This window comes from Streptomyces sp. CWNU-52B, assembly GCF_047444975.1.
Taxonomy (GTDB): Bacteria; Actinomycetota; Actinomycetes; order Streptomycetales; family Streptomycetaceae; genus Streptomyces.
Window position 1 is genome coordinate 5801 of the sequence record NZ_JBLFJV010000035.1, and the last position, 52069, is coordinate 57869.

Here is a 52069-nt window from a genome sequence, read left to right on the forward strand (position 1 = left end):
TCAGTGAGAGTCGCTGCCCGGGTGGCAGGGGCCGCACTTGGCGGCGTCCGTCCACAGCGGCCAGTCGACCTCCCAGCCGTCGGCGGCGATCAGGTCGGCTGTACGCAGCACCGAGCCGTCGTCCTTGGCCTCGACCTCGGGTACATGGTGCAGGAAGTGGCCGTCGTTGAAGCGCTCGCACAGCTGCAGGTAGGTGACGGTGTCGAGGATGACGGTGTGGACGCCGACGTCGACGAGGGTGCTCGGGGCGAGCCCGAGACGCTCGCCCCGGTGGCGCATCGCGGTCAGCAGGTAGGCATAGCCCTGGCCCAGGACCCGGGTGGCCATGACCGAGTCGTAGGGGTGGTCCCGCATGAGGAGGTGGACCTGCTTGTCCCACAGGGCGGCGGGCACGGCGTCCCGGGCGCAGCGGGCCGGGCCGGTTCTTGGGCCGGTGGCCGGGATAGAGACGGCGGCGGTGGTCATGGTGCCTCCGGTGGGTGGTGGCCCCGCGGCTCGGGGCGAGGCGTCCAGCGCACCGTGCCGATGGGTCGGGCAGTGGTCATCTGCCGTGCGGTGCAACGCTTTTGCACGTGGTGCAAGCACGCTCGACGGCGCCCGGCTGGTCCCTCTACCGTGGGACGCCCCCGGTAGTGCGTGCGGTGTGGGAGGGTTTCGTGCCCGTGGACCCGCTCTGGAACAGCACGACGGCCACGTCTTTGGTCGCGCAGCGCCGTCCCGGCGCCCTGATCCGGCTGGGGCGCGAGCACCGTACGTGGACGTTGGCCGCGCTCGGGGAGCGGATCGGCTGCTCGGCGGCCACCGTCTCGCGTCTGGAACGCCGCTCGCGGGTGGTGGATCTGACGCTGGTGCACCGGGCAGCGGCCGAAGTGGGCATGCCCCGACACGTCCTGATGACTTCTCTGGCGCCACCGGCTGCAACGACTGTGGCCGGCACTAGAGTGACGGCCTGTTCGCGTGACGCCCAGGAGGACCCCATGCGCCGCCGCACGCTGCTCACCGCCACGGCGGCCGCCACACCGGCCGTCCTGCTCATGGGACTGGATGAGGCCCTCGCCGCCACCCCCGCGCCCACCAGCGGCCTGGAGCCGCTGGAGCGCCGTGTGGCCGCTGCCCGCACGCTGTACGACAAGGGGGCGCACGGGCGGCTCTTGGCCGTGCTGCCCGGTCTGATCGCGGACGGGCACCGGGCGGCCGCTTCCCGCCGGGACCTTGACCAGGCGAGGCTGTCCGCCGTCTACACCCTGGCTTCCTCGGTGCTCGGCAAGGTCGGTTCCCACGAGCGGGCCCGGCTCACCGCGGACCGGGCGCGCACCTGGGCTGAGATCTCCGGTTCCCCGCTCGCGGCGGCTGCCGCCGCCCGGGAGCTGGCGATCGTGCTGCGCCACCAGGACCGCCACGGCCAGGCCCAGCGCCTGATGGCGTCGGCGGCCGCCGACGTGGAAGCGACCGGACTGCGCACCGACGCCGCCGCTGCGGCGTACGCGCAGATGCTGTGCACGCTGGCGTATACGGCCGCGCGCGGCGGGCAGCGCGGTGAAGCGCTGGCGATGGTCACCGAAGCCCGGCGTTCCGCCCGGCAACTGCCTCAGGTTCCGCCGCCGGGCCGCCTGTTCCCGATCAGTGCGGCCGCGGTCGGCCTGTACGCGGTCGGTGTGCACTGGGCGCTCGGCGACGCGGGCGCCGCGCTGGAGGCCGGGAAGGATCTGCGGCCCGGGCAGTTCCCGACCGCCGAGCGCAGGGCACGCCTGGGCACAGACATGGCGCGGGCCTGGTGGGCATGGAACCGTCCCGAGCAGACCGCCCTGGCGCTGCTGGACGCCCACCGCTCCAGCCCCGGCGAGGTCCGCGACCGGCCCGCGATCCGCGCCATCGTCAGCGAGCTGGCCGAGCGGCACCCGCACACCACCGGCGTACGCGAACTCCACGCCGCCGTGGTGATGGCCGACTGACCACCGTTCATCGGCACATGTGCACGGCGTGGGCGCACGCGCCTGTGACGGGTGTTGCCGCGCGGCGGGCGGGTGGGGCGGGGTTTCCCTCCGGTAATCCAGGCGATGGCGGGAGAGGTGGGGAAGGCCGTGTTCATCCTGTCCCGCGCGGCACCGAGCCAGGGTGTGGCGGTGGGGCCGGGAGTGTCTCGGGTTCGGTGGCGCGGGCCCGGCCATGGGCGTGCATGGTTTCACTCTCCCAGCCCTTGAGCAGCCGCGGCAGGACGGCCGGGTCACGGCCGGGATCCTGGTGCCAGGCGAGGAAGGCGCGGGCGGCCGCTTGTGGGTGTCGCATGCCGGGCACAGCTCCCTCATGACACCGGACACCCACGGGCCCCGCCAGTACAGGGTGAGGCCACCGCGGCAGCGGGAGCACGCCCGCCAGGCCACTTCGTGTGCTTCGTCGCCGCGGTGCAGGGCTTCCAGGTGGGCGAGGTCAGCGTCGGTGTAGGCGTCGAGGCTGTGGTCGGTGTTGCTCATGCGGCAGAACGAGCCGTCGGCGTAGGCCAGGTAGCGCCAGGAGAACGTGCCCATGCACGTCCCCTTCTATCGGGGTCGACCGTGCGAATGGCCACAATTGACCCTTCTGTCAAGAGTCGTGACGGGGATCAGGCGCGCCTGCGGCGGCCCGGGGCGGTCTCGTCCGTTGTGCCGGCGGTCTCGGCGCTGCCCTGGCCGCCCGCGGTGCGGGGGCAGAGTCCGTCTGTGGGCGGGAGTAGCCGGCGGAAAGACGCAGGCCGGCCCCTCGCGCGCCGCCGTGTTTGGGGCGGGCAGGGTGGCTAGAGATCTTTAACGGTGTGGGTTACGTGGGGTCGTGACGGGTGGTGTGGGTCGCGCTATGCCGGAGGTATGAGGTATCCCGATGGCGGTGGGCTGACGGCCGAGGAGCGGGATCGGCGCGAGCAAGTCCGGCTCGCGGCGGCTGACTTGATCGAGGCAGGGGCCAGTGACAGGGAGGTGGCCCGGCGGTTCAGGGTGACGCGGATGTCGGCGAATCGCTGGCGTCGGGCCCTGGCTTCGGGCGGTCGCCAGGCTCTGGTCTCCAAGGGGCCTGGAGGCGCCCGCTGCAAGCTTGACGCCGGTCAACTGCGCACCTTGGAGGCGGTGCTGGAGGCCGGTCCGGCCGCGTACGGCTGGAGCGACCAGTGCTGGACGCTGGCGAGGATCGCTGAGACCGTTCACCGCCGGTTCGGTGTCGACTACACCCTGGCCGGCTTTGACCTGCTGCTGCACCGCATCGGCTGGAGCGTGCAGGTCCCGAGCCGCAAGGCCACCGAGCGGGACGAGTCGAAGATCGCCGCCTGGAAGGACGAGCAGTGGCCCGTCATAAAAAGACGGCGGCGGACCTGGGCGCCTGGCTCTGCTTCGAGGACGAGGCAGGTCAGGGCCTGAGGCCGCCGAAGGGCCGTACCTGGGGCCGCCGGGGCAACACACCCGTCGTGAAGGTCACCGCCCAGGGCACCAAACGCGTCTCGATGGCCGCGCTGATCTGCACCAGGGCCGGCCGCCGGCCACGGCTGATCTACCGCGTCCACCTCGACCGCGGCCCCGCGAAGGGCCGGCGCAAGGGCTTCACCGAGACCGACTACGCCCGCCTGCTGGATGCCGCACACCAGCAGCTCGGCGGCCCCGTCGTCCTGGTGTGGGACAACCTGAACACGCACGTCAGCCACACCATGCGGAAGCTGATCGCCGCGCGGTTATGGCTGACCGTCTACCAGCTGCCGCCGTACGCACCGGAGTTCAACCCGGTCGAAGGCGTGTGGTCGCACCTGAAGAGGTCACTGGCCAACCTCACCAAACACAGTCTCGACCAGCTCACCGCGCTGGTGAAGACCCGGCTGAAACTAATGCAGTACCGGCCCCACCTCATCGAAGGGCTCATCGCCAAGACCGGACTTGACCTCCAACCGCCGTAACCCCCGCCATTGAAGATCTCTAGCGGGTTCTGATGAAGCAGAGCGCGCGGCCGTTCTCGTCGGGTGTGGCGTGCGCGCACGCCAACTGCCATCCCTCGGGCAGCGCAGGCGTGGGGCGGGGCTCCTGCCCTCCGTGCCGCTGCGGCTGTTCCGGGTTCTGCCACCACAGGGTCAGCCCGTCCGCGGCGGCCACGAGGACCAGCCATACCGCCATGGCCCAACGCCATACCCTGTCGCGGCCCATCACCGTCACGGCTGCACCCCGGCCCCCGCGCCCACCGCAGCCGGGCCCTACACGCGCGGGAACTCCTGGGCCCCGCCTGCGGGCGCTTCGTCTTTCACCGGCGCATCCGGCCGCGCACGGTCCATAGCGGGCAGCACCGGCTCGCCGGGGCCACGGCGGAGGCCGCAGCAAGAAGCCGCCGTCATGCGATGCGCGCCGTGCTCGTGAGCCGTCTTTCGCGGGGGCGCCCTGCAAGGCGGAGTAGGTGGGTGGGTTGGCCACCTGCGCCTGGTGCAGTGACCCCCCTGACACCCTCCCCCCGTGCCCGGCGGGCAGCGAGGTCTCGGGGCGGGCTGCCCCGGCCGTGGCGGGGAACAACGGACATCTGCGCGCGCCTGCGGCCTCCGGCTGCGCTACGGGGCCGGTTCGTAGTCCACCCGCTCCTGCCCGCAGCCCGCGGCGAGTTCGGCCAGAGCGGCGTGCTCGCGCTCATCGGCGGCCAGCTGCCAGCGCAGCTTGGTCGCCACCCAGTGCGCGGCGTAGGTGCAGCGGGCATCGGCCAGCGGTGGCAGCCAGTCGGCAGGATCTTGATCACTCTTGGAGCGGTTGCTGCGGGCGGTGACGGCCACCAAACTGCGCTCGGCGTCCAGGTCGTTGGCGTACGCCTCCCGCCGCTTCGCCGTCCAGACGGAGGCGCCGGAGTCCCAGGCCTCGGCGAGAGGGACCATGTGGTCGATGTCCAGGCCGCCCGGCGCGGTGAGCGTGGTGCCGTCGTAGAAGGAGTACCACGCGCCCGCCGTCATCTTGCAGCCCGCTGCGACGGTCGGCTCGGTGCGGGACTCGGCGATCAGGACCTCGGCGCGCGTGGAGCACCCGTCGCGGTCGGCGTCGGTCCAGTGCCGGAAACGGGAGCGCTGGTAGCCGTCGCGGGACTCCACAGCGGAGGGCAGCAGGTCCACCGCGGCGGCCAGCGGCAGCGGCGCGACCACGCGGGCCGAGTCCGCGGCCGCCGGGACGGTGAGGGGCACAGCAAGAAGAACGGCGGCCGTCAGGGCGTGCAACGCGGTGCAGAGCATGCTGCGTTGATACCGCTCGCACGGTGCATGGCGGCGGAAAACGAGGCAGGCGTCACCCGGCGGAGGCAACAGTCATACTGGCGGCCGGGCCCGGGCACGGCTGCCGCAGGAAGCCGCGCGGAGCAGCACGCTCTGCCGTGCCCAGGGCCGGGACGGGAGCTGCGGGGCACCGGTTGGCCGGCCCGGGCCGGGCGGCAGGCTGCCCCGCTTGGTGTCGGGTCAGGAGTGCTCCAGCGCGTTTGCCCGCAGGTGGGCCAACAGGGCGTGGACCTGTTCAGGGTCGTCACCGTCCTGAAGGACAAGATCGCCCCCATCAGTGAGATGTTGCGCGGGCGAGGCAGCGGACGGTGAAGTGATGCAGCAGGGTGTGGCCGTGCCCGGCGAGCTTTCGGTGCTTGCTCTCCTCAAGGACCATCGTCAGCAGGTGGCCGTCGTCGGTCTCGGCGGCGTCGTGTGCCTCTACCTCGGCGAGGCATGTCCGCCCGGCCAGCGCTCGCACTCTGCATCACCGGCGCACATCCCTGACGCACCTAGCGACGCTCGAGGGCCTACGGATACGGAGCCGGCGCTTCTGTTCGGAAGCGCCGGCCTCGGGCGCTCTCACGCGGCAACGTGATTGCGCTGGGTTCCTGATCGCCTTGGTGGAGCCCGCAACTCTCAGGAGCGGCCGGGAGAGTCTGCAATTCCCGACGGGGATGAGCGTGCCGGGCGGCTTTGAACAACTTCTGAACGTGATTGGGATAGCGCGGCATCTTGAATGCAGGTCGGCTGGCGCAGGAGCCAGGTTCCGGTGCGAACTGGCTGGTCAAGGCGGCATGAGCTGCTGGGGGCGGGTTCCGTGCGATGGGCGATAAGCGTGGACATATATGCATCAATGATTTTGGGGTATCCCCTGCTGTGTGGGGCGGATGGCACGATGCAGATCCGATCGGTGTCGGCAAACACCGTTCGGATGGCACGACTTGGAGCCCGCAATCTGCCCTTACCTGCGGTGAGGGCGGTCTTGACCTCAGGAGCCCGACCATGTCGCACACGTCTTCTCTCTCCCGCTGTGTGGTGCACGACTCGTTCTGTCGGCACAGGCTGTCTCTGCCTGACGCGGTGGTCATCGTTGTGATCGCCGTGCTCGCCTGCGGGTTGTCCGTGCACGGCCTGGATCCGGCGGCGGCCCTGGGCGTGCTGGCCGGTGCCGCTCTGGTGGCAACGGCCACGCTGACGGCCATGCGAGGAGGAGGCCGCAGCTTCGTCGGCGTGATCCTGCGCGCGGCGCACGCCGTCGCTACGCCCTGACGGACTGTGCCGTGGGGCGCAAGGAAGCACCGATCGCCTCGTCGCACAGGACGCTGGTGACCTTGGTGCGATGGCTGCGCGCTCAGCGGGCGGCCAGCGGATGTTCGTATGCCGAGCTGGCCGCTCGTGTGGAGTGTCATGCCACCACGTTGCAGCGGGCGGCATCAGGGCGGTCGGTGCCCAGTGAGCGGGCTGTGCGCGCGTATGCGCTGGCCTGCGGCGCGTCCGTGGATGAGGCGATGGAGTTGTGGAGGCAGGCCCGCAGGCGGTCTCCCCGTGGCCCCGAAAGTGCGCTGACCGCCTCGGACATCGACGGCATCGACATGTTTCGGGCCGGGCTGCGTGAGCTGTATGAGCGGGCGGGCCGGCCTTCGGTGCGTGAGATGGAACGGCGGGCAGGCCCGGAGCGGTTGCCGCACAGCACGGCCCATCGCATCGTGCAGGGCCGGACGGTGCCCCGCGACGCGCACCAGCTGACGGGGTTCCTGACCGCGTGCAAGGTTGCGGCGAGTGAGCATCCGTCATGGGTCGACGCCTGGCAGCGCGCTGTTGGCCGGAGCGCATCCCGCTCTCCCATGGTCGGACCTTCGAACTCCACGGCCCGCGGCGTCGGTGCGCCGGTCAGCGCCCCGAGTACGGCCATACCGTCCTCGGGGCTGTATTTCTCGTTGCTCGGGCCGCCGCGGGCCTGGTACGCAGGCCAGCAGCTGATGATCGGGTCGCCTCAGCAACAGGCGCTTTTGACTGCTCTGCTGCTGCGCGAGGGCCGCACCGCCACGGCAGGCCAACTGATCGACGCGCTCTGGGGCGACGAGCCGCCTGCACAGGCACTGGCGGCCGTACGGACCTACGCCTTCCGCCTGCGCAAGGTGCTGCCTGCCGCGGCGCTGGTCAGTGAATCCGGCGGCTACGCCCTGCGGGTGCCCTCCCAGGCCCTGGACGTCGCCACCGCCACGGACTTGGCGGAGCAGGCGGAAAAAGCACGTGCCCGGGGAGAGGTGTCCCAGGCGCGTTTGCTGGTCCAGCAGGCGCTCGATCTGTGGCAGGGCGAGATCCTCGCTCACATACCCGGGCCGTATGCGGAGACTCAGCGCACCCGGCTGGAGGAATGGCGGATGCAGCTCTACGAGTCACGCCTGGACATGGACCTCGCATGCGGCCGCCACACGGAGGCCGTCGCCGAGCTCGTCGCGCTGACCGTGGAACACCCGCTGCGCGAGCGGCTGCGCGAACTGCTGATGACGGCGCTGTACCGCGGCGGCCGACAGGCCGAGGCCCTCGCGGTGTACGCGGACACGCGCAGGCTGCTCAACGACGAGCTGGGGGTGGACCCACGCCCGGCTCTCTCGGAGCTGCAGCAGCGCATCCTGCGCGCAGATCCAGCGTTGTTCAAACCCGAGATGTCCGGGGACGCTGAAGCCGCTGCGGCAACAGGGATTCGACCGGCGCAACTTCCGCCCGGCATTCCGGATTTCACCGGACATGCGGCTGTGGCTGCGGAGCTGGTCGGCGTACTTAGCGCCGCCGCGAACGGGAGCATGCCGCTCGCCGCCATCTCCGGGGCCGGCGGCGTGGGCAAGACGACGTTGGCGGTGCACGTGGGGCAGGCCGTCCAGCGGCACTTCCCGGACGGCCAGCTCTACATCGACCTGCAGCAGACGGAGCCGACTGCAGCTCTCGGCGCAGCACTGCGCGCCCTTGGCGTCGCCGAGCAGGCCGTTCCGGAGGGTGTCGCGGAACGTTCGGCGCTGTATCGCTCCGTCCTGCACGGCCGCCGTGTGCTGGTCGTGCTGGACGATGCCCGGGATGCGGCGCAGGTGCGGTGGCTGCTGCCGGCCGCCGAGGGCTGCGGTGTCCTGGTCACATCGCGCAGGCGGATGCCCGATCTGGTCGGCGCCCACCTGGTGGAGCTCGACGTCCTGTCTCCTGACGAGGCGCTCCATCTCGCCGCCCGTATTGCTGGCGAACAACGGATCGCCGACGAGCGCACGGCAGCCCAGTACGTGGTGGCGGCCTGCGGCTTTCTTCCCCTGGCCATCCGCATCGCCGCCTCCCGGCTGGCAGCCCGCCGCGCCTGGGCGGTAGTGGACCTGGCGGAAAAACTTACGGACGAGCGCTGCCGGCTGGAGGAACTCCAGGTAGGGGACCTGGCCGTGAAGTCCGCATTCACGCGCAGCTACGGCCTGCTGGATGCGGAACAGGCGCGTGCCTTCCTGCTGCTGAGCACTTCCACGAATCCCTTCCTCTCCCTGGCCGAAGCAGCAGAACTCCTCCACCGCAGCCTCCCCGCGACGGAGAACCTGCTCGAGAATCTGGTCGACGCGGGTCTGCTGACCCCCGCCGGACCTGCGCACTACCAAATGCATCCCCTCGCCCGCCTCTTCGCCAAAACGCTCAACGTGCCCTGACCCACGCCCTGAAGGTCCCCGTGCCATCCAGATGAGCGTGACGCCGCCACCTCGGCTCCCTGACGCTCGCGAAGGTTCGCGCCGAGGGGAGGGCTGCGATGACGGCCGTACGCGGCGGCAGGAGCGGGCCGGAAGCCAAGTCGGATACCAGGCACGATGCCCGCGCGGCCCGTCCAAGCGCCGCGCCTGCCCGGCCCGCCGAAGAGCCGGATCCGCCGAGCCACGGACCCGCGTAAAAAATCTTGAAGGAATCGGTACCCGTTACCGGCCCCTCACGCGATGACCCCAGGGAGAGGCCGAGGTTCGACGAGGAGCAGGACGGTGAACAAGGTGCAGCAATTGCTGGCCCCCGAGGGGGTGCCCGCCGGTGCGGCCTGGAGGAACAGCACGCGGTCGCGCGGGTGGCCGGCCGGATACGGGCGGTGCCGATGACCGTGCAGGACCACCCAGATACGACCGGGCCCGACCACGCCCCGGCCCCGGCTCCCGGGCGCCAGGAGATCGACGAGGAGCAGTTCGCCGTGTTCTACGAGGCGAACGCCGCCAAGCTGACCGCCTTCTTGACCCGCATGACGAACCGGGACGACGCCCGGGTCCTTGTGGGCCAGGCGTTCGAGCAGTTCTTCGTCTGGTGGCAGGCCAGGCCCGGCCATCCGGCTCCGCGAGCGGTGTTGTACCGGATCGCGAACTGCCGCTTGATCGACCATCTGCGCCGCAGTGGCCGGACGTTGAGCGTGGAGGCGGGGCAGCTGGAGAAGGCCCTGACCGAAAGTGAGCACGCGGACGACTTTGCAGGCGTCGAGTTGCGCTTCGACCTCGAGCGGGCCCTGTCGGAGCTGTCGGAGCGGCACCGGGAGGCGCTGGTGCTGCGCTATCTGGCCGACCTTCCGGTCAAGGACTGCGCCGCCGTGCTCGAGGTGGGCATCGACAACATGAAGAAGATCCTCAAGAGGGCGCTGGTGAGGCTGAGGACGTCGCCGCGCATGGACAGTTACGCCTCTGCCGGGCGGACGGAGGAGATGCACCGGTGAACCCCGTAGACGACAAGGAAGGCACGCTGCACGACGGCGTGCTTACGGACAGCACGTTGAGCTCGGCGCAGGAGACGGACGGCTTCGCCGCGATCATGAAGCGTCTGAAGGGCCGCAGCCCGCAGGAGCGCGCGGCGCTGAAGGCGCGGGCCGATGCGGCGGTGCTGGGGTACGAGGCGTACGCGCTGGGTCATGAGTACCTTGAGCGCGGCGACCTCGACGCTGCCAGGCGGTGGCTGCAGGTGGCCGCCGGCCACCACGTTCCCGGCGCCGAGCAGGCCCTCGCCGAGCTGGCCGGGCAGCCGGCGCTCAACGACGGCGCCGCCCTCACGAGCGTGCCTGCGGCGGTGATCGTGGATGCCGCGGCCCGCTTGACGGCAACACGCTCCTGCGACCCGTGCTCCACGGACGGCTCGCCCTCGGGCAAGAACGATGGACTGTGGGCCGCGGCGGTGGAGAACCTGCACGCTGCACGGCAGGCGGCATCCGCCCGGGCAAGCGCAGCGCAGATCATCGAGCAGGCCCGCCGCGACGCCGGCGAACTCCTCGCCCAGGCGCAGCAGCAGGCCCAAGCCGTCGTCGACGACGCCCGGGCCGAGGCCGGACGCATCATCAGTGACGCGGCACACCGGAAGGCCGTCGAGGAGAAGAGGAGGCAGGAGGATGCAACTGGCGTGATCGCTCTGGCCCGGTATCAAAGCGATCGCCCTCTGTACGTCACCAGGATGATGGGGAACCTTCTGACGATCACCTCCTGCGACCTGACGCCGTCTATGCCGAAGGTGCGAAGGCTGGAGGACCTGTTGGCGGACTCCTTCAGGGAGCCTCTGCATCATGCGCTGTGCACGGGTTTCACGACCGTGCAGACGCCTGATCTGACCGACTGCTACCGGGACGTGTGGGCGGTGCAGAGTCTGGCAGCGGATGCCGTGCGGGAGCGGCTGCGCACGACACCGCAGACGTACTCCTTCCGGCTGGCTCTCCAGGTTCTTTCCCCCGCACCGGGTGAAGCAGGACGGCGCGCGACGATCGATCTGGGGCGGCTCGGAATCGGCTGCCAGGTAGGAAGTCCTGGGGCAGACTCCGAGGCCGACGCACTCCTCCTGTGGCGGGCTCTTGCTCACCTTCTGGAGGGCGAGGAGGCGTTCGGGCGGCCGGATCCGCCGCTTCGTGCCGCGGCGGCGCGCGCAGCGAAGATGTTGCGCCACTACGCCCTCACGGTCCAAAACGAGGGCTCCAAGGCCGCAGCGGCCGATGCCCACGCCGGGGTGCAGGAAGTGGTCTCAGCAATGCTGCGGTAGCGGTCGGCCCATGCCCTGGCGAGGAAGGGGACGGTCACGGCCAACGAATTGCTGGTTGCGGCCGTCGCCCCTGATGGGAAGCGGGGAGCGACGGTCGCAGCAGTGAGCTGGCCCGCGGTGGTGGTCTGCGTGTCGAAGGTGTGTTCCGCATGCTGCGCCGCCAAGCTCGGCCACCGGTGTCGCACAAAAGCGTCTGAACTGCGGCGATGCACGGTGCAAGGGGGTACGTACGTTTCCGTCCGTGCCGTTGAGCCGTTGGCGTTCGACCGGGTCGCCCTGCCACGATCAGCCGGTCGGCGCGGGGCGGCCATCTCCTGCCCCGCGGACACGACTTCCCCGTCTCGCGTGCCCTGCGGCGCGCGCCGGTTTTTCATGCGTGCGATAAGGAGGCATCACTCATGTGTGGTTGCAGTCGGCGTGCCGGGCGTTTCCCGCCGCCCGGTGCGCTCTCCCACTGCTTTGGGCGCCACGGTGCACTGCCGTGAGGCGCCACGCGGCCAACGGGCGCGCGCCAGCGGCTGTCGAGCAGGCTGAGCTGGGGGCGTGGTTGCTGCGTGACAAGGCCCCGGTCACCGCCCAGTTGCTGGAGGCGTTCTTGAAGGCCTGCGACGTACCGGAGCCCGAGGCACACGCCCTGCTGGCCGCCCGGGACCGGGTCGAGGATGCGTATCCGGGCGGCGGGCTGTACCCGTGCGCGGCGATCGACCTCGCCCATGGGCGCCTTCAGGACGAGCGCGCGCGTCTGCGCTACCTCGGTGAGATCGTCCCCGACAATGACGAGGAGAAGGAGGAGGACGGGGACGGGTACGAGGCGGTGCTGCGGCACCGGCGCCCGGATCCGGCGTTGATGAGCGAGGACGAACTGGAGGCGCTGCAGAGCGCCTTTGAGGCTCGTGCGCCGCAGGGTGAGGATCTTCGCGCGCGGATGGAGCGGATGCTGCCCCCGCGCCGCGATCCGCAGTAGCCGTACGGGCTCGCCCCGGCTCTTCAAGATGCCTTTCCGAGCCATTCGTGTACCTGGCACATAAGTTCGGGCTTTCCCGGGCCCCTTCGCGCATAAGTGAGACGCAGATCACCGAATGGGGTCCCGCGCGACCCGAGGAGGCAAATTTAAAGACGGTCAAAACACCCAACTCGCGCCCCCCGGAACGCGAATGGAACGCACTTGATCAAGCCGAAAAGAGGGCCTGTTCCCTTTACCGGTAAGCTGATATCAACCCAGCCCGCAAGGGGCTGCGGAGAAAGGAAGATCACGTCATGGCCGGCGACGAGAAGAAAGACAAGGAGTCGGCCGAGACGGGCGAGCCCACCCCCGCCAAGAAGTCGTCCAGCACGCCGCACCCGCTCCACGGCCAGCGGCCGCGGACGGAGAGGACGTACTGGACGCTGGGGATCGTGTATTACGGCAGCCACCTCGCCACCTCGGCGTGGCTGACAGCGCAGGAGCAGGTGTTTCCCCTGGTCCAGCAGTACATGTAGGGCTGCAGAACCCGGTCCCACAGGCAGGTGGTCCCGGGTCCTGCAACCGTCCCGGTCGCCCCGGAAGTCTTGAACGGTCACCTCGACACAGACTCCCGGGCTGTGAATCATCCGAGACTGCGTCCGGTGGAATCATCGCGAAATGGTTCCACCGGACACAACCATTCTAAGCGCTGCGAGGGTTTGTTTTCTACCCTCGCAGCGCTTTTTTCGTTCCCAAATCTCCGGGAATCTCACAGTGAATATTTTAAGCACTTTTCGGTTCGTTGGAAATGGTGAATCAACTTTCCCGTACCGGCATGTCGGCGCCATTTGGCCTACATTCACGGATCACACAGACTTGAGCGGGTCAGTTTTTCATTCTGGGCGACTCGGAGAGTCCGCGTCTGACGAAATCACGGTTCACGAAAGTGGAGTTTTCAGCGGACCGGAAGATTTCGCAGCGTGAACAAATCACGTCGCTCGCTGCGGACCCGGTGCTTGCGGCGCAGCCGCCCCCTGCCGCCTCAGCGGCCAGGGCCGAACGAGGAAGGCGCCGCGGAGAACGGCCTGCACGGTGTCCGGCTTCAGGGGGCGGTGTGCGGGGCCGGCGGACCGGGGCGGGCGGCGGCGTGTCCAGGCGGGCGGCGGGTCTCAGGCGCAGTGCCTGTCCCAGCTGGCGCTGAAGGCGGTCGGCCTCGCTGCGGACTTGTGCGGGGATGTCGCCGCGTTCGGTGACGAGCCGGTCGTAGACGGGGGTTTCCTGGAGCACGGCGGGGCGTTTCCTTTCGGTGAGCGGGCCGCTCACGGTCGGGCGTCGAGCCCGAACTGGTTGGTCAGGTCGGTGAACAGTTCTTGCGCGCTGTCCTGGAGGGCTTCGTCGGTGTCGGCAGGGAGCAGGCCGGCGGTGACGCGCTGGATCGCGTGCGGGTACCGGGCGCGGTCGGGCACGGAGGTGAAGTCGGGATGGTCCAGTACGACGGGAATCAGCGGCACGGCCTTCTGTGAGCCGGTGGTGACCGTGGCGTCGAGCAGGAAGCTGCTGTCCAGGCTCAGGTGGCGGGCGAGTTGTGAGGTGAGAAGGCACAGGTCGCGGCAGCACGCGTCGAGGGTGTCCTGGTGCACCAGGAGCCCGTAGGGCAGGTCGTCGGCGCGCAGACGGTCCCGGGAGGTCCTGAAGGTGAGGTTGGCGGCCAGCACGAGGGTTCCGTCGTCGTGGAGTTCGGCGTAGGTCTCCCGTCCGGCGCCCAGTTGCAGAGTGCTGAACACCCAGCGGCGCAGGCCGGGGCGCGGGTCGCTGACGATCCCCAGGCTCTCCAGGAGCCCGGGGTTGTGGCCGCTGCCGGGCTGCTGGGCGATGCGGTCGCGGGCCTGGGCAACCACGAGGCGGGCGCCCGGGTGGGTGATGCGGGCGGCGGCGCGGGGCAGCGGGTGTTCGGGACGGGCAGCAGCGATGAACCAGGCGGAGGCCTCCCGCTGCTGCAGGGTCACCGTCTGCCGGGTGTGGTCCAGGAGTTGCCGCAGGGTGTCGTCCGTCTGCGCGGCGCGGGTGAAGCGGTCGCGGTAGGCGCGTTCGAGCTGGTGCTCGGCCATCCAGGCGGTGTGGTCGCGGTCGCGGTAAGGGGCGACGGCGGCCTGCTGGTCCTTGTCGCGGGCGGCGGTGCCGTAGACCAGGTGCGGGGCCATGGGGCTGGCGGGGACATCGGCCACCAGCACGCTGCGGGTGCCGTCGGGGGAGGTGAGGGTGGTGAAGGTGAGGCCGGAGAGGTAGGGGTGGATGTGGTTGCGGATCCACTGGGCGTACTGCTCGGTGTTCGCCTGAGCTGGGTCGATGCCGGTGAGCTCACAGGTGGTGTCCCGGACGCCGAAGATGATCAGACCGCCGCGGGTGTTGGCCATCGCGGCGACGTCCTTGGCCAGTTCGTTCCACCGGCCCTCCCGCGGGGACTGGGGAAGCTGTTCCTTCCAGTCCAGGTCGTCGGACTCGGCCAGTCGGCCGGCGGCCGCCTTCGCGACCATGTCGAAGGTGAGCGGGCCGGGCGGCGTGCCGAGGTGCTCATGCAGTCGTGTCCAGGAACGGGCCATGCCCGGCACCCTATGACCAGGTACTGACAACGGCGTTGGCCGCAAAGGCCGGTCCCGTCCTGCTCCCCCGGCCGGCCACCAGCGTCTGGTGCCGTGACCCACTACCCCCCTCCCCCGGGGACGGGTGTGTACGGCCTGCCCGCCGCGGCGGGCGGCGAGGTTTCGGGGGGGGGGGCAGCGCTGGCCGTGCTGGGGAACACGGACACCTGCGTCCGTCCGCGGTCTCCGGCCGCGCTACAGGGCCGGTTCGTAGTCCACCCGTTCCTGCCCGCAGCCCGCGGCGAGTTCGGCGCCGGGCGCCGTACCGCGATCCCAGGCGGCGCAAGCACGCGGTGACCAAGCTGGGCACGGTGTCTTCCCGGCCGCCGTGCGGGGGCAGACACTGAAGGCCATGAGCCGACCGGCACGGGAGGTGGCGTTGCGCGACCAGCGTCTGGTGCAGACCGCGGTGATCGGCGGTGCGGGATCGCAGGCTCCTGCGCTGTTGCCCATGCAGGCCGCGCAGGCGCGTGCCTTCCGGCAGGCCCATGTGGGGCAGACGTTCTGGTGCGGGCAGTGGCTGGGCGGCTGCCGGGGGCGTTTGACGATCAGGACGCCCAAGCAGCGGGTCGCGCACTTCGTCCACGTCGCCGGCCCCGAACGCGCGGCGTGCCGACGCAGGTTGGTGGGGGTGTCCGGCGCCGACCACCTCTACATCAAGCAGCAGATCCTTGCCTGGCTGGACGGCCAGGGCATCGCCGCGGCCGCCCGGTTGCCCGCGGACCTCGAACGGGCAGGCAGCGAGGTGCTGTTCGATCCGGGCGAGCGCGGCTGCCTGCGGGTCCTGCTGGACGCGCCGCACCGACGGCGCCGGACGAGAACACGCAGCTGCTCCTCGGCCCCGGGGTGGGGCATGACCCGTGCCAGCTCACCGTCCACGGCTACGTGCTGCGCATCCGCTGCGACACCGACAGCCAGAGGCGGCGCGTCATGATCGGAACGCAGCTGCACGAGCGGACCGAGTGGGTGCCCCTGGACGCCTGCCGCCTCACCTCCTGGGGACTGTCGACGCCCGCAGCCAAGGAGGTGCGCCGCCTGCGCTCCCGTACCGCGATCGACTTCCCCCACCGCGTGCCCGTGCCCGCAGAGACTGCTGCCGCACGGCCGGTGGCCGCGCCCCAAGCGGCCGACGACCGGCAGAACGCCTTCGACACACTGCGCCGGGCTGTCGAGGACGAGCCCAGCACCAGCGAGGTGCGCCACTGCCTCACCCGCGCGGAGAGAGCGGTGCACGGCGGCGCGAGCGCCGAGGAGGACACGCTGCTGCGCGCGGGCGCCGACCTGCTCCTGCGCCGCGAGCGCGGCGTCGGCGCCGTCGCCCCACCCGCCGCCGCGTCCCGGGCCCGGCGCGGGGGCCGCTTGCGCAGCGGCAGCAGTGCCGCAGGGCGCGCGGCCGAGGCGGTCAACGACCTCCTGGACGCGCTGGAACGACGGCGCGGCCGCATGAGGGCCGAGGAGATGCAGCAGTTGGTGGCCCGGCTGCAGGCCCAGGCCCAGGCGGCCGGGCCGTGGCTGACCCGCCATCAGCGCCGCCGGATCATGGGACAAGCGCAGCCGGTCCACGGTCCCGCCCGCCGCAGCACCGAAGGCCACCCCGGCACCGGCGCCCGCACCCAAGGCTGCGGCGGCACCGGCCCCCGCCGCCGTGAAGGAGCCCGCGCCGTGGGCCGCAGCACAGCAGGCCACGCGCGCCGGCCCGCGCCGGGCGCCGGCTTCTGCGGCTGCCTCGGCAGAGGTCGGTGCCGTGGCCGACGCCGTGTGCGACGTCCTGGAGCACATCGCCCGGCTCGGGGCGACCATCACCTGGGAGCAACTGTGCGCACAGGTCAAAGGACTGGCCGAACTGAACGGGGAGCAGCAGCACCAAGCGCTGAAGGCCGCGTCGGCCCGCTCCCGGTGCGCCCGGCAGCTGACCGCCCTGATCACCACCGGCGGGGCGCCGCACCCGCACCACCGGCAGCTGGCCTGTTTCTAAGGACGTTTTTGGGCTCCAGTCGACGGAGGGTTCCTGGCTCCATGGTTGGGCTGGAGGGGGCGTGAGGCGGTGTGATTCACGCCCCTGTAGCAAGGTGATTTGGCCCCACTTCGATCGAGTGGTTCCGCTGGCCCTGGGGGTGGGGTATCGCGGTAGTTTGGGAGCCTCGGTCAGCCTGCCGTCAGCGTGCCCCCGACAGGTGCGTGGAGGCTGCCGACCCGGCTCGACTCAGACCGTGGACCGCCCAGTGTCCGCGGTGGCTGGACGAGAACGGGCATTGGTCCGGCCGGCACTGGGACCCGGCGGCCGGACCCGGAACGGCTGCGGCCGGCCCCCTGTCAGGGAGGCCGGCCGCAGTTGTCGGTGAGGGTTAGCGGCAGTGCCGTGGCTAACCCTCAGCTTGGCGGGGCATGCGCAGGGACGCGTCCAGGATGGTCATGAGCTGTGCTGCACGGGTCTTGCCAGTTGGCGCCAGAGGGTATCTGTTCAGAACCTCGATCAGAACGGGTGTGGCGCGTTGTCGAGCCTTCTCGATCAGTCGGAGCCCGACGGCGAAATCATCGTCCTCGTTCAATTCTCCAACGCGCGCGGCGCTTGCGGCGGCTCTCAGGATGTGACCCACTTGGGTGGCTTTCGCGATCGGATGAAGGTAGGCCGCAGAGGCGGCATCTCCCGCAGCGCGCGCAGCCAGCTGTGCGGCCTCCGTGGTCGCTTCCTTCGCCGCCCGGTGGGCGTCCAAGGAGGTGATGCGCTGAAGGTTTGTCCTTCTGGCGCCGTTCACGAACTCCCGCGCAGCGTCAATGGCTGCACGAGGCCGAGGATCGCCGGGGTTGGCCTCCTCGAACACGGGAAGAACTTCCTCAGCGCTCTCCAGAACGTAGTGGGCGACGACGCGCAGTTCGTCCACGGTCAGTTCAAAATCCCCAGGTCCGATCGTCACGGACCCGATTCTCCCATCGAGCGATCACCTGCGGTCTCAGACGACTGTGAGACACAGCCTTGCCGAGGATCGAGGCAAGGGTCAGCTGTGGCGCCGCTTGCGCTGGGTCTGGGTGAATCGGTAGGACTCGGTGCCGGTCTCGACGATGTGCGCGTTGAACGTGACACGGTCGACGATCGCGGTGCAGAGCCTGGGGTCGCTGAAGGTTTGCTTCCACTCGGAGAACGGTGCGTTCGACGCGATCGCGATAGCGCGTCGCTCCTCTCGCTCGGTGAAGATCTGGAACAGCAGCTTCGCCCCGGCCTTGTCCAGGTCGAGATAGCCGAACTCGTCCAGGCAGAGCAGGTCAACGCGACCATAGCGGGCGATGGTGCGCGAGAGCTTCTTCTCGTCGGCGGCCTCGGCCAGCTCGTTGACCAGGTTGACCGTGGTCGTGTAGCGGACTTTCAGCCCGGCCTCGGCCATGGCGGTGCCGATCCCGATCAGCAGGTGGGACTTGCCGGTGCCGGAGTCACCGATCAGGCAGAGCGGCTGTCCCGCCCTGACCCAGGCAGGGTCCGACAAGGTGCCGACGAGCTCGGGGGTGATGTTCGGGTTTTCCTCGAAGGCGAAGTCCTCCAGCCGCTTGGGCCTGGGGAAGTTCGCTTCCCTGACCAGCCGCAGCTTGCGCCTCTCCTCGCGCTCGGCGCACTCGGCCTCCAGCAGGTCGGCCAGGAAGTCCTTGTAGCTGGAGCGCTGGCGCATCGCCTCGGAGGCCATGTCCTGGACCCGGCTGCGGATCGTGGGCAGGTGGAGCGTGCGGCAAGCCTCATCGATCGCCGTGTCGACCGCCTCCTCCAGCCCGGTGTCGCGGCGGGGCGAAGGAATCTGGGTGGCGGTCTCGGTCGTGGTCATGCGGTCCCCTTCGGTTGGCATTTCAGCAGCTGGTCGTAGTGCGAGACCGTCGGCAACGGTCGCTTGTCCTCGGGCAGCTGGGCCCTGCGGGCGGTCAGGGAGACCACGCCGCTGGGCTCCGCCCAGGGCGGCGGCTCGGTCTCCTCGTCGCTGTCCTCGGCCGGTTCGGGGACCAGAGCGGCCGCCTTGCGGGCTTCGACGGCGACCACGTCCGCGGTGGTGGCGCCCGCCCGGATCGCCGCGGCCATGCCCTGTTGGACGGAGGCCGCGGGCATGCGCCGGTGCAGCAGCAGAACCTCGATCAGTGCCCTGGTGCCGGCCGCGTCGCCGTGCGCCGATCGGGCCGCCGCCCAGAACGCCTCGTGCACTTCGGTGAAGGAGCCGTTCTCCCGCGCGGTGACCAGCGCGGTCGACCCGGCCATGGCCCCCGGCTTGGCCAGCAGGATCTCCAGGTAGTGATCCAGCTCGTCGCGGAACTCCCCGCGCCTGGTCAGCCGGGGATGACGGGCGGCGATCTCCCGCTTCTCGAACACCAGCAGCTCGTTGCCCCGCAGCAGGACCCGCACGTTCTGGCCGATGAAGCGGGCCGGGACCGAGTAGTGGCACTGGCGGACCGTGATCCGGCTGCTGCGGTCGACCTTCGGCGTCAGCGTGATGCCGCACTCGAACTCCTCGAACGGCAACGGCAGCAGAAGATCGGTCTCGGAGACGAAATTGAACCCGATGCTGGTCAGCCGCCCGGACAGCATCCGCTCGTCCTCCTCCGCGTCGATCTCCCTCAGCCGTTCGTTGAGGGCCTCCAGCGAGGCGACGTCGGGAACGGGGACCAGATGCGTGCGGCGGAACCGGCCGCCCTCCTGCTCGACCCCGCCCTTCTCGTGGGCGCCTTCCTGGCCCGGGATGCAGTAGAACGCGTCGAAGCCATAGTGCGACCGGAAGGACGTCCACCGCTCCGACTCCACCCGGCTGCGGCCGGTGCAGACCCGGTTGACCGCCGGCTTCAGGTTGTCGTAGCGGATGTGCCGGGATGGGACACCGCCCAGGACGTTGAACGCCTCGACATGGCCCTCCATGAACGACTCCTGGGCCTGCGAGGCATAGACCCGGTGGACAGCCTTGCCCGAATAGGACATCCGCAGCGTGAACAGGTTGCACTTGGTGACCTCACCGGCCAGCCGTACCCAGACGTCCGCGAAGTCCACCTCCGCTTCCTCGCCCGGCAGATGGACCTGCGGGACCACCCCCGCCAGGTGACGGCGTCCCTCCTGGTCCTCCACCTGGATCTGCGGCCGGCGGAGCGCGACGTAGTCGGACACGGTCGAGTAGGACACCAAGTCGAACCCGTGCTCCTGGGCCAGGCGCTGGAAGATCCTGCGGGCGGTGTGCTTCTGCTTGCGCGGCGCGGCCAGGTCCTCCCGCAACATCGCGTCGATCCAGCCCTTGGCCGGGTCCAGCACCGAAGCCCGCGGCACCGGCTTCTTCCTCGGCGGCGGAACAGCCGAATTCAACGCCTGACGAACCGTCCTGCGGTGAACCCCATACTTCTCGCCCAACGTCCGCTGCGACACCTCCGGATCAACACGCTTGTCCCTCCGGATCGCGGCATACAGCTCCGCCCGCGACAAACCCATCCCGGCCTCCCGACATGACCGTGACAACAAACCAGCACAGCCTCCGACAAGACCGTGATCGACTCACAAACCCTGCCGTCACGCAGCGGACGGAGCAGTGCATTCACTCCAAAGAGGGCATGGCGCACGGCTCCTCACGTCGGGTGGGGCCAGATCAACTCCTTACGCCGTGGAGCCACTTTCCGTCCGTGCGGTGGAGCCCAAAGAAGTGCTTACAAACAGCTGGCCCGCACGGGCGAGGGACCGGCCGCCCAAAGGGCCTGGCAGCACGCCCTCGCAGACGTCCACACCGCCTACCGGCCCACCCCCTCCCCCACCCGGCGCCCGGCCGCACGGTGCCGCCCCCTGACGCGGGCCCCCGCCCAAGGGCTGGGGCCCTCCCTGGGCGCCGTGCGGAGGGCCGGTAAGGTGGCGCTCTTCGGGCAGCATGGCTCCCGGAGTCCCAGAGACGGCTGCCGGTGAACCTGCGCTTCACACCTGCACGTTCTGATGCCTCGATACACCACGTGTGGCGGCTGCCCGCCGCGGACTTCCTGCGCGGGCGCCGGGCCCTGTGGTGGAGTGTGGGGTCCGGCGGTGAGCTAGCGGTCCTGCTGGTCAGCCGGCGCTTCCTTCACCGCAGCCGCTACCCCAGGGGGTGGCTCGGATTGAGGCCCGACCTTCCGTTCACCGCCGAGCTGGTCATCATCAAGGGCCACGAGGAACAGCGCATCGCGGTGAAGGACATCCGGATGCGGCCCTCCCATCTGGCCCTGCTGCCGGATCGCAGGTTCTTGCTGGTGAGCAGCCGTACGTCCCGGAGCGCGACCGGGGATCCGTGGAAACCCAATGCGGTGCTGTTCTCCCCCTCGGGCACCCCTGATGCCGAGTTCTGCGTCGGGGATGACATCCCCGCCCTGGTCACCGACGCCGGCGGGAACATCTGGACGGCCTATGGCGACGAGGGCATCTACGGCGATCACGACGAGTCGGCGGCGGGGCTTGCGGGCTGGAACCTGAAGGGCCAGCCCGTCTGGGCCCCGCAGGGGCGGCTGCCCGACCATCCGCTGGAGGGCTGCACCGCGGCGACCGAGGGCGAAGGGGTGTGGCTCGTGTGGTACTCCGGCAGCAGCACGGGCGGCACCTTCCTCACTCGGATTACCCCCTCCACCGGTGCCGTGTCCAGCTACCGCAGCCCCGTGCGCGACCCGGACGGCTTCGCCGTGCGCGGCAACCAGGCTGTCCTCACCCGCCGCGAGCACAACAAGCCGTTCCTGGAGCTCACCCGGGCCCGCCTCGACGACACCACCTGGAGCGTCACCGGCCGCCAGCGGCTGCGGGTGCCCGGCCGGCTCGTCCTGCGCTGCGGACAGGGCCGCGACGGAGCCCTGTGGCTGCGCGCCGGCAACACCTGGCTGCGCATCGAGGTCTGACCGTCCACCGCCCCCGGCAGCCGGTGACCACCAGTGGGCAGCCCAGTCATCCGGTGGTGGTGTCGGCTGGCGGCGCAGCCGGTTCCTCCTGAAGGATCTGTGCCAGCAACTGTGCTTGAGACTCAGGGAGTTGGCCGGAGTTGCGCTTGGTGCGGGCCTTGGCGAGCCAGGGGCCGATCATGACGCGGTCGCCGTCGACGTCGATCCACTCACGGGCCCCGGGGGTTCGTCCCCAGCGTTCGACGAACAGCTGCAGGATCTTGGCGGTCTGTGCGAACGTGCGCCGCCGCGGCACGGGCGGCCCGTCGGCGGCGTGCTGCGCGTTCAGGCGGATGCGGTCGGGGGTGAGGCCGATGCGGGTGAGCAGGTCGCGCTGGCCGTCTTCGAGTTGGGGCCAGATGGTGAGCTGGCGGTGCAGCCAGGCGCCCGCCTTCACGCCGTGGACGAGGGTGTCGCGGGTGAGGGTGCTGGGGTGGTGGCCGTCTTCGAGGTGGCGGCGCAGCAGGTGGTATTTGCGGTGCCAGTCGCCGCCGTGCGGGAGGCGCCAGTGCGGGTCCAGGGCGGTGAGCGCCGCTTCGCGGTCGGGCGCGAGGCGGTCTTTGCGGGATAGGGCGCGCTGGTCGGCGAGGAACTGGCCGCCGGGGGCGGTGGCGGGGACGGCGAGGTGGCCGTGCTCGGCGTGGTAGGCCTCAACCGTGGCCAGGTGGCCCTGCCAGGTGGCGTCGTGGTCGTCCCAGATCATGCCGAGTTCCTCGAGTTCGGCGATCCAGGGCTGGTCGAGGGCGCCGGCCTGGTGGGCGGTGCGCTGGCCGGTGATGAACGTGCCGAGCTTGTAGCCGTAGGCGTCCTCGTAGTCGGCCGGTACCCGCAGGTGGCCGTGTTCGGCCCGGTAGCGGACGGCGGCGGCAAGGCCTGCGCGGCGCGGTGCGGACAGGACGGCGCCGTGGGAGGGCCACACCAGCAGGTCCAGGGCGCGGGCGAGGGAGGTGGGATCGAGGGTGTGGTCGAAGCGGAAGCGGCGGGTGATGTAGGTGTGGGAGTCGCGGGCGGGGTGCTGGTTCTTGGTCCGGGGGGCGCGGGCGGCAATCGTCTGGTCGTGGTGGCGCAGGGCGGCGGTGACCAGCCACAGGGCTTCATAGGGGGTGCCGAGGAGGTCGGTGGGGTCGGCGCCGGGCGGGATGTAGGCGGGGATGATCAGGCTGGCCGTCTTGGTGTGCTGGGTGGGGGGTTTGCGCAGGGCCCGGCCCAGGGCCTGGACGATGCGGCGCACGCTGGCGGTGCGGTCGGCGAAGACGACGGCGTCGACGGCCGGCAGGTCGACGCCCTCGCCGAGGATCTTGGCGTTGGCCAGCACCCCGCGGGGCGCGTCGGTGAAGCGGGCGATGGTGTTCGCGCGGCGGCGGGCGTTGAAGGTGCCGTCGATGGACTGCACCACCACCTCGTCTGCCCAGGGCGGGCGCAGGTCGGCGGGCAGGGTGCGCAAAGTGTGGGCGAACTGGCGGGCGAAATCAGATGCGTCGGCGATCTGCTGGAAGTAGACGAACACGTGGCGCAGGTCGTGTTCGCGCATGGCCTTGAGGACGGCCAGGTGCAGGGCGGTGGTGCGCCGCGCGCTCGGCCCGGCGCCGGGATCGGTGAGCGCGGCGCGCAGATCGGTGTCGGTGATCGTGGGGACCACGAGCTGGTAGTCGGCCAGCACGCCGTCGTCGATGGCCTGGGCGTGGGAGTAGGTGTGCAGGCGGGGGCCGAAGATTTTCGGCTGGTCCATGGTCGCCAGCAGCGCCGGGTCCTCCCAGGCCGGTGCGGTGGCAGCGGTGCGTTTGGGCTGCGCCCCGCCGGTGGGCGCCTCGGCCAGGCGGGGGGCCTCCCACACGTAGGGGGTGGCGGTGAGGTAGAGGCGGCGCTCGGCGGGGATGCGCGCGTTGTCGTGCAGCGCGGTCCAGTTCTTCTCCCAGGTGCCCGCGGTGGCGTGGGCCTCGTCCACGATCAGCAGGCCGAAGACGGGGGCGGGGAAGTGCGCGGAGTGCTGGGCCTCTTCGATCTTGGACAGCGAGTCGTAGGTGAAGAACACCGTCGCTGTGGGGTGGCGGTTCAGCCAGTAGGCCAGGTACTCCCCCGCGTTGGTGGAATCCACAGCGGCCTGCGCGAGCTGGGGGTGGGAGGAGGCGCGCAGCGAGGAGACGGTGATCATCGGCTCGCGGCGGCCATCGGCGCGGGCGGCCGCCGCCCACTGGGTGACCAGGTCCAGGCTGGGCACCGCCACCGCGAGGTGGCCGATGCCCAGTTCCTCGGCGACCCGCAGCGCGTAGAGGGTCTTGCCGGTGCCGCACGCGGAGACGGTGTGCCCGCGAGTGCGTGGGCGGCGCAGGTGACGCACCGTCTGCAGGAGGCCCTGCTGCTGATCCGCGCGCAGGACCAGGCGCGCGGGGTGCTCGTCGGTAGTGGGCTGGGAGGTCATCGCGCGTTTTCCTCGGCGTCCGGCACGGAAGAGGCAAGGGAGTCCATCCTGGCCTACGGACGGGGTCCGGCGCGGTGCGGGTCCGCGCACCGCGCCGGGACGGTGAGGGCAGGCGGATGCTGCGGTTTCCGCACCTGCTGATCTTTCGGCATCGGACAGGCGTCAGATTCCCGGCGGCCTTGCGCGGCCGAACGGGCCGTCGACTGCGTCGTGTTGGCCGTGTGGTTGTGGGCACTGGTGGTGCCGGGGTCTACTACGGTTTCCTGGCGGGGTTGCCGAGGGGGCGGCCGTCGGTCAGGAGTTGTCATGCTGGCGCAGGTGGGGCTGTACTACCCGTTCATCCACTTCCGTGACGAGCGGTGGCTGAAGACGGCCGCGCTGTACTGGCGGGAGCTGGCGCGCGTCGTGCCGCAGGACTATCGCCTGGCGGACTCGCGGACCGCCCGGGTGCTGTGCGAGGAGTTCGACTTCATCACGCCGGTGGACCCGGCGCAGACCGCCCGGCAGGTGGCGCCCCTGTTCCTCGACGTTGTTGCCCGTCACGGCAGTGCCCTGCGCGCTGCCGGATACGGGGTGTCGCCGGCGTGGGACGACTGGGACCGCCGCGCGCGGGACCCCTTCACTCCTGCGCCGCCGCTCGCGCTGGGACCTACGGCGGGGCACACCCACAGCGGGCTGCCCGCGCGGGCGGGCGTTGCCGCCTCCTATGAGGAGGAGTTCACCCCCGAGCTGCGCGAGGTACTCCTGGAGTGCGGGCTGGCAGCCGATATACGGCGCAGACCTGGACTGCGGGAGCGGCAGTCCCTGGCGTACGGGCGCTGGATGGCGATGGACGCCCGACTCGCCTGGGTCTACAAGTGCGCGTTCGTCGAGGTCCTCGCGCGTCAGGGCCGGTACACGCCCACAACCGACCAGCCGGATGCGCACCTGGCGTCGGACGGCTGGGATGCGGACCGCGTCGCCCAGAGTCTGCTCGATGTCCCGGGCGCGGCAGCGGCCGCTGGGCCTGATGGCCTCACCGATGCGGTGGGGCTGCTGGCCATCCGGCTGGCCGTGCCGGCCGGGCTGGACAACGTACCGGTCGAGAAGATCGTCAAGCTGCGCCAGGAGCACCGCGCGGAGTTCGCCGCGTTCAACGCCGTCGTGACGCAGACCGTGGAGGAGCTGCGGCAGACGCTGACCGAGGAAAGGCTGGAGGAGACGCTCGTGCGCGATGTGCGAATGGCGGTCGAGGGCCGTTTCGATCTTCCCCTGCAGGCCTTGCGGGAGGCGATGAAGGCCCAGGGCATGAGTACGGCGTTCGGCCTGGCCAACGTGAAATTCGAGGTGCCCGCCCTGATGAGCCTGGCCGGTACGGCCGCAGGCGGCTTCCTCGGCCAGCCCGTGACGGGTGCGGCAGCCGGAGCGGCCCTCGGCTTCATGAACGCCCGTCACACGCACAAACAGCAGGTCAAAAGCCTCAAGGACGCGAAACCGGCCGCGGCCTATCTGCTGTCGGTGCAGCGCGGCCTGAAACCGCAGTCCCTCCTGCGGAAGATCACCCGGCGCGCCTGACCTGCCCGGCGCAGCGATCCGGCTCTTGCTGGTGCGCGCCGTTCACCGGTCCGCGACCGCCGCAGCAGTCGCCGATCTGCGATCCGGGGGGCGGTGTGGCGGGATTCGAACCCGCGACCTCCGATCGGCGTCGGCCGTAACCACCGTGCTCTACCGGTGAGGGCCTGCCTAACGGTGCTCTGACCGCTGCGCTACACACGGGCCATGCTGGCATCTCGGTGCATCGCAGGTCCAGAGGGTTCGACGCGGGACAGGTCCCCGGTTGTGGAACACGCCTCAGGCGGCGAAGCCGATGCTGGTGCAGTACTCGTACTGGCCCCACTGGGAGCCGAGGTCGACGATCTTTTCGATCCAGGCGTCGTCCAGGGCTCGGTCGTTGGCGGCGGCCCAGGCGTCGATGATGCGGTCCCAGTTGCGGACGTTGAGGGTGCGGTGCTCCAGGGTCCGCTGCAGGGGGCGGGAGACGAGGGACTGGTTGAGGGGGTGGATCTCCACGCGGGTGCCGCGGCCCTCGCGGTTGAGGCGCGTCAGCAGGTAGCGGGCGACGTTGGCGCGGCGCACGGTGCGGTAGGCGTCCTCGATGGCGGCGAGGTTCTTCTTCAGGGGGCGGCGCTCGCCCTTGAGCCAGGCGTTCAAGGTGGCGTCGGTGACGCTCAGGCCCGCGGCGCGGGCGGCGCGGCGGGCGTGGTCGGTGCGGGTGAGGTAGTGCAGGCGGGCGAGCAGGCCCCGCTCGGTGGTGAGGGGGGTGGTGAGGTAGGTGACGTAGGAGTCCAGCCGGCGGGCCACCAGTTCGTGGCCTTTGACGCCCCTGGCGCCGTACTTGCCGAAGTCGATGGTGCGCTCGGGCATGCGCTGCTCGTGCTCCTTGCCTAGTGGGTGGGCGGTTGGCCGGAGGCCGGGGCGGTGCCTGCGGTGTAGGTGTCCTTGACCTTGACCTCGGTGACGCCGCGGCCTTCGGTGAAGACGCGGCGCCAGTCGCCGATGACGTGCAGTTCGTCGGTGCCCTGGACGCTGACCACGCTCAGGTCCTCGCTGTGGGCCTTGTAGGCCTTGATCCACAGGTTGGCGAAGGCCTGCGAGCGGATCAGGTGCATCCAGTCGGGCCGGTTGAGCTCCCGGTTGTAAGTGGACTCCCCCATGGTGGAGACGAACTTGGAGTACATGGCCTTCACGTACTCGCCGGTGACCGTGTCGGCGGCGGCGATCGCCTGGTCGCGGGCGTCCTTGAGGGTGATGCGGAACTTCTCCAGCAGGCTCTCGGTCGCCCCCGAGGTGAACGACTCGTGGATCACCGGCGCCTGGCACAGCCCGTAGTTGGGGCCGGACAGGCGCAGCAGGAGGCGCAGGGTGGGTTCGGTGACCCACAGCGGGCCGTCTTCGTCGCGGTCGCCGAGCGGGTTGGGCAGGATGGTGTGGTGGTTCCAGGCGGGCGGGGTGATCAGGTGGACTCCGGCGCGGCGCCGGTCGTGGACATTGCCTTCGGAGTGTTCGAGCTGTCCGAGCGGCAGGTGGGTCTTGAGGGCCGACAGGTAGGCGCCGTTGATGTCCAGCGCCGTGACCGCGTGCTCGCCGGCGGGCAGGTGGGGGCGGGTCCACTTGGGGCGGGCCTCCCAGATCTGGTCGGCGCCCTTGGCGGACTGCTTGTGCAGGATGTCGGGCAGCCACGGGTGGGCGACGACGTCGTAGCGGCCGCCCTTGCGGGTGTGGTCCAGCAGGGTCATCGCGTTCGGGATGGCCTGCTTGACCAGGGCTGCGGTGGCGGCCTCGATGTCTCCTTGGTGTTCGGCCAGGGCGGTGGTGACGGCGTCCGCGATGAGGTCGGGCACGTCGGCGGCCGTCTGTACCCGGCCGCCGCGGCGCACCGTCTTGACGGGTGCGGCAGAGCGGGCCGCCGCACGGGTCGTCCGGCCGGGGACAGCCGCTCGCGCCGGGGGCACCGGGGCGCCAGGCGTAGGTGCGGGGGTGGGGGCAGGTGCGGGGGTGGGTGCGGTGCATTCGGCGGGGTCCAGGTGCTGGGGGTATCCGGCGACCTGGTGGCGTGCGTCGTGTCCGCACAGCACGCACGGGCGGGGCACGGCCAGGGCCTCGACCTCGTCGGCTTCCGGCCCGGCCGGTGCCTGCCCCTCGCCCTCGTGCGGTGCGGCAGCCGGTGGGGCACCGGCGTCAGCCCCGGGTTCGGGTTCGGGTTTGCTGGCGGCATCGGCGGCGAGGGAGGCGAGTTTGTCCTGGGCGCCCTTGAGGAAGTAGGCGTACCGGCCGCGGACTTCGCCGCCCGGGTCGCGGCCGCTCTCCCAGCCGGCGACCGTGGAGGGGCTGACGTCCAGCGCGCGGGCCACCTGCGCGCGGGAGAGATGCAGCGCCTCGCGCAAGGTCCGGCGCTGCTGGGCCGGGGGCAGTTCGGCCTCCGGACCGGCCGCGGCCAGCAGCGCGTCCACCGCGTCGAAGTGGGTCATCACCGCTTCCTTCCCGGCGCGTGCGCACCTTGCTGCTGTCCTGCGGTGCGGCGCGCATCGGGCAGTTGCTCGCACGCCCGGCTCGGGCCCGCCAGCAGATCCAGCACGTCGATGCCGTAGTGCTCGGCCAGCGCGTCGCAGTCGTCCAGGCTCCACGACGCGCTGCCGGCCTGACGGCGGCTCACCTGGGCCTGCGAGACCCCGAGCGCCTGGGCCAGTTGCGCCTGCGACTCCTGGGTGGCGTGCATCAGCGCCGCCACCGTGATCCCCACCCGCTCCGCCAAGGACATCTTCACACCCCACACCCTACCCCGCTTATGCGCTGAACGCATAAAAAAGCGTTGCCTGCATACATGATTCCTTCCGTGTATCTCTTCGTGCGGGCCGGGGGCTGTCCGCCCCGGCAGCGGCAGCCTCGCATCGCTCTGCACCGCGCGAGGGCCGTGAGGGGTGCGGCAGCGGACGGGGCAGGGCCGCGCCGCACCGCAGCGCGCAAGGGGCCATGATGGGCGCGGTCATCCGCCGGCGGCGCGGCGGCGGGACGGCAGCGGGGCGGGCCTTCCACGGCGTGGCGGGTCAAGGAGCCAAAGCGCCCGAAAGCCTGGTGTGCGCCGCTGCAGGCACCTGGTGTGCGGGACGCCGTGGACGAAGGGGGTCGCCCCCGCTGCCCGTGCCTGCCCGCCCTGTCACCGGGTGCCGGCAGGTCTCACAGAGCACCGGCCGACATACCCGGAAAGGAAACCGAACTATTTTAGGGCAAAAAAATTACCGAGCCGGGCTCGGTATCACAATAACAATGTGCAGGTTTTTCATTAGCGGCCTGTATCGACCTCAAGGGAATAGAAGTCCCGCTGACAAGAAGTCCCCTGCTGACTCACTTCACACCTTTCCCTTCCGGAGGTGAAATTCGCATGAAATTCAATACCAACGCAAGCAGCAAGGAGCATAAGGCAAAGACCCACCAAGCCCAGAACGATACGGAACTTCAAAGTCTTCTGCTTCATCCCTTCAAGGCGCATGCGCGCAGACCATCCCTTCTTGTTCAGCAGCTCCCTCCAGCGGCCCTCGACTGCACCACGCCATTGGCATTCCACCTGTTCAGAGCGGTTCTTCCTGCTCGTGGTGACCTCATTGCGCCCCACCCTGCACGTTCCCATGACTCGTTCCTCTCGTTAGTTTCAACTGGTTTCATCACTTCCTAAGCTTGACGACTGCGAGCACAACGAAGCCCGGATTGAGTCTGTCCCTCAATCCGGGCACAGCAATTACCCGCATTCATGCTTGCGGTGCGTCGAACTTCCCTTGGTGCATGTTTATATCTTAGCAGACCCCACAGGGCTAAGTAAAGGGGGTACGCCGCTTCTGGAATGACCGGATCCGTTTTCCTGGGTGGCGCTTCAGGCGCTTCAGTCGGGCGGTGGAAATGAGTGTAGGGATTTCTGCTTCATTGTCAAGCAGCGGTCGCGTGCGAGGTGAGACGGACTCCTTTCCCGATGGTTTCGGGGGTGAATACCCGTCTTTCCGGATGGAGGGGTCTGCCTGCTGGTTTTGCCGGTCACGGGCAGCGTTCCTGGCGGGTTGCGCGGGCCTGACCGGCGTCCGTGCCGGGCCCGGATGCGCGGTACGTGTTCGTCGGAGGCGGCCGCACTGCGGCTATTACGCTGGCGCCCAGCCGTCGCCGACGGCCACGTGTAGCGCTGAGGGAGCGCAGTGAGCAGTCGACCGATTCCAGCGGCAGTGGGGGCTCCTGCAGAGGGAGAGGTTTGTGCCGTGCGCCGCGTGACGGTAGCTCAAGCCCCAGACCGCGTAGGTCCCCGGTCGTCGGTGGCTGGTGATCGGGCGCCTGGGGTGTAGGCGGTTGCATGGCAGTCTCCGGACGTGCGCGGGCTGGCCAGGGGCGGAAGCGTTATCCGATTCTGTCAGTTCTCCCTTGCTGTCACAGCCGTCTCTGCCCTCGCTGGGTATGCGGGATCTTGGGTTCCGGCGGGAGGTCAGGAGCTCTGTGGCACGGGTGCCGGTGGCTGAGAGGGCACGGGCGGGGCGGCAGGCGTGGTCTGTAGGGCCAGTTTGCGGTAGCCGGTGGTCGTGATGGTGTGCCACGACAGGTAGAAGCCGACGGCGGCCAGAACTCCCAGGACGGTGACGGTGGCGACGAGGAGGGCGCAGTGTTCGACGGAGTATCGCGCCAGCGCGAGATCGGTGGCCAGGGTGAGCAGGATGCTGTTGAGGACCCAGCCGCGGCAGATCCGCAGGCGGGAGCGCGCGTAGTCGGCGCGAGCGACCAGGGCAGGGCTCTCAGCAAGTTTCAGGCGGGCCTGGGCGTAGGCGGCGGACGTGGAGAAGGACCGGGCTCGCAGTCGCCGTCGCGGGCGAGTGAGGGCAGTGTCTGCGGCGCGGTCGATCAGAATGCCCAGTGCGTAGGCGAAGGCGAGGGCTGCGCCGGCCGCAAGGGGCGTGCCGGCCGCGGGAGCCAGGCGTCGGCTGTCGTCGGGGCCGGCGATGGCCGCGGCCAGGATGCCTAGTCCGGTGAGGAAGCCGATGCCGACGACGAGGACTTCGACGAACATGGCGGTGGCGGCCACGACCGTGGAGGGTTCGGGCTGCGGCGGTCGGGTCACAGGTGAACGCTCCAGATCTCTGCCATGTCGCTAAGCATGGTTTCGGGTAATTCGTCGTCCCAAACGCTTCGCAGCAGCATCTTTGCGCTACTCAGGCGCTCGAAGATGATCAGGCTCTCTGGCTGGCTGGCCAGTACGTAGCGGCCGTGGGTTAAGAAGAGTTCGCTGGTGGGGCCGTAGTCGCGGTAGGCGTCCTCAAGCTGTTGGCGGTGCTGCTCTGCGAACTGGGCTAATTTGTTGGGGTAGTCAGGTTCGCGTTCGACGGTTTCGATCAGGACGTCGAGGATGTCTTCGGACAGGTCGCGCCGGTACTCGTGCTCGGTGAACGTGCGGTAGAGGAACTCTGCTTGGGCCAGGAGTCGGTTGGTGCGGGTGAAGTCAGGGTGCTGTGCCAAGACGTCTACCCCCCGTTCGACTTCGAGGTCGTACAGTTCGACCAGGGCGATCAAACGGTACAGCGACCTACTGACATCGCGGGGTACGTCGGTGGCGCCTGTTTTGTAGAGCAGTCGGTGGGACATGCGGGCCCACAAGTCCGTGGCTTCGGTGCGGATTTGGATCTCGCACTCGTAGGGTCGGCCGTCGCTGTCCCTGAGGTCGCCAGGGGCGAGGACTTGGACGTGCAGGCGGGGGTACTGCAGCGTGTACTGGCCCTCGACGTCGTCTCGTTCTCGGTAGTCCTGGGGGTCTTCGACCAGTGTCAGGTTGTCCTTGACCACCTCAAGGGCCTCGTTGAGGAAGCCTTTGTGCTGGACGATGATGCGGACGCCGGCCTTGTCTGTGATCTGGTTCCAAGGGTCGGGGTATTCCTTGTGATACGCCTTGGTGACGAAGCTGCCGGTCTCCTTCGCCCGGTGGGCAACTTCGCAGGTGATGTGGGCGCGGGCGGTCTTGCGCCGTAAGAGGGCCGCGGTGAGCTGTGCCGCCTTCCGGATGTTGGGGAGTTCCGCCTGGTACCGGTGAAAGGCGTCGTTGACGACGCTCACCCGGTGGAGTCCGGTCCGGGTGTTTGGATGTCTGTGTGCGGGGTGTCGGGTTTGCGTGCACTGTAGTGACTGCGTGTGGAGTTGATCTTTCCTGTGACGGTGACCGTGGAGGTGCCGTCGGGGTGTTCTTCGATCTTGATGTCCTCACGCACCCGCTTGACGGGGGCGACGATGGAAATGCCGCTGGCGAAGCCGATCTGCAGCTCGCTCAGGCGGGGGGCGACCCGCTCGATGTCCTTGTCGAAGATGTTCGTGGGAACGCTCTTACTGGCCAGATAGGCCAGGAAGCTGTCCTGGTCGTAGGGGTCGTCGAGGTGATCGGCCGCGAAGGCGGTGGGATCCAGGGTGGCGGTGTGGGAGCGCAGTTCGACCAGGACAGCCATCAGGTAGTCGACGCTCTTCTCGGGGTCGTCGACTCTTTTGTCGACCCAGTCGACTGCTGCCTCGTGGAATTTCTGGGTGAGGCGCTTGGGGTCCTCCTTCTGCCGGCATCCGAGGAAGGATTGAAGCCAGAACTGCGCCATTTTGCCCGACAGTTGCTTGTCAGCCGCCCATCCCTCAATGGGGCCGTCTTCAGGAATGCCGTCGGCGCAGAACAGGCCGGCCTTGTAGACCTTGTTGTGCTCGGTCATCAGGAGGTTGGTGACGTAGCTCATGTCGAAGGTGCGTTTGCCGTCGACGAGCACATCGTCTGCCCGGAACCCGCCCTCTTGCTCCAGCTTGACGATGAGCAGCGCCCGCTTTCCGGCGAGCCGGGCCGAGGCAACGAGCAGAAGTCCTGCGGAGCTGTTCCCCTTCCCCTTCTGGCTGTCGAAGAGGAGCTCGGCGAGGTCGGTGGAGACGCTCACCAGGTCATGCCGCTCGATGAGGTACTCGTAGACGCGGTCCGGCAGGGTCGACTTCTTGGTCTCGAGCTCCTCTACGACCGGGCGCCCATGCCTGGCGAGCACGCCTCGGAAGTTGGCCTGGATCTTGCCGCGCACATCCTCGCTGAGCGTGCACGGTGCCTCGCTGAACTCGATCTGCGCCGGTGTCGGGTCATTCCGTTTTTGCGTCGGGACCAGGTGAAAGATGGCCTCGTCAACGACGAGTTGAGCGAATTCGCCCGACATGACCCACCCCGTGAATCTCTTGCGAAGAGCCCAGCGACTGGGCTTCGACCGCATGTCCGCGCCACGTCGGAGCCGACGGGCGTGTGTGTTGTTCTTCGCGACGTGAGTCGCCCGTCCTGAGGCGGGGCGCTGCTCCTGCGTCAGGAAACTGATGCGGTCAGCGTAACGGTCTGTGTGCAGCGGCGAGGGTATTTGCCAAGGAGATATGCGGTTAGTCATCAAAATGACTGAAAATAGATGAACCATGCGTCATATGCAGTTGTCAGTAGGCTACTTCGGGCGCGTTGCGCACTCGTCGGCAGCACTGGGCGCCATGTCGATCCGCACTCTGTGTCATCAGCGTACGGGAGCTCACTCCTCCACCTGTCCTGGAGCGGGGGACCAGGCTTCCGGCTGTGAGGACGCCGGGTCAAGGAGGCGCGTGAGGACGGCGTCGTGTTCTTGATAGAGGACGCGTCCGGTCGCCTGCAGTTGGGCGGCCAGCGCGGGATCACAACTGCTTGGGAGAGGACCGAGTGGGACGGCAGACGGCTGGTCGCCGGCTGCGTGCACGAGAGCGGTGTCCATCGCGACGAGGCGTGCCCCGTAGGTCTGCTGCACTGTGGCGGCGATGTGCAGGCCCGCGGCATCCAGATCGCCTGCGTAGCGCAGGGGAACGCCCTGGTCGACTGCCAGTTGGAGCAGTGCATGGTCGACGGCGCGAAGCTGGCCGCTCGTGCAGGCGATGGGCTGGGGGCTGGCGCACTCCATCGCGGCCTCGAGGACGGAGGGGTTCTCGACGACGGTCAGCGGGTGCGGCGCCAACCGAGGCGGGGTGTGGGTGAGGTCGAGGAGGTTGAGGGCGACGGGAGTGGTGGCTTCATTGAGGCGGCGGTCGATGGGGCCATCGCCAAGGGCGCGGACCTGGTGGAGCAGGACGGTGGCGGAGAGCCGGTCGGCGATGATGCCGTGCTCGGCGAGCAGGGCGCGTATGTGGTCGGGGCGGGTGGGCTCCGGACTGCCTGCGAGCTCGGCGACAGCGGTAATGAGGCGCTGCCCGGGCCCGGTTATGGCATCGAAGTAGTGCGGGTCGCCTGCGTGGTCGTGGGCGATTTTGGCCAGGGTGCGGGGCGGCGTGTGCGGGAGGTGGCGGGTGACGGAGGCGAGGGCGTCGATGAGACGACGCATCTCGGGAACGGTTTCCTCGTCGGCTCCTGAGGTGAGCCTGGCCCGCAGCCGGGGCAGATGCGGCAGCTGCTCCTGGGCGTAGAAGGTCAGTTCTTGGCGCAGTTCGGCGGCGGCGAGGCGGCCGTGCCGACGGTTGACGACTTCGCGGCCCACGGCGTCCTCGACCAACGACTGCAGGGTGTCCACGGTCAGGCCGAGGGCGTCCAGGAGGGGATGCAGCGGCACTTTGACGCCCCGGTCGGTGTGCGGGACGCGGGTGCGGCCGCGGCGGCGCTGGGCGGATGTGTCGAGCCATGACTTCAGGGCGGCCACCGCGCCCGGTGCCAGGCCGGGCACGGTGACGGTGGCAATGTCGGCCGGGGTGCTGCCGGCGCTGAGGCGGTCATGGATGGCCTGCCACAGCGGGGCCAGTTCCGGGTCGGCGGCGAGGAGGGTGCGGTCGGCGGTCATGGAGTGTCCTGGGGCTGCGCGGCGGTCATGTCGAAGGTGAGGGGCTGGGGTTCGCCGTGGCCGTGCCACAGCCAGGGGACGGTGATGCGGCGCCGACCGGCGGTGACGACCTCGTGGACCATGGCGCGCTGGGTCTCTCGTTTGATCAAGGGGGTCATGAACGGGGCGGTGGCCAGGACGTCGAAGTCCCAGGAGCGCAGCAGGGCCAGGACCTGGCGCAGGTTGCGTTCGTCGAAGGCTGCGTCGATCTCGTCGATGGACAGCAGGCGGGGGCCTGCGTAGCCGCGGATGGAGTACATCGACCAGGCGGCCGCGAGCAGGGGCAGCATGGTGGCCAGGCGCCTTTCTCCGGTGGAGAGGGTTTCCAGCGGGTTGGAGCGGGCGGTGATTTCGCGGAACTTCTCCTTGCCGGCGGCCTCGAAGGAGGCGTGGGTGACGGAGATGGTCCAGTCGTACCAGCTGCGGTAGTCGAAGGTGTGGGCGACGCGTTCGGCCCAGGGCTCGCCGGCCTTTTCGTTCATGCGCTGGCGCAGCGCATCGTACATCTGTTCGAATGTGTCGTCGGAGGGCGGTTTGCCGATGAGGTCCACCATGCGCTGGGCCTCGGGGGTGTCGCGGACGTCCCATTCGACCTGGACGCCGACGTGGGCCACGCCCGTGCGGACGTCTTTGAGGGTGTCGTGGATCTGGGCGACCAGTTCGACGGCTGCTTGCCTGCGCAGTTGGATGTCGCGCTGGAGGCGGGTGAACAGGCTTGTCTTGAGGACCTGTTTGATGTCGGCGCGCAGGTCGTCCTCGAGCTGGGCGGCGGTGGCCTTGAGGTCCTGGACGGTGGTGGGCACGTCCTGGCCCCGCACCGCGGCGGGGTCGGCGACGACAGCACGCCGCCAGGGGGTGTCTTCAATGCCGAGCAGCGTGACCTGCCGGTCGAAGCCGGCCAGGTCGGCGCTGGCCTTGCGGGCGGCGGTTTCCAGCAGGGCCAGGTCGCGGTCGCGCTGGCGTTCCAGGGCGGTGCGGCGGTCGGTGCCGCCGGGGGCATCTGCGAGCAGACGCCTGGCCCAGGCCACGCTCGCGGTGAGGTTGGCGGGGCGGCCGTGGCCGGTGGTGGGCAGGTCGTCGGGGACTACGGCGAGACCCTCATCGACCAGGCGGCCGAGCCGGACCGTACAGGCATCGCGGCTCTTTTCGGCGGCTTCCCGCTGCGGGATGACCATCGTCAACGTGGTCTGGGCGGTGATGGCCTGCCGATCGGCTTCCTGCTGGCGGCTGCGGCAGTGTTCGGCACGGTCTTCGGCCTGCCGGAGGTTCTCCGCCGCGGCGTCCCGGTGGGCCATGAGCTCTTGGTACTGGGCACCGTGCAGGGCGCGCATTTCGGCAACCGTTGCGGCTTCCTCCTCGGCGCGTCGCTGGGACTGGGCGGCTTCCTGTTCGGCCCGGGCGCGGCGTGTGCGGCGCTCGGCGGCTTCGGTGTGGTCGCCGTCGGCCCGTGCGATCAGCTCGGCGACCCGCTGCGCGGCCGGGGCCCAAGCCTGGATGTGGCCCACGAGTTGGGCGACAGTTTCCCGGCGGGCGTCGAGATAGTCCGGTTCAGTGCGGAGCATGTCGCCTGCGGGCAGGGATGCTGCGCGGTTGAGTACGCGCAGTGCCTCACTGACGGCTTTGGAGGCGTCCTCGTAGCGGTCTGCGGCCTTGACGGCTTCGGCGCGTGCTCGGTTCAGTTCTTGTCCGGCTGCGTCCTCGGCCGTGTGCGCTGCCTCGACGGCTTCGATCGCCTGGGAGGGGAAGTTTTCGCGTTCGGTGTCGGCGGTCTGCTGGGCAGCCGCGGCGTGGGCGAGGGCGTCTGAGCTGGCCTCGGCGGTGGCCGCTTGGTCGGCCGCGGTATCTGCGGCGGCCTGGGCGGCTTCGGCTGCGCGGGCCTCGCTGTGCCGGGCGTGTTCGTGGGTAAGGGAGGCGGTGGCGACGGCTGCGGTACGGGTGGCCGCGGCTGCCTCGAGTTCGGCCAGGAGCCGCTCCAGAGCCCGGTCGGCGTCGGCCAGCGCTGCGGCGGTGCTGTGCTTGGCGGATTCGGCGGCCGCACGCCGGTCGGCAGCCTGGACGCGGGCGTCGTCGACCTGGTGGGCGGGCGGGAGGCTGTCGCGTTCGGCGGCGGCTTCGGTGATGTCCTGGCGGCGGCGCGCCAGGTGTCCTTCCTCTTCCGTGAGGGTGCGCTGGGCGACGGCCAGGTCGTCTTCGATGCGCCTGACACGCTGCTGGCGTGTCCGCTCCCGGGTGGTGCGGCCGATGAAGGTGGCCCGGTATCCGGCGGGAGCGCTGGCGGTGAGGACGCCGTTGGCCAGCCGGCCGGTCGCCGGGTCACTGCCGGGGGCGTCCAGCGGGATGGCGGCGAGGATCTCGCGAACGCGGGTGGTGTCGACGGCCTGGGTTTCCTCGACGACCATCAGGTCGGCCAGGGTGCGTCCCTGGGCGGGAGTGGTGGGGGTGAGAGTGAGATCGCCGTCGTACACCCGGCCGTCAGGGGTGACCAGGGCGTCCAGGAGGCCTGAGACGAGGAGGGCTCCTTCGAGGCGGTCAGCGTCGGCGGCGCTCAAGCCGGGAGCGAAGTCGACGAGTGCCCACAGTGGGATGCCGTCACCCTCGGTGCGGGTGCGCCAGGCCGGAGGCGTCGGGACCGGTGCGGCCTGCTGCGCCCGGTGCAGTTCTTCGGTGAGGGCGGAAACGGTTTCGGTCGCGGCCTGGACCTGCCGGGCCGCTTGTTCGGCCTGGCGTTGGAGGTGCGGTGCGGCCTGGGCGTGTGCACGTACTGCCGCCAGGATGAGGTCGTCGGGCCGCAGAGCGTTCAGGTCGGCTGCCGGTGCGGTCACATGGGGCAGGGGAAGGTCATCGGCAGACAGGTGGGTGAGGTCGTCGCGCCATGCGTGCACCCGGCCCAGCCAGTCGCGCACCGCCTGAAGGGCAGCCGCATCGGCTGCGGTGCAGGCCTGTTCGGCTGCGTCGAGCGCAGCCTGGGCGTTGCTGCGGGTCTGCTGGTGGACTCGGTGGGCCTGGGTGCGGCGGGTGTCGTCGGCTTCTGCCTCGGTGTGCGCCTGCTCCAGGGCGGCCTGGTGTGCGGCGCCGGCTTCGTCTGTGCTCTCCCGGGCTGCGGCGTGGGCGATGCGGGCCTGGTCTGCGGCGCGGGCAGCGGCGTGGGCCAAGGCGGCGTCAGCGGCCGCCTTCTGCTGGTGCCCGGGCAGATCGATGCAGGTACGGGCCGAAGCCACGGTGGACGCGAGCCAGACGGTGAGCCGGCTGGTGTCGGTGCGTTCCTCGGTCTCCCCCGGCCCGGTCAGCTCCGGCGGCAGCGGTCCGAGCAGGGGCGCGGTCTCCTGCCAGGCGTGGAGGCGGGTGGAGAGCTCCTCCTCCGTGTGTCGGCGGTCGCTGGTGGCCTGGGCGGCAGCTTCGCGGTGTGCGTGTTCTGCGTCTTCAGCGGCACGCTGTTCGTCCGTGGCCGTGCGCTGGTTGTCCTGCATGTGCTGGTAGGTGTGCAGAGCCCGGTCGACGGCCTGGATCTGTCGCTGGTGGTCTTCCGCCCAGGCCAGCGGGTGGCTGCACAACCAGGATGTGTCCAGCGCAGTGTCGCCGCCGTTGCGGGCCTCAGCGAGGGCCTCGGATGTGGTCATGAGGTGTTCGCAGGCAGCCCGCGCTCCCAGAGCGGTGGCAGTGGTGCCCAGGTCACCAGAAATCCGGGTGAGCTGGGTCTGGGCAGCCCGGGCGTCGTTCCGGCTGCCGGCGGCCTTGCCGTGAGCCTCGTCGGCATCGGTGCCGGCCGTCTGCGCGCGCTGGGCGGCGGCTTCGGCCTGTACCGCGAGATCGCGGGCGCGTTCCTCGTGGTGCGGCAGTTCGGCTCCGGCATGGTCCTTCAACAGTGCCTCGTCCGCGGACAGTTGCCCTTGGGCGCGGGAGATGTCGCTCTGCGCGCGGGCATACTCCTGGGCCGCGTCCTGGGACGCCTGCTCGGCAGCGGTCAGCTGGTCGGTGGCCTTCTTGAGGCTGCGGGCATGGTCGTCGAACTCGGTATTGGCTGCGGTCAGGGCGGCGGCTTCCACCTGGGCCAGGGTGCGCAGGTAGCGGCGGTAGCTGCGGTCGGTGCCGTCCAGGAGCTTGGCTTCCTGGCGGGTGCGCTCCAGTTTGTTTTCGAGTTCGGAGATGCGTTCCATCGCTTCGGCGACCTGGGTGAGGTTGTCGGTGTCGAGGGCGGGCAGGGCGTCGGTGAGGACCTGCCGCATCCGGGTGGGGGAAATGCCTTCGGCCGTGCGCACGCTGCGCAGGGAGCGCATGACGGCGAGCAGTGCCTCGAACTGGACCTCGTTGAGCGGGGCGAACAGACGGGTGCGCACGTTGTGGCGGTAGGAGCGCTCGTCTTGAGGAGTGAGTTGTTTCAGGGAGCCGCGCAGAGTTTTGGAGTCGGTGAACATCTCGCCCTGGCAGGCGGCCAGTTGTCCGGCGAGCGCGTCCAGGCCGACGGGCTCGCGTTCATGTTCCAGGATCAGGTCGCTGCCTACCCGGCCGGGGGTGAGGAAGAAGGCACGGTGCAGGTGGCCTGCGGTGGCGCGCAGCCACAGGCCGGTGGTCATGTACCGGGTGCTGCCGTCGGCCGGATCGTGCAGGCCGTACTCGAGCCACCAGATGCCGGTGCGGTCTTCCCGGTCGTTGAAGTCGGTGTGGCGGCTGGTTAGGGTGCCTGCGGCCTTGCCGGACACCGACAGGGCGGTTTGGGAGGTGTCAGCGTCCAGCAGGACGGTGATCAGCATGGAGGCGGTCAGGGACTTGCCGGAGCCGTTGGGGCCAACCAGGGCGAGCCAGCCTCCGGAGAAGTAGAGCTGTTCGCTGGCCCAGGCCCAGGAGTTGACGATGCCGGCGCGTGTGGGCTGCCAGCGGCCTTCGGCGGTGGGGGTGCCGATGATCGTCTCGTCGCCTGTCAGGCTCAGATGCGAGGCGGGGTGCTCGGTGGGCTTCATCCGTCGTCTCCTCGGCGAGCCTGGTTCGCGGCATCGGGGGTGGGGGCGGTCTGGTCCGTCTCGGGCGGCGTGAAGAGGGGTATCGCCGGGTCGGTGGACGCGGTGGCGGCTGGTGCGGGTGGCGGGGCGGGCTGGCGAACGCGGACGCGCCACAGGTGCACGCCGGGTGTGGGCAGCCAGGTATCGGGGTGGGCGGGTTCGGGGGTGAGCAGGCCGACGCTGGTCAGTTCGGCGGCCGCGGCGCGGGCCAGTGCGGGCATGCGTTCGTAGGTGGCGGCCCAGCGGGGCTGGTTGGCGCGTATCTGGGTGAACAGCTCCGCGATGTCGGTGAGGGTCAGCGGTGCGGTCGGGTCCTCGCGGCCGGGGAGGGTGGCCAGCAGGGCGAGGGCTGCCTGGCGTTCCGTGCGGCGGCCGTTGGGAAAGTCGATGCTGCTGGACTGGCCGCTGGGATCGGTGACCTGCCACCAGTCGCGGCGCACGGTCGCGGTGAGCCCGAGGGCGGCCAGCACGTTGAGGGCGCGTTCGCGTCCGCTCAGCGTGTGCAGGTAGGGGGTGGTGTCGGTGTCGTCGTCGAGAGGGTCGGTGGCGGGGTCGTCGACGAGGCGGCGGATGGCGTTCAGGCGCCGCTGTTCCAGCGTGGGGGCATCGTCTGTGGCGTGGGCGGTGTGATCCAGGAGGGACTCGGCGGACAGGGCGGCGGCATGCTGGTCCGGCGGCACGCCGTCGAGTTGCAGGAGGGTGGGTGACAGTGAGGAGAATCTGGTCGCGAGGCGGTCTCGGGAGGCCGTGACAATGAGGTCGCCGTCCTCGTCGGCCAGGGCACGGTCGAGGTCGGCGTCGACGGTGACGGTGCCTTCCGCGACGAGGATCTTCAGGGCGTCGGCCAGACTCTGGCGGTTGTGGCGGGCCTGTTTCTTGCTGACGTCTTCGGTGGCGACGACCGGGAATGTCGGCAGGCGTCCGTCGGCGGTGTCGGTCGCGCAGACCTGGGCGATGGCCTGCATGAGTTCGCGCACGCTCATGCGCGGGCGGCGCCACAGCTGTTCGCAGGCCAGGCAGATGAGGATCATCACCAGCGTGCCGGCCAGCGGCTGTTTCTCCCGCACCAGCCTCGGGCCCCGGTCGGCCGGCACGTCTTGGCGTCGTTTGTGCAGGCGGATCAGACCGGCGACCTTGTGGACCTCCAGGGTCCAGTTCAGTTCGGTGCGGAAGAACTCGGCCAGGGCCGGGTGGCCCTGAAGGGCCACCCGGTAGTGCTCGGGATCGTTTTCGATGGTGAGGCGGCCGGTCGCTTTGAGCAGGCGGGCGCTCGCGCGCAGGTCGGCGTCGAGCAGCAGGGTGTCGTTCATGCCACGCTCCGGTTGGGCCCTGGCGACCCGTGCTCGGCTGGGCGGTGTGGGGAGGATGTGTGGTCCTGGGGAGTGACCGACAGCCGCAGGTCGGGCCCGGACAGGTGTCCTTCGGCCAGTTCGACGGTGACGGTGGTGCGGGGACGGCCGGGCCTGACGGTGACGTCCAGGCCTGCCTCGTCGACGGTGGCCCGCCCCGTGCCGTCCTGCGGGTGGTGCTGGCTGAGCGCGACTTCGACGGCATTGAGCAGAATCAGCGCTGCCTCGAACGGCAGTTGGCCAAGGTATTCGAGGCCGACCTCGCCGTCAGTGGTCAGCAGCGCGGCCAGATGGCGGCGCCGCTGCGCGGCTGCTTGTGCCTGGGCGTGGGCCGCGGCGCGGTCGGCGGTGGTGTCAGGGACTTTGCGGGGCCGTCCGGTGGTCCGCCCGTGCCGCTCGTGTTCCCGCAAGGTCACCTCGACCTGGTGACGGCCGGAGCCGGACTGGGCGGGGGTGCCATGCGCGACGTCCTCCTCGGCGGCGCCGATGACGGCGTGCCAGGCGGGCCAGTCGCCGAAGGCGGCCGCGTACACGCGGCGGGCTTCGCAGTCGTCCGGCTGGCGGTGCAGGCTGTAAGCGAGGGCTCTGAAATCGACGCCCAGGTCGCTGCCGCGCCGGCGGGCCATGTAGCGGCGGTCGATGGCGACCAGCAGCGTGTGCACGGCGCCGCTGGCCGAGTCGATCAGCCGGTGTACCGTGCCGTCCGGTTCGAACCAGGCTTCCAGATCGTTCAGGCGGCGGATTCGTTCGTCGATCCAGTGCTGCTGGTCGGCGGCATCCAGGAGACCGGCGTGCTCGACGGCTGCTTCCACTGTGCGGGCGAACCCGGCCGTGCGCAGCTCGGCGAGGGCCCTCTCGACGCGCGGGAGGCCGCGCCCGTATTCGCGGGGGAACTGGCGCAGGGCCTCCACGACGCGGTCGCGGTTCTCGCCGAACACGTCGTTGTCCGTGACGTCGGACTGCACCATTTTCGCCAGTGCTGCGTAGAAGTCGGCCGTCACCCGCTGCAGTTCGTCGATGCGGGTGCGCACGTTTTCCAGGTCACCCGGCAGCCGGCCGTGATCCTCCTTCAGGTGGTCGAGGATCTCCCGCAGGGTGTCCTGAACTCCGTCCAGAAGGCGGCTGGGCAGCTGCAGGGCACGTACGACGTCGACGACCGCGGTACGTACGGCGGCCACCACGCCGCGTCCCCGCTGGGTCAGCGCCCACGCCTCCTCTCGCGCCGACAGGCCTTGCAGGCTGCGCAGCGGAGCCGCGTAGTCGTGAAACGGCTCGGCGAACTGCCAAGCCAGCAGCTGGTCCAGCAAAGAGCGCAGTTCAGATTCCGGCAGCGGGTCGTGGTAGCCAACTGCCTTCAGTTGCGCGGCGATGTCCGGCAGTGTCGCCATCGGCCCTCGCGTGGACAACTCCTCCAGGGCGGCCAGCAGCGCAAGGTAGCGCTCCTTCACGAGCCCCTCGGGCATTCCGAACACGTACCAGTCCCCCGGTACGACCTCCTGCCACCACATACGCGAACGCAACAGCATCTCCCTCTGCAGTCCGAGACCACCACGTCCCCGGCGATGCAGACCAGCGAGAGACACCACGCTGATCTGCTTTCCGAGCCGCTTTTGAAAGCTAGACGTCGCCACTGACAACGCCTGCCGGCATCCCGAGAATTCGAGGGATTTCAACCGCTTCCAATGACTCGAATCAACATCCTTGGCACCCAATCGGGCATCTGCCCGAAGCCGGGGCGCGAGCGCGTCCGCCTCGTTTATCACCGGGCGGCAGAAGCTCCATGGAATGTCTCTGGCCTGCGGCAACAAGCGTTTGAGAGGGACGATCGATACCCGCAGGGCCAACGGTTCCGAGCCCAGCGAACAGCGTCAGCCACCCTGGCGTCATCAGCCGAAATCAAGTCATTGTTCTTATGAAGGAGCGGCTACCTCACGCAAAAGCCGCTCGAACACATATTCCCAATTAGGAATTTCGAGTTCGTGTTCGAATTTCGACCCAGTCGATCATGCGCCCATCTCTGCGGCGACTGTGGTCGGGTAGCCGGATCACACACCTGTGACTGAGCCTCTGAGTTGGCCGGCTCTGCCTTGCAGACACACGTTGGACATGGAGAACGGTATGGCTGGATGATGGAGCGGCTTGTCAGCTCCACCGAATCAGGAGTTCGTCGTTGCCGGTTGACTTCATGAGCGGAGTCAGTTCACCGTGAACGGAGCTCGCTCAAGGTATGAACAGTGGGGTCGCCCTCATGGATCTGTCGGTGGCAGTGGCGCAGACGCGCGACGAACTCGGCACGGACGTCTACGTCTTCGTCGAGGGGGAGCAGCGCGACTTCCTCAGCGACCCGTTCACGCTCGGCATCGCCGCGTGGATTGTGTCGACGTTTCTGAATGGTTTCACAGCGGCCGCCCAGGGCGAGGTCGAGGGCTGGGGAGAGCGCACGTTCGGTTGGTTGCGGGACGACGCGAGGCAGGACTGGAAACGGACGCTGCCGCCGCGCAGGCCGCCGTGGCGGGCCGGGTGCCGGAGGACGTCGAGGTCTTCGCCCGTGCCAGCGGTGCTGCGCTGCGTACTGCGCTCGAGGAGTACGGGCTTGACTGGGTCGCGGTTGAGCGTGTAGCGGCGAAGGCGCGAGAAGCGGGCCTGGAGGCGATCGGCGTGTGAACGAGGGCCCTACCGCCACACTGCCGGCCATCGACAAGGTCCTCGTCATGGCACGGACGCTCGTCGCGTTCGATCCGGACGATTGCGAGCAGTCCTTCGCCGGCGAGATCGCCTACCTGCGCGGGCAGGCTCCGGATCACTGTCGCGTGTCGGTGATCGTTGAAACGGCCCTCGATGAGCGCGTCGAGTTCGGTGATCTCCTCGTTGAGAGCCAGCACACCCTTGTCGATCCGGGCCACCATGGCGGCCGCGAGAGTCTCACCTGGCAGTGCGGTGTGCTGCGACTTGGCCGCCTCGACGGCCGTCTCGGCGAGCGCAGCTGCATTTTTCACCTTGCGGTTCTTCAGCCAGGTTCCGATCCGGCTGGCCCCGCTGCGGCGGATCGCGGCTGGCGCCTGGTAACCGGTCAGCAGCACGACCGGACCCTTCTTGCTCAAGTTCAATGCCCGCTCCAGCGCGGGGAAGAACTCCAGCAGCTGAGCCCGCAGCCGGTTGGTCTGACGGGTGCGGTCGTTGACCAGATCAAGGCGGCGGGCGGTCAGGGTGCGCAGGTCGACGGCTATCTCGTCACCGGGTCGCAGGAGGCCGAGGTCCTGGCGCATGCGCGCCTGATCAGCGATGACGAACGCGTCCTTCTCGTCCGTCTTGCCCTGACCGCGGTAGGCCGTCGACGCTTGGTGCACGGCGAGGCCGGTGATGTAGACCATCGGCTGGTCGTGGTTGAGCAGGAGACCGATCAGTAGCGCGGCGCCGCCATGGTTGGTGTCCACCGCCCACAGGGCGTCCTCGGACAGCGCGAGTACATCTGCGATGAGCTCCAGCAGAGCCCGTTCGTCGTTGAAAACTCGGCGGGAAAGGAGGCGTTCGCCTCGCTCATCGACCACCACGCAGTGGTGATGTTCCTTGCCGATGTCCACTATGGCCCAGATCTGGGGCACGGGTCACCTCCGCCAGTTCGTCGTCATACACGGACCCGCAGACGACCTCGCCGACGTTGTCCTACACAGCGATCGAGTCGCGTATCCCAATTAGCGGTCGAGTCGTCACGGGGCTCCGGGCGGCCAAGTTCTTTGAGCCATCGAACGGCGACAAGCTCACAGCCATACCTGGAACCCCCGGGCCCGCCGATCTTACGAAGGACCAGCTCAGACCCACGCTTGGAAGGTAGGACAAGCTTAGGCGACGAAGGACAGCCAGTTCGTCGCCGGGGGCCAGCGGCGCGGCTTCATGCTCTGTCGGACGCCGAGCAGATCCGCGCACCGCCCCTCAACGGCGTCCAGGGCCTTGGTGGGCGTCAGGTCGTCCAGGTGCAGGACCCGCACGCTGGCGAAGACGGCCCTCTTGGCAGGATCGCGGTCGTGCCCGTCGAGACGCCCGGTGAGACCGTTGAGGCGGCTTGCCTGACCGAGCCAGCGCAGTCGTCCGGCGATGTCGGTGATCAGGTAGATCCCGGTGAGGACACCCAGGTCGTTGAAGTGCTCGCGGTCTGTCCAGGGCAGCGGCCGCAGATAGGTCGCTTGCAGGTAGCGGCCGCCGACGATCGCCAGGCCGGCCAGGAGCGGTGCGGTCAGCACCGGCCCAGCCGGCAGCGCGGAGCGGCTCACCGCTCGCCCTCGGCGTTGGCGACCTTTTCGGTGGTTGATTCGATAATGACCTCGGTCTCGCCCTTCATGTCGACCAAGCCGACCTGCATCGCAGCCAGATCCCGCTTGAGCCGGCTCAGGGCCTGCTCCATCACCTCCACACTGTAGGAGGGCGGATCGGCCAGTGCGGGCTTGCCGGTCGCCGCGCCAGCGGCGATGGTCTCACGAGCCACGGCCAGCGCGGCGAGGAAGGCCTGCGGCAACTCACTGGACAGGCTCGTCACCAGGCGCAGCTGGGCGTCGAGGAGGACCTGTTCCGGGCTCTTTTCCGGCTGCTGGGGCGGGGCGCTGTCCGACGCGGCGGGGCGGTCGTCCACCTTCTTCTTGGCACGCCCGGTCTTCGGGAAGGTCACGCTGAACCAGATGCGGTCGGCGACGGTACCGTCGACCGGAGCGCCGGTGTCATCGATCTGGCGGGGCCGGGTGCTAGCGTCGTTGGCGCGGGCGATCTCGCGCATCAGGGCGATGGTCTGCACGGGCTTCAGGAGCATGGCGTTGCGGGCGCTGACGCCGCCGCGCCGCCCCGGTCCCCGCTGGCCGTCGGCCGATCCGCGGTCGGCCTCGACCATGCCGTGTTCGGCGAGCCAGTGCAGGCCCCGTGTCACGAGGAAGTCGGACAGCTGCGTCTTGTCGGCCTCAGCCTGGTCCAGCGCGGTCCGCCAGTCCGGCCGGTCCGCAAGGGTGCCGCGCTTGGCGATGAAGCTGGAGTAGAGCGTGCCGTCCAGCAGGCGCGGATTCCACCGGGTCCGGTAACCCTCGGCGATGGTGGCGGAGAGCATGCGCAGCCGGAGGGTGACGTTCTCCTCTCTGCTGTCGTAGTACCGCTCGGGCTCGCCGAGGACCCTGGCCACCTCGCGGTCGTGCCCGGGCTCCTTGGGGAAGGCCATGCCGAGCAGCGCCCGGTCGCGGCGGTCGCGGGCGTCGGTGACCGAGCCGGGGAAGGCATCCGGCTCGCTGTCCTCGCCGGCGAGCCAGGCCCGGACGGACTCAGTGATTAGGCCCGAGGCCTTCGCCTCGCGCAGGACCGCGCGCATGTCGGAGGTCGACTTCTCCGCGAGCGGGTAGTCGAGCTGCGGGCGGCGGTGGTCGGCACGGTTGGGGTCGAAGACCGTGTTGTGGAACTCGGCGGGGTTGTCCGTCCCGACGATGATCTGCATCTGGACGGCGGCGACCTCAGCTGCAGCCTGGGCAATGCTGTGATGGCGGTGTCCGGTGGAGTCGAATGCGCCCTGCAGCGTGTCCGCGAAGGCGGGGACCCAGATGACGGGGTCGGCGATGTACTCCGGCGGCGCCGGTTGACCGGGCTTTGGATCCGGCAGGTCGAGCATGCCGGTCGGGACGCCGAAGGCGATGTCGCGGGCGGTCAGACCGTGGAGCTTGAGCCGGGCCCGGGAGCGGTTGCTGCCTTTGATGGCCACCAGGTCGACGACCTTGCGGATGGCGGGGGCGCCCTGGTGGTTCTCGGTGATCGTCCGCACGAAGGGCACGTGCATAGTGCGGTTGGTCTGGCCGAAGACCGTCATGTCCTCGGCGAGGTCGTAGCCGCGCTTGCTGTCGGCCTCGGTGAGGGCGATGTCCATGGTGCCCAGCAGGGTGTTGAGGACAGTGGGCTCCACCGGCTCGGCGGTCGTCACGAACGGCAGCGTGGCGCCGTTCGGGCCGGACCCGGTGGTCAGCCTCGGGAGCACCCGGGCAGGGGAGGCGTCAAGCCTGGCCGGGCTGTGGAAGGCGCTGCGCACACGTTCGTTGTATTCGGTCGGGGTGCCGGCGAAGCCGTGCGTGGTCACCGACAAGACGTGCAGACCCGTCCGCTCGTCCTTCACGATCACCCCGGGGCGCAAGCGGTGGACCGTCTCGGACCGCGCCTTGGTGAGGTAGCGCTTCGGACGGATCACGTAGGCCGCGATGACGTCGGTCACCAGCGGGGGCAGGCCAGTGGCGAGGGCCAACGCCTCGGAAAAGGCCCGGGTCCAGCTGTACGTGTCGGCACCCGGGAACGGGTTGGCCCGGGTGGAAGGCTCCGCCTCGGAGACGGTCGCCAGGTTGATGGTCGTCATGATCAGACTTCCAGGAGTGGGCGAGTCTGCCCGGGCCGGTCGGTCCGGGCAGAGCAAGGGCCCGGACCCCGGTGGAGGAACTCCGGAGTCGCTGTATCAGTCACCGCACGCCGAAAACGATCTGAGTGACTGTCACACGCGTCCGTCTCCCGACCACGGGGTGCGCGGCCTAACGAGCCCGCTCGACGAAGAGAATCGGGGAGCTGAGCTGGGTGGCCATTGCGCTTCCTCTGCCCGTACGGGCCATGAGGGGTGGTGGAGAGCCGGCACAAGCCGAATGCTGACGCGATACTACGGCACTAAATGAGCTTCTGTGCAACAAATATGACAGATCGTCGTCTTCCAGGGCCTGGTCCGGCTGCGCTGACGGTTACCAATATGGATCGGCAACCGGGAAAATCTGAGCGGGTGGAGAGGGGTACTTGGCAAAATTCGGTATGTGGGAACAGCACAGCAGACGTCGCGGCAGCACCTCGTATCCCAGGTCCTGCTCAGAGAGTTCACGATGCCCGAGCCGAAGGGCAGCAGCTGCTCCCGTTCGACCTGCACAACCCCGGACGCGTGCACAAGCGGATGCCCACCAGCCGATGCGGCTGGGGCAAGAACTTCGTCGCCTTCGACTCCCCATCTGTTGAAGCATTGTGGGGCGACGTGGAGAGGCGCGTGCCTGCGGCGCTCGCCGCCGTGCACGCCGGTACTCCGTTCACCGACCCGCTTCACGCGGACGTGCTGCGCGACCTCGTCGTGCTCCACTACGTCCGCTCGCTCCACTACCGCGATGTGCACACCGACTCGGTCGAGCGGGCCCGCACGCGCCTGGTCGTCAAGGTGATCACTCAGTATCCGGAGCGGCTGAGCCTGGAGGCGCTGCGTGAAACGGGCCTGTATCTGTCCGGCCCGGCTGCCCTGAGCACCTTCGCTGAGCGCCTCATCGAACGGTCCGCGGTCATGCGCGACCGCGAGAGCGGCAAGCTCTTCCGCACCAGCATCGAGGACACCTTCCACAAGATGCGGGACCTGGCGTCGACGCGGCGGCTCGAGGTGATCAAGCCCGAGACAGGCCAGTTCCTGATCGGCGACAACCCGACCCCAACCCTGTCCGTGAAGGAAAGCCGCACCATCTACGGCATGGCGTTCAGTGACGCCCAGACCCTCGAACTTCCCATCGGCCCACGGCACATGCTGTCCTTGGGCCCCGAAGACGTCATGCTCACCGTCCCCCAGCCCTTCGTCGACCGCCTCAACGCCGTGCAGGTCCACGCTGCCCACCGATACGTCTACATGCACCCCAAGAGCAGCCTGGAGCCGCTCGTGGAACGCACCGCACAGCGACGACCGGCCGGGAACCGCACCACCTGACAGGCGATCATCGTTGCTGTACCTCTGCGAGAACCTGCGGCGGCGCTTCGGCCGGCGCATCCGAGCCAACCGGCTGCTTCAAGTCCAGGTAGCAGCGCAGTCGTACACCCGGCTGGCCGACGTCGTACGTCGTACGCTCTGCTGACAACGTCGCCCACCGGTCGGCGAGCAACTGCTGGAAGGCCAGGGCGGTAGCGTCGTCGGCGGCCGCGACATCGACGACGACCAGGCCCGGCCTGCTCACGTGCACCTCGTTGATCGGGTCCATGTACGGCACTACGTTCGGGCGCCCCGGGAGAGTTCCGCCGCTGCCGTGTCTTCACCCGACCGAGTGGCAGACCGTCAGGGGCTGTCGCCGCCCCAGTCCCAGCGGGCCGGATCGCCGGGCACAGGTCATCGTCCTAGTCCACGTCCTGCCGCGCATCAGCTGGCGCGTCATGCGCACGCGGCCCTGACGCCCAGGTGCTGGCACCCGTACGCAATCCGGACTGGGGCGCCAACCGCTCCAGCAAAGAGCGCGAGTAGACGGTAGGTCACCGACTCCCTTACTGGCATTCGACCAGCTAGAGGAAGTTCGACGGCGCAAGGCCCGGACCAGGTGTCCGGGCCCTTCATCGTGCCCGAAATCTTTCCGCCCGGTCGCTGCTGTCCGGGTCCGGCTTCCAGCCCTAGGGGGGTGAAGGAGCCGTGCCCGCCAGGACGAGACGCAAGTGCCCGAGTCCTGTCACTGTCCCGCCCGTCATGTCGAACTCACTCCGGAGGCAGTACCGATGACCACCCGCCAGACACCCAGGGCAACACCCACGCTGATCGCCGCTACGCTGAACACGCCACCCTGGGCTCGGGCAGAAGCCCCGCAGGGACGCTCTCAGGCAGAGAGCCGCAGCAGGACCGCCGACCGCGAGGCGCTCACCACCTCCACGCGGATGACACCACGACAGGTGTCCGCTGTCCTCGATCCCTCTGCTCAAGGGAGCAGCATCATGACCCGGGACAACGTTCCCGCGCCGTCCGTCCAGCCGCCCGACCCCGCGCCTGTTCCGCAGCAGCCCGCTGTCGGTGCCTGCCTGACCGCCGCGATAGCCCAAGGGGCCGCTCGGTCCATCACGGCCCGGCTGGTGGACAAGTTCCTCACCAACCCGCCCGACTGGCTCAGAGCCCTGTGGCATGCAGTACCACGGCCCTGGGAGTAGCCGACGCGGCCGGGCAGGACCCCCCTGCCTGGCCTCTGCCACCCGGACGTAATGGGGCTGCGCGCTCTGCGGACGGCCGTGTCGGCGCGGACTCGGGCCAGGCTGAAAGGGGTATGGACCACCGGCTGAAGTGCTCGCGGCGGACCTTGGCGAGCTGTCTACTCTGTGATGGCCTCCTGCTGGGCGGCCTGCCGCTCGCGGCGCTTGGCTCGGGTGCCGTTGCCAGGCTTGTCCTGCGCCTCCCAGTCCGGCTCGGGCCCCGGGTCCTTCGCCGGTACCTTTGTCACCTTCAGCCCAGCGGCCCGGCCGCGGGTGTGCTGTCCGGTATCGCAGGTCAACAGCCGTACCGGCCGGGCGGCGAGGGCCTGTATAGCCACCGCTCGGTCAATGATCTCGTCGTCGGTGATGGGCAGACGCACATGGCCGGGCTGGTCCATGACGATCTCCACGTTCACTTCGCCACGCCACGCGGCAGGCTCCCCACTGTTGTCCGCGTAGCGCAGGATGCCAAAGGTGGATCCGCTGAGGGTGCCGTCCAGGAGCCCGAGCGTATGGGAAGCCCGCCACCTGGCCTGGTGCTTGCCGGCGTCCTTCAAGCTGTCGAGTTCGTCGACCACCGCGATGGGGAACAGCAGCCGGAGGTGCTCGTTCGGTGGCAGTCCGAGCACTTGGTGCAGGTCGGCGTCGGCGAGCGCGACCGTGTTGTGGATGTAGAAGCTGGAATCGGCGACCACGAACCACTCAATCCCGGTCCAACGGGCTATCTGCGCCTCCAGCGCGTTCCCGGCTGCCTCTAGTACTCCAGCAGGATTTCGCTGTCTGACCTGTGGGTTTGGCTGGGCGGCTGGAGTGTAGCGGGCCGGGGCATGGTCAGGGACGGTCTCACGGCGGCAGCCCCTCGAACGTGCGACAACGCCGCCGGTCATGACAGCGACGAGGGCAAGGTCTCCTCGTGATGACCGAGCGTTCTGCCGCGCAATGGGACCTGGAGCTCGACGAGCTTTTCATCAGCATCGGCCATCGTTTCGGCCGGGTGGAGCTTCGGCGTCGCATGCGTGACTACGTACGCGGGCTGCTGGCCCCGGTCGCCCGGAAGAACAGCTGGCAGCTGGCCGAGCAGGCAGGCCACGTCACTCCCGACGGCCTGCAGCACTTGCTGGCCGGCGCGAAGTGGTGGCCCGACGAAATCCGCGATGACCTGCAGCAATACGTCGCCGACCGGCTCGGCGAGGACGACGGTGTCCTCATCATCGACGACACCGGCTTCATCAAGAAGGGCACCACCTCCGCCGGGGTCCAGCGCCAATATTCCGGCACCGCCGGCCGCACCGAGAACTGCCAGATCGGCGTCTTTGCCGCCTACACTTCCCGCCGCGGACGGGCCCTGGTGGACCGGGAGTTGTACATCCCCAAGTCCTGGGCCGAGGACCAAGGACGCTGCCGCGCGGCCAAAATCCCCGACGCCCAGACATTCGCCACCAAGGGTGAACTGGGTCGGCGCATGGTGCTGCGGGCCCTCGCCTCACCGCTGCCCATCACCTGGGTCACCGCGGATTCCGCCTACGGGCAGGAAAGTCGCTTCCGCCGAATGCTGGAGCAGTCCGGCGTCGGCTACGTGCTGGCCGTCCCCAAGTCCCAGTTCACCGTGGGCTGTCCCCGTATCGACGGCCTGTTCACGCAGGCCCCGGCCCAGGCGTGGGAGAAGCTCTCCTGCGGCGACGGCGCGAAGGGACCGCGTGTCTATCACTGGGCGGCAGTGCGGCTGCCTGCCGTTGCCGAGTTCGACTACCAGGGCGAAGTCCCGCACCGGATGCGGTGGGCGCTGGCCCGCCGCAGCATCTCCCGCCCCGACGAGATCGCCTACTACCTCGCCTACACCCCCTTGCAGGTCACCGTCCGGGAGCTGGTGCGGGTCGCCGGGTCTCGCTGGGCCATCGAGGAGTGTTTCCAGGCGGCGAAGAACGAGTGCGGGCTGGACCAGTACGAAGTCCGCCGTTATGTGGGCTGATATCGGCACATCACCCTGGCCATGCTCGCCCATGCCTTCCTGACGGTCACAGCCCACCAGGCCGGCGAAAAGGGGGCGCAACCGGTGAGAGAGCCGGGGCCATCGCGCTCACAGTGGCGGAGGTTCGGCGACTCCTGGCAGCTTGTCGTCCCCAGCCCCCGCACCTGCGCGGACACCGAGGCAGACACCACGCGGTGAACTGGTCGGACTGGCGACGCCGCCACCAGGCAGTCGCTCGTCGCTGTCATGACCGGCGGCGTTGTCGCACGTTCGAGGGGCTGCCGCCGTGAGA

The 52069-nt window shown here is 69.4% G+C and carries 39 protein-coding genes, 1 tRNA gene and 3 pseudogenes; 17 read left to right on the forward strand and 26 right to left on the reverse strand.

Features of this window, described 5'->3' with window-relative positions; genetic code table 11:
- The gene (locus ACLVWQ_RS28325) at positions 1-465 is read right to left on the reverse strand and encodes a hypothetical protein (RefSeq protein WP_414112042.1); all 465 of its coding nucleotides are present in this window, start codon (positions 463-465) and stop codon (positions 1-3) included.
- A gap of 191 nt (positions 466-656) precedes the next feature.
- On the opposite strand from ACLVWQ_RS28325, the gene ACLVWQ_RS28330 reads away from it, so the two are divergent.
- A complete protein-coding gene (locus ACLVWQ_RS28330) occupies positions 657-1952 on the forward strand; it encodes a helix-turn-helix domain-containing protein (RefSeq protein WP_414112043.1) in 1296 nt (431 codons plus the stop codon).
- Between the two features lie 133 nt (positions 1953-2085).
- On the opposite strand, the gene ACLVWQ_RS28335 is transcribed toward ACLVWQ_RS28330, so the two are convergent.
- Complete coding sequence (locus tag ACLVWQ_RS28335) at positions 2086-2286, reverse strand: hypothetical protein (protein ID WP_414112044.1); 201 nt, start codon at positions 2284-2286, stop codon at positions 2086-2088.
- Between the two features lie 554 nt (positions 2287-2840).
- On the opposite strand from ACLVWQ_RS28335, the gene ACLVWQ_RS28340 reads away from it, so the two are divergent.
- Together ACLVWQ_RS28340 and ACLVWQ_RS28345 are read left to right on the forward strand one after the other, a co-directional pair.
- Entirely contained in the window at positions 2841-3383 is a 543-nt protein-coding gene (locus ACLVWQ_RS28340) for a winged helix-turn-helix domain-containing protein (RefSeq protein ID WP_414112045.1), read from the forward strand.
- The gene (locus ACLVWQ_RS28345) at positions 3308-3910 is read left to right on the forward strand and encodes a transposase (protein WP_414112046.1); all 603 of its coding nucleotides are present in this window, start codon (positions 3308-3310) and stop codon (positions 3908-3910) included. Before ACLVWQ_RS28340 ends, ACLVWQ_RS28345 begins: the two co-directional genes overlap by 76 nt.
- 19 nt (positions 3911-3929) lie before the next feature.
- Here ACLVWQ_RS28345 and ACLVWQ_RS28350 read toward each other — a convergent pair whose 3' ends face one another.
- The 3 genes from ACLVWQ_RS28350 to ACLVWQ_RS28360 form a co-directional block, all read right to left on the reverse strand.
- Positions 3930-4124 carry a hypothetical protein gene (locus ACLVWQ_RS28350; protein WP_414112047.1) on the reverse strand — a complete coding sequence of 65 codons (195 nt, stop codon included), beginning with the start codon at positions 4122-4124 and terminating at the stop codon, positions 3930-3932.
- Positions 4125-4546: 422 nt separating this feature from the next.
- Positions 4547-5209, reverse strand: a complete 663-nt coding sequence (locus tag ACLVWQ_RS28355; RefSeq protein ID WP_414112048.1) for an HNH endonuclease family protein — start codon at positions 5207-5209, stop codon at positions 4547-4549.
- Between the two features lie 313 nt (positions 5210-5522).
- Positions 5523-5708, reverse strand: coding sequence for a hypothetical protein (locus ACLVWQ_RS28360; protein ID WP_414112049.1), 186 nt, complete (start codon positions 5706-5708; stop codon positions 5523-5525).
- Positions 5709-6232: 524 nt separating this feature from the next.
- Here ACLVWQ_RS28360 and ACLVWQ_RS28365 point away from each other — a divergent pair.
- From ACLVWQ_RS28365 to ACLVWQ_RS28395, 7 genes and pseudogenes are all read left to right on the forward strand, one after another.
- The gene (locus ACLVWQ_RS28365) at positions 6233-6499 is read left to right on the forward strand and encodes a hypothetical protein (RefSeq protein WP_414112050.1); all 267 of its coding nucleotides are present in this window, start codon (positions 6233-6235) and stop codon (positions 6497-6499) included.
- A gap of 65 nt (positions 6500-6564) precedes the next feature.
- Positions 6565-6729 (forward strand): annotated as a pseudogene (locus tag ACLVWQ_RS28370) (helix-turn-helix domain-containing protein); the annotation flags it as partial.
- 345 nt (positions 6730-7074) lie between these two features.
- Positions 7075-8889, forward strand: a pseudogene (locus ACLVWQ_RS28375) (BTAD domain-containing putative transcriptional regulator); the annotation flags it as partial.
- A gap of 446 nt (positions 8890-9335) precedes the next feature.
- Positions 9336-9938 carry an RNA polymerase sigma factor gene (locus ACLVWQ_RS28380; protein ID WP_414112051.1) on the forward strand — a complete coding sequence of 201 codons (603 nt, stop codon included), beginning with the start codon at positions 9336-9338 and terminating at the stop codon, positions 9936-9938.
- Complete coding sequence (locus ACLVWQ_RS28385; protein WP_414112052.1) at positions 9935-11239, forward strand: hypothetical protein; 1305 nt, start codon at positions 9935-9937, stop codon at positions 11237-11239. Before ACLVWQ_RS28380 ends, ACLVWQ_RS28385 begins: the two co-directional genes overlap by 4 nt.
- A gap of 547 nt (positions 11240-11786) precedes the next feature.
- Positions 11787-12203, forward strand: a complete 417-nt coding sequence (locus tag ACLVWQ_RS28390) for a hypothetical protein (protein WP_414112053.1) — start codon at positions 11787-11789, stop codon at positions 12201-12203.
- A gap of 293 nt (positions 12204-12496) precedes the next feature.
- Entirely contained in the window at positions 12497-12718 is a 222-nt protein-coding gene (locus tag ACLVWQ_RS28395; protein ID WP_414112054.1) for a hypothetical protein, read from the forward strand.
- 783 nt (positions 12719-13501) lie between these two features.
- Here ACLVWQ_RS28395 and ACLVWQ_RS28400 read toward each other — a convergent pair.
- On the reverse strand, positions 13502-14782 hold the full coding sequence (locus tag ACLVWQ_RS28400) for a helix-turn-helix domain-containing protein (RefSeq protein WP_414112055.1): 1281 nt from the start codon (positions 14780-14782) through the stop codon (positions 13502-13504).
- A 391-nt stretch (positions 14783-15173) separates the two neighbouring features.
- Between ACLVWQ_RS28400 and ACLVWQ_RS28405 the strand changes: the two genes are divergently transcribed.
- Entirely contained in the window at positions 15174-15755 is a 582-nt protein-coding gene (locus ACLVWQ_RS28405; protein ID WP_414112056.1) for a competence protein CoiA family protein, read from the forward strand.
- Positions 15756-16565: 810 nt separating this feature from the next.
- Positions 16566-16796 (forward strand): hypothetical protein, encoded by a 231-nt coding sequence (locus ACLVWQ_RS28410; protein ID WP_414112057.1) that lies wholly within the window; start codon positions 16566-16568, stop codon positions 16794-16796.
- Positions 16797-17184: 388 nt separating this feature from the next.
- On the opposite strand, the gene ACLVWQ_RS28415 is transcribed toward ACLVWQ_RS28410, so the two are convergent.
- The 3 genes from ACLVWQ_RS28415 to istA all read right to left on the reverse strand — a co-directional run bounded on the left by ACLVWQ_RS28415 (position 17185) and on the right by istA (position 20261).
- The gene (locus tag ACLVWQ_RS28415) at positions 17185-17736 is read right to left on the reverse strand and encodes a putative immunity protein (protein WP_414112058.1); all 552 of its coding nucleotides are present in this window, start codon (positions 17734-17736) and stop codon (positions 17185-17187) included.
- Between the two features lie 81 nt (positions 17737-17817).
- Entirely contained in the window at positions 17818-18630 is an 813-nt protein-coding gene (istB, locus tag ACLVWQ_RS28420) for an IS21-like element helper ATPase IstB (RefSeq protein WP_414112059.1), read from the reverse strand.
- Entirely contained in the window at positions 18627-20261 is a 1635-nt protein-coding gene (gene istA / locus ACLVWQ_RS28425) for an IS21 family transposase (RefSeq protein WP_414112060.1), read from the reverse strand. Before istA ends, istB begins: the two co-directional genes overlap by 4 nt.
- A 506-nt stretch (positions 20262-20767) precedes the next feature.
- On the opposite strand from istA, the gene ACLVWQ_RS28430 reads away from it, so the two are divergent.
- Positions 20768-21673, forward strand: coding sequence for a hypothetical protein (locus ACLVWQ_RS28430; protein ID WP_414112061.1), 906 nt, complete (start codon positions 20768-20770; stop codon positions 21671-21673).
- Between the two features lie 46 nt (positions 21674-21719).
- Here ACLVWQ_RS28430 and ACLVWQ_RS28435 read toward each other — a convergent pair whose 3' ends face one another.
- Positions 21720-24131 carry a Helicase associated domain protein gene (locus ACLVWQ_RS28435; RefSeq protein WP_414112062.1) on the reverse strand — a complete coding sequence of 804 codons (2412 nt, stop codon included), beginning with the start codon at positions 24129-24131 and terminating at the stop codon, positions 21720-21722.
- Between the two features lie 306 nt (positions 24132-24437).
- On the opposite strand from ACLVWQ_RS28435, the gene ACLVWQ_RS28440 reads away from it, so the two are divergent.
- Positions 24438-25685, forward strand: coding sequence for a DUF6236 family protein (locus ACLVWQ_RS28440; protein ID WP_414112063.1), 1248 nt, complete (start codon positions 24438-24440; stop codon positions 25683-25685).
- A 90-nt stretch (positions 25686-25775) separates the two neighbouring features.
- On the opposite strand, the gene ACLVWQ_RS28445 is transcribed toward ACLVWQ_RS28440, so the two are convergent.
- The 14 genes from ACLVWQ_RS28445 to ACLVWQ_RS28510 all read right to left on the reverse strand — a co-directional run bounded on the left by ACLVWQ_RS28445 (position 25776) and on the right by ACLVWQ_RS28510 (position 47217).
- Positions 25776-25884: transfer RNA gene (locus ACLVWQ_RS28445), tRNA-OTHER, on the reverse strand.
- A gap of 77 nt (positions 25885-25961) precedes the next feature.
- The gene (locus tag ACLVWQ_RS28450) at positions 25962-26534 is read right to left on the reverse strand and encodes a transcriptional regulator (RefSeq protein WP_414112064.1); all 573 of its coding nucleotides are present in this window, start codon (positions 26532-26534) and stop codon (positions 25962-25964) included.
- Between the two features lie 20 nt (positions 26535-26554).
- The gene (locus ACLVWQ_RS28455) at positions 26555-28138 is read right to left on the reverse strand and encodes a helix-turn-helix domain-containing protein (protein ID WP_414112065.1); all 1584 of its coding nucleotides are present in this window, start codon (positions 28136-28138) and stop codon (positions 26555-26557) included.
- Positions 28138-28434 carry a helix-turn-helix domain-containing protein gene (locus tag ACLVWQ_RS28460; protein ID WP_383935071.1) on the reverse strand — a complete coding sequence of 99 codons (297 nt, stop codon included), beginning with the start codon at positions 28432-28434 and terminating at the stop codon, positions 28138-28140. Before ACLVWQ_RS28460 ends, ACLVWQ_RS28455 begins: the two co-directional genes overlap by 1 nt.
- Positions 28435-30129: 1695 nt before the next feature.
- Entirely contained in the window at positions 30130-30756 is a 627-nt protein-coding gene (locus ACLVWQ_RS28465) for a hypothetical protein (protein WP_414112066.1), read from the reverse strand.
- A complete protein-coding gene (locus ACLVWQ_RS28470) occupies positions 30753-31742 on the reverse strand; it encodes a hypothetical protein (protein ID WP_414112067.1) in 990 nt (329 codons plus the stop codon). The genes ACLVWQ_RS28465 and ACLVWQ_RS28470 overlap by 4 nt, the downstream gene beginning before the upstream one ends.
- Entirely contained in the window at positions 31739-32854 is a 1116-nt protein-coding gene (locus ACLVWQ_RS28475) for a nucleoid-associated protein (RefSeq protein ID WP_414112068.1), read from the reverse strand. Before ACLVWQ_RS28475 ends, ACLVWQ_RS28470 begins: the two co-directional genes overlap by 4 nt.
- Before the next feature lie 351 nt (positions 32855-33205).
- Positions 33206-34471 (reverse strand): DUF2399 domain-containing protein, encoded by a 1266-nt coding sequence (locus ACLVWQ_RS28480; RefSeq protein WP_414112069.1) that lies wholly within the window; start codon positions 34469-34471, stop codon positions 33206-33208.
- On the reverse strand, positions 34468-39465 hold the full coding sequence (locus tag ACLVWQ_RS28485; protein WP_414112070.1) for an SbcC/MukB-like Walker B domain-containing protein: 4998 nt from the start codon (positions 39463-39465) through the stop codon (positions 34468-34470). Before ACLVWQ_RS28485 ends, ACLVWQ_RS28480 begins: the two co-directional genes overlap by 4 nt.
- Positions 39462-40814, reverse strand: coding sequence for a DUF2398 family protein (locus ACLVWQ_RS28490; protein ID WP_414112071.1), 1353 nt, complete (start codon positions 40812-40814; stop codon positions 39462-39464). The genes ACLVWQ_RS28485 and ACLVWQ_RS28490 overlap by 4 nt, the downstream gene beginning before the upstream one ends.
- Positions 40811-42616: a DUF2397 family protein gene (locus tag ACLVWQ_RS28495; RefSeq protein ID WP_414112072.1), complete on the reverse strand. Its 1806-nt coding sequence runs from the start codon at positions 42614-42616 to the stop codon at positions 40811-40813. Before ACLVWQ_RS28495 ends, ACLVWQ_RS28490 begins: the two co-directional genes overlap by 4 nt.
- Positions 42617-43249: 633 nt before the next feature.
- Complete coding sequence (locus tag ACLVWQ_RS28500) at positions 43250-44455, reverse strand: IS110 family transposase (protein ID WP_414112073.1); 1206 nt, start codon at positions 44453-44455, stop codon at positions 43250-43252.
- Between the two features lie 237 nt (positions 44456-44692).
- Complete coding sequence (locus ACLVWQ_RS28505) at positions 44693-45121, reverse strand: hypothetical protein (protein ID WP_414112074.1); 429 nt, start codon at positions 45119-45121, stop codon at positions 44693-44695.
- Positions 45118-47217: a hypothetical protein gene (locus ACLVWQ_RS28510; RefSeq protein WP_414112075.1), complete on the reverse strand. Its 2100-nt coding sequence runs from the start codon at positions 47215-47217 to the stop codon at positions 45118-45120. Before ACLVWQ_RS28510 ends, ACLVWQ_RS28505 begins: the two co-directional genes overlap by 4 nt.
- A gap of 378 nt (positions 47218-47595) precedes the next feature.
- On the opposite strand from ACLVWQ_RS28510, the gene ACLVWQ_RS28515 reads away from it, so the two are divergent.
- A complete protein-coding gene (locus ACLVWQ_RS28515) occupies positions 47596-48576 on the forward strand; it encodes a DUF4238 domain-containing protein (RefSeq protein WP_414112076.1) in 981 nt (326 codons plus the stop codon).
- Positions 48577-48583: 7 nt separating this feature from the next.
- Here the strand turns inward: ACLVWQ_RS28515 and ACLVWQ_RS28520 are convergent, their stop codons facing one another.
- Positions 48584-48844: a DUF6207 family protein gene (locus ACLVWQ_RS28520; protein ID WP_414112077.1), complete on the reverse strand. Its 261-nt coding sequence runs from the start codon at positions 48842-48844 to the stop codon at positions 48584-48586.
- Positions 48845-49559: 715 nt separating this feature from the next.
- Between ACLVWQ_RS28520 and ACLVWQ_RS28525 the strand changes: the two genes are divergently transcribed.
- Positions 49560-49769 carry a hypothetical protein gene (locus tag ACLVWQ_RS28525; RefSeq protein ID WP_414112078.1) on the forward strand — a complete coding sequence of 70 codons (210 nt, stop codon included), beginning with the start codon at positions 49560-49562 and terminating at the stop codon, positions 49767-49769.
- Positions 49770-49927: 158 nt separating this feature from the next.
- Here ACLVWQ_RS28525 and ACLVWQ_RS28530 read toward each other — a convergent pair whose 3' ends face one another.
- The gene (locus ACLVWQ_RS28530; protein ID WP_414112079.1) at positions 49928-50503 is read right to left on the reverse strand and encodes a PIN domain-containing protein; all 576 of its coding nucleotides are present in this window, start codon (positions 50501-50503) and stop codon (positions 49928-49930) included.
- Positions 50504-50724: 221 nt separating this feature from the next.
- Between ACLVWQ_RS28530 and ACLVWQ_RS28535 the strand changes: the two are divergent.
- Positions 50725-51975: pseudogene (locus ACLVWQ_RS28535) on the forward strand (IS701 family transposase).
- The last annotated feature ends 94 nt before the right edge of the window (positions 51976-52069 follow it).

Coding starts and splice junctions, on each gene's coding strand:
- ACLVWQ_RS28325 (WP_414112042.1), bottom strand. CDS start 465: ATGACCACCGCCGCCGTCTCTATCCCGGCCACCGGCCCAAGAACCGGC.
- ACLVWQ_RS28335 (WP_414112044.1), bottom strand. CDS start 2,286: ATGCGACACCCACAAGCGGCCGCCCGCGCCTTCCTCGCCTGGCACCAG.
- ACLVWQ_RS28340 (WP_414112045.1), top strand. CDS start 2,841: ATGAGGTATCCCGATGGCGGTGGGCTGACGGCCGAGGAGCGGGATCGG.
- ACLVWQ_RS28350 (WP_414112047.1), bottom strand. CDS start 4,124: ATGGCGGTATGGCTGGTCCTCGTGGCCGCCGCGGACGGGCTGACCCTG.
- ACLVWQ_RS28355 (WP_414112048.1), bottom strand. CDS start 5,209: ATGCTCTGCACCGCGTTGCACGCCCTGACGGCCGCCGTTCTTCTTGCT.
- ACLVWQ_RS28365 (WP_414112050.1), top strand. CDS start 6,233: ATGTCGCACACGTCTTCTCTCTCCCGCTGTGTGGTGCACGACTCGTTC.
- ACLVWQ_RS28380 (WP_414112051.1), top strand. CDS start 9,336: ATGACCGTGCAGGACCACCCAGATACGACCGGGCCCGACCACGCCCCG.
- ACLVWQ_RS28395 (WP_414112054.1), top strand. CDS start 12,497: ATGGCCGGCGACGAGAAGAAAGACAAGGAGTCGGCCGAGACGGGCGAG.
- ACLVWQ_RS28400 (WP_414112055.1), bottom strand. CDS start 14,782: ATGGCCCGTTCCTGGACACGACTGCATGAGCACCTCGGCACGCCGCCC.
- ACLVWQ_RS28405 (WP_414112056.1), top strand. CDS start 15,174: ATGAGCCGACCGGCACGGGAGGTGGCGTTGCGCGACCAGCGTCTGGTG.
- istB (WP_414112059.1), bottom strand. CDS start 18,630: ATGACCACGACCGAGACCGCCACCCAGATTCCTTCGCCCCGCCGCGAC.
- istA (WP_414112060.1), bottom strand. CDS start 20,261: ATGGGTTTGTCGCGGGCGGAGCTGTATGCCGCGATCCGGAGGGACAAG.
- ACLVWQ_RS28435 (WP_414112062.1), bottom strand. CDS start 24,131: ATGACCTCCCAGCCCACTACCGACGAGCACCCCGCGCGCCTGGTCCTG.
- ACLVWQ_RS28440 (WP_414112063.1), top strand. CDS start 24,438: ATGCTGGCGCAGGTGGGGCTGTACTACCCGTTCATCCACTTCCGTGAC.
- ACLVWQ_RS28450 (WP_414112064.1), bottom strand. CDS start 26,534: ATGCCCGAGCGCACCATCGACTTCGGCAAGTACGGCGCCAGGGGCGTC.
- ACLVWQ_RS28455 (WP_414112065.1), bottom strand. CDS start 28,138: ATGACCCACTTCGACGCGGTGGACGCGCTGCTGGCCGCGGCCGGTCCG.
- ACLVWQ_RS28475 (WP_414112068.1), bottom strand. CDS start 32,854: ATGTCGGGCGAATTCGCTCAACTCGTCGTTGACGAGGCCATCTTTCAC.
- ACLVWQ_RS28480 (WP_414112069.1), bottom strand. CDS start 34,471: ATGACCGCCGACCGCACCCTCCTCGCCGCCGACCCGGAACTGGCCCCG.
- ACLVWQ_RS28485 (WP_414112070.1), bottom strand. CDS start 39,465: ATGAAGCCCACCGAGCACCCCGCCTCGCATCTGAGCCTGACAGGCGAC.
- ACLVWQ_RS28490 (WP_414112071.1), bottom strand. CDS start 40,814: ATGAACGACACCCTGCTGCTCGACGCCGACCTGCGCGCGAGCGCCCGC.
- ACLVWQ_RS28510 (WP_414112075.1), bottom strand. CDS start 47,217: ATGACGACCATCAACCTGGCGACCGTCTCCGAGGCGGAGCCTTCCACC.
- ACLVWQ_RS28515 (WP_414112076.1), top strand. CDS start 47,596: ATGGATCGGCAACCGGGAAAATCTGAGCGGGTGGAGAGGGGTACTTGG.
- ACLVWQ_RS28520 (WP_414112077.1), bottom strand. CDS start 48,844: ATGGACCCGATCAACGAGGTGCACGTGAGCAGGCCGGGCCTGGTCGTC.
- ACLVWQ_RS28525 (WP_414112078.1), top strand. CDS start 49,560: ATGACCCGGGACAACGTTCCCGCGCCGTCCGTCCAGCCGCCCGACCCC.